At 68.5% G+C, this 57,260-nt stretch carries 49 protein-coding genes and 1 pseudogene (2 of these 50 running past the window's edge); 19 read left to right on the forward strand and 31 right to left on the reverse strand.

Going from position 1 to position 57,260, the window contains the following annotated elements:
* The 8 genes from ACTJLD_RS15820 to ACTJLD_RS15855 all read left to right on the forward strand — a co-directional run.
* Nucleotides 1-208 carry the 3' portion of a 2-hydroxyacid dehydrogenase gene (locus ACTJLD_RS15820; RefSeq protein WP_440659255.1) on the forward strand. It extends 719 nt beyond the left edge of the window, so the window shows 208 of its 927 coding nt (coding positions 720-927); its start codon lies off the left edge, out of view; the stop codon is at nt 206-208.
* A 161-nt stretch (nt 209-369) separates the two neighbouring features.
* Nucleotides 370-1,770, forward strand: a complete 1,401-nt coding sequence (locus ACTJLD_RS15825) for an aspartate aminotransferase family protein (protein WP_440659256.1) — start codon at nt 370-372, stop codon at nt 1,768-1,770.
* Nucleotides 1,771-1,854: 84 nt separating this feature from the next.
* Nucleotides 1,855-2,346, forward strand: a complete 492-nt coding sequence (locus ACTJLD_RS15830; protein ID WP_006749694.1) for an Lrp/AsnC family transcriptional regulator — start codon at nt 1,855-1,857, stop codon at nt 2,344-2,346.
* A 99-nt stretch (nt 2,347-2,445) separates the two neighbouring features.
* Entirely contained in the window at nt 2,446-3,918 is a 1,473-nt protein-coding gene (locus tag ACTJLD_RS15835; protein ID WP_226187214.1) for an NAD-dependent succinate-semialdehyde dehydrogenase, read from the forward strand.
* A gap of 131 nt (nt 3,919-4,049) precedes the next feature.
* Complete coding sequence (locus ACTJLD_RS15840) at nt 4,050-4,646, forward strand: TetR/AcrR family transcriptional regulator (protein WP_048027395.1); 597 nt, start codon at nt 4,050-4,052, stop codon at nt 4,644-4,646.
* A gap of 50 nt (nt 4,647-4,696) precedes the next feature.
* Complete coding sequence (locus ACTJLD_RS15845; RefSeq protein WP_440659257.1) at nt 4,697-6,178, forward strand: MFS transporter; 1,482 nt, start codon at nt 4,697-4,699, stop codon at nt 6,176-6,178.
* Between the two features lie 70 nt (nt 6,179-6,248).
* Nucleotides 6,249-6,557 (forward strand): EthD family reductase, encoded by a 309-nt coding sequence (locus tag ACTJLD_RS15850; protein ID WP_027792833.1) that lies wholly within the window; start codon nt 6,249-6,251, stop codon nt 6,555-6,557.
* A gap of 128 nt (nt 6,558-6,685) precedes the next feature.
* Nucleotides 6,686-6,985 (forward strand): hypothetical protein, encoded by a 300-nt coding sequence (locus ACTJLD_RS15855; protein ID WP_059699531.1) that lies wholly within the window; start codon nt 6,686-6,688, stop codon nt 6,983-6,985.
* A gap of 122 nt (nt 6,986-7,107) precedes the next feature.
* On the opposite strand, the gene ACTJLD_RS15860 is transcribed toward ACTJLD_RS15855, so the two are convergent.
* On the reverse strand, nt 7,108-8,583 hold the full coding sequence (locus ACTJLD_RS15860) for an HD domain-containing phosphohydrolase (RefSeq protein ID WP_440659258.1): 1,476 nt from the start codon (nt 8,581-8,583) through the stop codon (nt 7,108-7,110).
* A gap of 295 nt (nt 8,584-8,878) precedes the next feature.
* Between ACTJLD_RS15860 and ACTJLD_RS15865 the strand changes: the two genes are divergently transcribed.
* A complete protein-coding gene (locus ACTJLD_RS15865; protein WP_440659301.1) occupies nt 8,879-9,454 on the forward strand; it encodes a DUF308 domain-containing protein in 576 nt (191 codons plus the stop codon).
* A 133-nt stretch (nt 9,455-9,587) separates the two neighbouring features.
* On the opposite strand, the gene ACTJLD_RS15870 is transcribed toward ACTJLD_RS15865, so the two are convergent.
* Complete coding sequence (locus ACTJLD_RS15870; protein WP_165581905.1) at nt 9,588-10,175, reverse strand: hypothetical protein; 588 nt, start codon at nt 10,173-10,175, stop codon at nt 9,588-9,590.
* Nucleotides 10,176-10,363: 188 nt separating this feature from the next.
* A complete protein-coding gene (locus ACTJLD_RS15875; protein WP_440659259.1) occupies nt 10,364-11,014 on the reverse strand; it encodes a GntR family transcriptional regulator in 651 nt (216 codons plus the stop codon).
* Nucleotides 11,015-11,067: 53 nt separating this feature from the next.
* On the opposite strand from ACTJLD_RS15875, the gene ACTJLD_RS15880 reads away from it, so the two are divergent.
* Nucleotides 11,068-12,234, forward strand: a complete 1,167-nt coding sequence (locus tag ACTJLD_RS15880; protein ID WP_440659260.1) for a pyridoxal phosphate-dependent aminotransferase — start codon at nt 11,068-11,070, stop codon at nt 12,232-12,234.
* Between the two features lie 177 nt (nt 12,235-12,411).
* Here ACTJLD_RS15880 and ACTJLD_RS15885 read toward each other — a convergent pair whose 3' ends face one another.
* Nucleotides 12,412-13,758 carry an MFS transporter gene (locus ACTJLD_RS15885; RefSeq protein ID WP_059855893.1) on the reverse strand — a complete coding sequence of 449 codons (1,347 nt, stop codon included), beginning with the start codon at nt 13,756-13,758 and terminating at the stop codon, nt 12,412-12,414.
* A gap of 297 nt (nt 13,759-14,055) precedes the next feature.
* Between ACTJLD_RS15885 and ACTJLD_RS15890 the strand changes: the two genes are divergently transcribed.
* From ACTJLD_RS15890 to ACTJLD_RS15900, 3 genes are all read left to right on the forward strand, one after another.
* Nucleotides 14,056-15,093: a LacI family DNA-binding transcriptional regulator gene (locus ACTJLD_RS15890; protein ID WP_174392705.1), complete on the forward strand. Its 1,038-nt coding sequence runs from the start codon at nt 14,056-14,058 to the stop codon at nt 15,091-15,093.
* A 188-nt stretch (nt 15,094-15,281) separates the two neighbouring features.
* The gene (locus ACTJLD_RS15895) at nt 15,282-17,063 is read left to right on the forward strand and encodes an IlvD/Edd family dehydratase (RefSeq protein ID WP_048027410.1); all 1,782 of its coding nucleotides are present in this window, start codon (nt 15,282-15,284) and stop codon (nt 17,061-17,063) included.
* A 31-nt stretch (nt 17,064-17,094) separates the two neighbouring features.
* The gene (locus tag ACTJLD_RS15900; protein ID WP_440659261.1) at nt 17,095-18,273 is read left to right on the forward strand and encodes a fumarylacetoacetate hydrolase family protein; all 1,179 of its coding nucleotides are present in this window, start codon (nt 17,095-17,097) and stop codon (nt 18,271-18,273) included.
* Between the two features lie 186 nt (nt 18,274-18,459).
* Here ACTJLD_RS15900 and ACTJLD_RS15905 read toward each other — a convergent pair.
* Nucleotides 18,460-19,433 (reverse strand): annotated as a pseudogene (locus tag ACTJLD_RS15905) (methyl-accepting chemotaxis protein); the annotation flags it as partial.
* Between the two features lie 291 nt (nt 19,434-19,724).
* On the opposite strand from ACTJLD_RS15905, the gene ACTJLD_RS15910 reads away from it, so the two are divergent.
* Nucleotides 19,725-21,311, forward strand: a complete 1,587-nt coding sequence (locus ACTJLD_RS15910; RefSeq protein WP_334066256.1) for a methyl-accepting chemotaxis protein — start codon at nt 19,725-19,727, stop codon at nt 21,309-21,311.
* Nucleotides 21,312-21,538: 227 nt separating this feature from the next.
* On the opposite strand, the gene ACTJLD_RS15915 is transcribed toward ACTJLD_RS15910, so the two are convergent.
* Genes ACTJLD_RS15915 through ACTJLD_RS15950 form a run of 8 tightly spaced genes read right to left on the reverse strand, consistent with a single transcriptional unit; the run spans nt 21,539 to nt 30,767 of the window.
* The gene (locus tag ACTJLD_RS15915; protein WP_027792846.1) at nt 21,539-23,062 is read right to left on the reverse strand and encodes a UxaA family hydrolase; all 1,524 of its coding nucleotides are present in this window, start codon (nt 23,060-23,062) and stop codon (nt 21,539-21,541) included.
* Entirely contained in the window at nt 23,059-24,219 is a 1,161-nt protein-coding gene (locus ACTJLD_RS15920) for a mannitol dehydrogenase family protein (RefSeq protein ID WP_440659262.1), read from the reverse strand. Before ACTJLD_RS15920 ends, ACTJLD_RS15915 begins: the two co-directional genes overlap by 4 nt.
* A gap of 31 nt (nt 24,220-24,250) precedes the next feature.
* Nucleotides 24,251-25,261, reverse strand: a complete 1,011-nt coding sequence (locus tag ACTJLD_RS15925; RefSeq protein ID WP_027792848.1) for a zinc-binding alcohol dehydrogenase family protein — start codon at nt 25,259-25,261, stop codon at nt 24,251-24,253.
* 22 nt (nt 25,262-25,283) lie between these two features.
* Nucleotides 25,284-26,159, reverse strand: coding sequence for an amidohydrolase family protein (locus ACTJLD_RS15930; RefSeq protein ID WP_081066322.1), 876 nt, complete (start codon nt 26,157-26,159; stop codon nt 25,284-25,286).
* Nucleotides 26,156-27,172 (reverse strand): aldo/keto reductase, encoded by a 1,017-nt coding sequence (locus ACTJLD_RS15935; protein ID WP_440659263.1) that lies wholly within the window; start codon nt 27,170-27,172, stop codon nt 26,156-26,158. The genes ACTJLD_RS15930 and ACTJLD_RS15935 overlap by 4 nt, the downstream gene beginning before the upstream one ends.
* A gap of 36 nt (nt 27,173-27,208) precedes the next feature.
* On the reverse strand, nt 27,209-28,156 hold the full coding sequence (locus tag ACTJLD_RS15940) for an ABC transporter substrate-binding protein (protein WP_059699561.1): 948 nt from the start codon (nt 28,154-28,156) through the stop codon (nt 27,209-27,211).
* A 42-nt stretch (nt 28,157-28,198) separates the two neighbouring features.
* A complete protein-coding gene (locus ACTJLD_RS15945) occupies nt 28,199-29,230 on the reverse strand; it encodes an ABC transporter permease (protein WP_124544526.1) in 1,032 nt (343 codons plus the stop codon).
* Nucleotides 29,223-30,767 (reverse strand): sugar ABC transporter ATP-binding protein, encoded by a 1,545-nt coding sequence (locus tag ACTJLD_RS15950; RefSeq protein WP_060198925.1) that lies wholly within the window; start codon nt 30,765-30,767, stop codon nt 29,223-29,225. Before ACTJLD_RS15950 ends, ACTJLD_RS15945 begins: the two co-directional genes overlap by 8 nt.
* Before the next feature lie 233 nt (nt 30,768-31,000).
* Here ACTJLD_RS15950 and ACTJLD_RS15955 point away from each other — a divergent pair, with 233 nt between their 5' ends.
* Together ACTJLD_RS15955 and ACTJLD_RS15960 are read left to right on the forward strand one after the other, a co-directional pair.
* A complete protein-coding gene (locus tag ACTJLD_RS15955) occupies nt 31,001-31,702 on the forward strand; it encodes a FadR/GntR family transcriptional regulator (RefSeq protein WP_027792854.1) in 702 nt (233 codons plus the stop codon).
* A 356-nt stretch (nt 31,703-32,058) separates the two neighbouring features.
* Complete coding sequence (locus ACTJLD_RS15960) at nt 32,059-34,164, forward strand: TonB-dependent siderophore receptor (protein WP_440659264.1); 2,106 nt, start codon at nt 32,059-32,061, stop codon at nt 34,162-34,164.
* A gap of 54 nt (nt 34,165-34,218) precedes the next feature.
* Here ACTJLD_RS15960 and ACTJLD_RS15965 read toward each other — a convergent pair whose 3' ends face one another.
* From ACTJLD_RS15965 to ACTJLD_RS15990, 6 genes are all read right to left on the reverse strand, one after another.
* Complete coding sequence (locus ACTJLD_RS15965) at nt 34,219-35,472, reverse strand: arsenic transporter (RefSeq protein ID WP_226181207.1); 1,254 nt, start codon at nt 35,470-35,472, stop codon at nt 34,219-34,221.
* A gap of 37 nt (nt 35,473-35,509) precedes the next feature.
* The gene (locus ACTJLD_RS15970; RefSeq protein WP_440659265.1) at nt 35,510-36,775 is read right to left on the reverse strand and encodes an MFS transporter; all 1,266 of its coding nucleotides are present in this window, start codon (nt 36,773-36,775) and stop codon (nt 35,510-35,512) included.
* A 13-nt stretch (nt 36,776-36,788) separates the two neighbouring features.
* The gene (locus tag ACTJLD_RS15975) at nt 36,789-37,334 is read right to left on the reverse strand and encodes a hypothetical protein (RefSeq protein WP_226187271.1); all 546 of its coding nucleotides are present in this window, start codon (nt 37,332-37,334) and stop codon (nt 36,789-36,791) included.
* Nucleotides 37,335-37,374: 40 nt separating this feature from the next.
* Nucleotides 37,375-37,914 (reverse strand): hypothetical protein, encoded by a 540-nt coding sequence (locus tag ACTJLD_RS15980; RefSeq protein ID WP_230942829.1) that lies wholly within the window; start codon nt 37,912-37,914, stop codon nt 37,375-37,377.
* Between the two features lie 372 nt (nt 37,915-38,286).
* Complete coding sequence (locus tag ACTJLD_RS15985) at nt 38,287-39,672, reverse strand: sigma-54-dependent transcriptional regulator (protein ID WP_440659266.1); 1,386 nt, start codon at nt 39,670-39,672, stop codon at nt 38,287-38,289.
* Nucleotides 39,654-41,150: a sensor histidine kinase gene (locus tag ACTJLD_RS15990; RefSeq protein ID WP_136470830.1), complete on the reverse strand. Its 1,497-nt coding sequence runs from the start codon at nt 41,148-41,150 to the stop codon at nt 39,654-39,656. Before ACTJLD_RS15990 ends, ACTJLD_RS15985 begins: the two co-directional genes overlap by 19 nt.
* Before the next feature lie 168 nt (nt 41,151-41,318).
* On the opposite strand from ACTJLD_RS15990, the gene ACTJLD_RS15995 reads away from it, so the two are divergent.
* On the forward strand, nt 41,319-41,528 hold the full coding sequence (locus tag ACTJLD_RS15995; RefSeq protein ID WP_244113688.1) for a hypothetical protein: 210 nt from the start codon (nt 41,319-41,321) through the stop codon (nt 41,526-41,528).
* A 163-nt stretch (nt 41,529-41,691) separates the two neighbouring features.
* Here ACTJLD_RS15995 and ACTJLD_RS16000 read toward each other — a convergent pair whose 3' ends face one another.
* The 6 genes from ACTJLD_RS16000 to xylA all read right to left on the reverse strand — a co-directional run bounded on the left by ACTJLD_RS16000 (nt 41,692) and on the right by xylA (nt 48,865).
* Nucleotides 41,692-42,021 (reverse strand): hypothetical protein, encoded by a 330-nt coding sequence (locus ACTJLD_RS16000; protein WP_185625792.1) that lies wholly within the window; start codon nt 42,019-42,021, stop codon nt 41,692-41,694.
* 38 nt (nt 42,022-42,059) lie between these two features.
* Nucleotides 42,060-43,295 carry a sugar ABC transporter permease gene (locus ACTJLD_RS16005; RefSeq protein ID WP_440659267.1) on the reverse strand — a complete coding sequence of 412 codons (1,236 nt, stop codon included), beginning with the start codon at nt 43,293-43,295 and terminating at the stop codon, nt 42,060-42,062.
* On the reverse strand, nt 43,292-44,851 hold the full coding sequence (gene xylG, locus ACTJLD_RS16010) for a D-xylose ABC transporter ATP-binding protein (protein WP_440659268.1): 1,560 nt from the start codon (nt 44,849-44,851) through the stop codon (nt 43,292-43,294). Before xylG ends, ACTJLD_RS16005 begins: the two co-directional genes overlap by 4 nt.
* Nucleotides 44,852-44,911: 60 nt before the next feature.
* A complete protein-coding gene (gene xylF, locus ACTJLD_RS16015; RefSeq protein WP_440659269.1) occupies nt 44,912-45,940 on the reverse strand; it encodes a D-xylose ABC transporter substrate-binding protein in 1,029 nt (342 codons plus the stop codon).
* 119 nt (nt 45,941-46,059) lie between these two features.
* Nucleotides 46,060-47,538 carry a xylulokinase gene (gene xylB, locus ACTJLD_RS16020; protein WP_440659270.1) on the reverse strand — a complete coding sequence of 493 codons (1,479 nt, stop codon included), beginning with the start codon at nt 47,536-47,538 and terminating at the stop codon, nt 46,060-46,062.
* Nucleotides 47,539-47,542: 4 nt separating this feature from the next.
* The gene (xylA, locus tag ACTJLD_RS16025; RefSeq protein WP_136470824.1) at nt 47,543-48,865 is read right to left on the reverse strand and encodes a xylose isomerase; all 1,323 of its coding nucleotides are present in this window, start codon (nt 48,863-48,865) and stop codon (nt 47,543-47,545) included.
* A gap of 264 nt (nt 48,866-49,129) precedes the next feature.
* Here xylA and ACTJLD_RS16030 point away from each other — a divergent pair, with 264 nt between their 5' ends.
* Complete coding sequence (locus ACTJLD_RS16030; protein ID WP_440659271.1) at nt 49,130-50,323, forward strand: XylR family transcriptional regulator; 1,194 nt, start codon at nt 49,130-49,132, stop codon at nt 50,321-50,323.
* A gap of 27 nt (nt 50,324-50,350) precedes the next feature.
* Nucleotides 50,351-51,439 (forward strand): aldose epimerase family protein, encoded by a 1,089-nt coding sequence (locus ACTJLD_RS16035; RefSeq protein ID WP_440659272.1) that lies wholly within the window; start codon nt 50,351-50,353, stop codon nt 51,437-51,439.
* 110 nt (nt 51,440-51,549) lie between these two features.
* Here the strand turns inward: ACTJLD_RS16035 and yjfF are convergent, their stop codons facing one another.
* The 6 genes from yjfF to ACTJLD_RS16065 form a co-directional block, all read right to left on the reverse strand.
* On the reverse strand, nt 51,550-52,638 hold the full coding sequence (gene yjfF / locus ACTJLD_RS16040) for a galactofuranose ABC transporter, permease protein YjfF (RefSeq protein ID WP_440659273.1): 1,089 nt from the start codon (nt 52,636-52,638) through the stop codon (nt 51,550-51,552).
* Complete coding sequence (locus tag ACTJLD_RS16045) at nt 52,635-53,675, reverse strand: ABC transporter permease (RefSeq protein ID WP_124918835.1); 1,041 nt, start codon at nt 53,673-53,675, stop codon at nt 52,635-52,637. Before ACTJLD_RS16045 ends, yjfF begins: the two co-directional genes overlap by 4 nt.
* Nucleotides 53,672-55,186: a sugar ABC transporter ATP-binding protein gene (locus tag ACTJLD_RS16050; RefSeq protein ID WP_124535447.1), complete on the reverse strand. Its 1,515-nt coding sequence runs from the start codon at nt 55,184-55,186 to the stop codon at nt 53,672-53,674. The genes ACTJLD_RS16045 and ACTJLD_RS16050 overlap by 4 nt, the downstream gene beginning before the upstream one ends.
* 83 nt (nt 55,187-55,269) lie before the next feature.
* Complete coding sequence (locus ACTJLD_RS16055; protein WP_059686211.1) at nt 55,270-56,232, reverse strand: ABC transporter substrate-binding protein; 963 nt, start codon at nt 56,230-56,232, stop codon at nt 55,270-55,272.
* Between the two features lie 506 nt (nt 56,233-56,738).
* Complete coding sequence (locus ACTJLD_RS16060) at nt 56,739-57,002, reverse strand: hypothetical protein (protein WP_124535437.1); 264 nt, start codon at nt 57,000-57,002, stop codon at nt 56,739-56,741.
* 14 nt (nt 57,003-57,016) lie between these two features.
* Nucleotides 57,017-57,260: the 3' portion of a DUF4148 domain-containing protein gene (locus ACTJLD_RS16065; RefSeq protein ID WP_027792873.1), read on the reverse strand. Its footprint extends 35 nt past the window's final position; the window shows 244 of its 279 coding nt (coding positions 36-279); its start codon lies beyond the right edge, outside the window; the stop codon is at nt 57,017-57,019.

Raw genomic sequence — 57,260 nt, forward strand, 5'->3', positions numbered from 1 at the left:
GCTCGACAGCGCGATCCTCGACGTGACGGACCCCGAACCGTTGCCGGCCGGCCATCCGTTCTGGACGCACCCGCGCATCCGGATCACGCCGCACATCGCGAGCGCGACGCGGCCGGACACCGCGGTCGAGGCCGTGCTCGCGAACCTCGCGCGCCATCGCGCGGGGCAGCCGATGATCGGCGTCGTCGATCGCGCGCGCGGTTACTGACGCGTGCGCCCGGCCCGGCGGGGCGCGCAGCAGAAAATGCCGAAGCGCCCCGCACAAACGCCGCGTTCGTATGTTTCAGAGTGCAAATTGAAAACGCATGAGGATGGCTCGCCCGGTAGCATGAACTCATCGCTGACACCCGACGAGAGTCCCGCCCTGCCATGAACCACGCCGCGCTGATCGAAGCTGATCGTCAACACCTGATCCACCCCGTCGTCAACTATCGTGCGCACGAGGCGCGCGGCGTCACCATGCTCGAATCCGCCGACGGCGTGTTCCTGCGCGATGCCGCGGGCCATACGCTGCTCGATGCGTTCTCGGGCCTGTGGTGCGTCAACGTCGGCTACGGCCGCGACAGCATCGTGAAGGCCGCCGCCGAGCAGATGGCGAAACTGCCCTACGCGACCGGCTATTTCCATTTCGGCTCGCAGCCCGCGATCGAGCTGGCCGAACGGCTCGCGGCGCTCGCGCCGCCGTCGCTGAACCGCGTGTACTTCACGCTCGGCGGCTCGGACGCGATCGATTCCGCGGTGCGCTTCATCACGCACTATTTCAACGCGACAGGCCGCCCGTCGAAGAAGCAGATGATTGCGCTCGAGCGCGGCTATCACGGCTCGTCGTCGATCGGCGCGGGCCTCACCGCGCTGCCCGCGTTCCACCGCCATTTCGACCTGCCGCGCGCGGACCAGCACCACATCCCGTCGCCCTACCCGTACCGCCATCCGCTCGGCGGCGATCCGCAGGCGCTAATCGCCGCGTCGGTGGCCGCGCTGGAAGCCAAGGTTGCCGAACTCGGCGCCGACAACGTCGCCGCGTTCTTCTGCGAACCCGTGCAGGGTTCCGGCGGCGTGATCGTGCCGCCGGCCGGCTGGCTGAAGGCGATGCGCGACGCGTGCCGGCGCCTCGGCATCCTGTTCGTCGCCGACGAGGTGATCACCGGCTTCGGCCGCACGGGCCCGCTGTTCGCGTGCGAGACCGAACAGGTCGATCCGGACCTGATGACCGTCGCGAAGGGGCTGACGGCCGGCTATGCGCCGATGGGCGCGGTGCTGATGTCCGACGAAATCTACGAACGGATCGCGGGCAGCCGTGCGGAGTCGGCCGTGGTCGGGCACGGCCATACGTATTCCGCGCACCCGGTCAGCGCGGCGATCGGCCTCGAGGTGCTGAAGCTCTATCACGAAGGCGGGCTGCTCGCGAACGGCCAGGCGCTGGCGCCGCGCTTCGCGGCGGGGCTCGATGCGCTGCGCGCGCATCCGCTCGTCGGCGACGCGCGTTCGGCCGGCCTGCTCGGCGCACTCGAGCTGGTCGCCGACAAGGCGCACAAGACGCGCTTCGACGCGGCGCTCAACGTGCCGGACAAGATCGCGGCGGCCGCCTACGCGAACGGCGTGGTGTTTCGCGCGTTCGGCGACGGCGTGCTCGGCTTCGCGCCGGCGCTGAGCTTCACCGCGGGCGAGTTCGACCTGATGTTCGAACGCGTGCGCAAGACGCTCGACGACGTGCTGGCCGATCCGGGCGTGCAGCGCGCCCTCGACGCCGCGCACGCGCAGCCGGCCTGACCGGCCGAGGGAAAGCCGGGCTTGTGGCGGCCATCGTTCGACTCTAAAGTAACCGGACATTCCATTTTTCCGACTCACGTGAACATGACGGACAGCAAGCTGGATCGCATCGACCTGCGCATCCTCTCCCAGTTGCAGAAGCGCGGCCGCATGACCAACGTCGAGCTGGCGGATGCGGTCGGGCTGTCGCCGAGCCCCTGCCTGATCCGCGTGAAGCGGCTCGAGAAGGCCGGCTACATCGGCGGCTACGGCGCGCACATCCAGCTCGAGAAGCTCGGCGACGTGCAGGTCGTGTTCACCGAGGTCACGCTGGCCGACCACCGGCGCGAGGACTTCGACCGCTTCGTCGCGGCGATCCGCAACGTCGACGAGATCGTCGAATGCCACCTCGCGAGCGGCGGCTACGACTATCTGCTGAAGTTCATCACGCGCAGTGTCAGCCATTACCAGACGATCGTCGAAGGGCTGCTCGAACAGAACATCGGCATCGAGAAGTATTTCAGTTACGTGATCATCAAATCGCCGTTCGTCAAACGGCACTACCCGCTCGAATCGCTGTTCGGCGAACGTCACTGACGGACGGCGTGCGGCAACCCCGAACGCGGCAACGTGCTGTCCGCGCGGGGTAGTCGCGCGCCCGCGCCTTCGCCGACCGGCTTCATCCAAGGACCTGTCATGCCGCTTACGCTGTCCCGAACCGAACTCGTTCGCACCGCCAACCTGATCGACGGAACGTGGCGCGACGCGCTCGACGGCCGTCGCTTCGACGTCGTCGATCCCGCGACGCTCGACATCGTCGCGCACGCACCCGACAGCGGCGCCGCCGACGCACGCGCCGCGACGGACGCGGCCGCACGCGCGCTGCCCGCATGGCGCGCGACACCCGCCCGCGAACGGGCGGCGATCCTGCGCGCATGGCATGCCGCGATCGTTGCGCATACCGACGATCTCGCGAAACTGATGTCGCGCGAACAGGGCAAACCGCTCGCGGAAGCGCGCGGCGAAGTCGCATACGGCGCGTCGTACGTGCTGTGGTTCGCCGAGGAAGCGACACGCACGTACGGCGACCTGATTCCGCAGCAGCAGCGCGGCAAGCGGCTGAGCGCGGTGAAGGAGCCGATCGGCATCGTCGCCGCGATCACGCCGTGGAACTTCCCGCTCGCCATGATCGCGCGCAAGATCGCGCCCGCCCTCGCGGCCGGCTGCACGGTGGTCGCGAAGCCGGCGGAGGACACGCCGCTGACCGCGCTCGCGCTCGCGTTTCTCGCGCAGGAAGCCGGCGTGCCGCCCGGGGTGCTGAACCTGATCGCCGCATCGCGCGAACGTGGCATCGATGCGGTGGCCGACTGGCTCGCCGACGGCCGCGTGCGCAAGATCACGTTCACCGGCTCGACGCCTGTCGGCAAGCTGCTGGCGCGCGAATCGGCGGCGACGCTGAAGAAGCTGTCGCTGGAGCTCGGCGGCAACGCGCCGTTCATCGTCTTCGACGACGCCGAGCTCGACGCCGCGGTCGACGGGCTGATGGCCGCCAAGTTCCGCAACGGCGGGCAGACGTGCGTGTCGCCGAATCGCGTCTACGTGCAGGCCGGCGTCTACGACGCATTCGCCGCGAAGCTCGCGGCGCGCGTCGCCGCGCTGAAAGTCGCGCCGGCGACCGACCCGGCCGCGCAGATCGGCCCGATGATCAACGCGCGTGCGGTGGACAAGATTGCCCGCCACGTCGGCGACGCCGTCGAACGCGGCGCGCGCGTGCTCGCCGGCGGCAAGCGTCTGGCCGAACTCGGCCCCCACTATTACGCGCCGACGGTACTCGCCGACGCCACCGCCGACATGCAGCTGACCTGCGAGGAAACGTTCGGCCCGATCGCGGCGTTGTTCCGTTTCGATACCGAGGACGAAGCCGTCGGTGCCGCAAACGACACGCCGTTCGGGCTCGCCGCGTATTTCTACACGCAGGACGTGCGCCGGATCGCGCGCGTGTCGGCACGGCTTGAAACGGGCATCGTCGGGATCAACGAAGGCGCGCTCGCGAGCGAGGCCGCGCCGTTCGGCGGCGTGAAGGAGTCGGGTTATGGTCGCGAAGGCTCGCGCTACGGGCTCGACGATTATCTGTCGATCAAGTACCTGTGCCAGGGCGGCCTCGACTGATCGGATGAATCCGGGCCGTCCGCGAGGCGGCCCTCGCCGCGCCCGGTCGACAGGCATGCGTTGACATCGGAACCGATCGGTCCATATAATGCATCCAACTTTTGGCACCGCGTCGTTTGCGACACCGATCAATGGCAAATCCGGCTGGCGTGGGCCGCCCACGCGAATTCGAACTTGGCGATGCCGCGCGCGACGCGATGGACGTTTTCTGGGACCGCGGATATGAAGGCGCGTCCCTGCCCGACCTGATGGCCGGCACCGGCCTGTCGCGCGGTAGCCTGTACAAGGCGTTCGGCGACAAGAAGGCGCTGCTGCTGGCGGCGCTCGACCTGTACATGGCCGACGGGCTCAAGGCGACCGCGGACATTCTGTCGCAACCCGGCGCCGTCAAGGATGCGATTCGCGATTCGCTGCTGCGCTATGCGCGCCTGTCCGTCGGCGAGGCGGGCCGGCGCGGATGTCTCGCGGTCGCGATGACCACGGAACTGGCCGCGCGCGACGCGGATGTCGCGGAGCGCACCGGGCGCATGTTCCGGCGGCTGCAACAGCTCTATGCCGGTGCGATCGTCCGTGGCCAGGCGAGCGGCGAGATCGCCGAACAGGACGAACAGGTGCTGGCGCGTTTGCTGGTCTGCCAGATCGAGGGCATGCGCGTGCTGGGCAAAACCGGCGTGTCGGAGCAGGACATGCTCGCGCTGGTCGACCGCACGATGCGCATCCTCGACTGATATTTTTTTACCCAATTTGGAACCGATTGGTTCCGTATGGAGAACCGTCCATGTCACGGAATGACCCCGTATCACCCGATCCGCGCCGCTGGGCGATGTTTGCGGTCCTGCTCGTCGGCGCGTTCCTGCCGCCGCTGGATTTCTTCATCGTCAACGTCGCGCTGCCGTCGATCCGCGCGGAACTGGGCGCCTCGTCGTCGGCCGAGCAACTCGTCATTTCATCGTATGCGGGCCTGTACGCGGTGACGCTGATCACCGGCGGGCGATTGGGCGACCTGTTCGGCCGCGGCCGCGTGTTTTTCCTCGGGTTGATCGGCTTTGCGATCGCCTCGACGCTGTGCGGTTTCGCCAGTTCGCCGTGGACGCTCATCGTCGGCCGCGCGTTGCAGGGCGTGACGGCCGCGATCATGGCGCCGCAGGCGCTCGCTTCGATCCAGGCGATCTTCCCCGAAGCGGAAAAGCCGCTCGCGCTCAGCTTGTACGGCGCGGTATTCGGCCTCGCCGCCGTGGTCGGGCAGGCGCTGGGCGGGATCCTGATCTCGCTGAATCTGTTGAATCTGGGCTGGCGCACGATCTTCCTCGTCAACCTGCCGCTGGCGATTCTGGTCGTCCTGTTCGGGATTCCGCTGTTGAAGGAAACGCGTGCGCAGCATGCGCGCAAGCTCGACCTCGGCGGCACCGCGCTGTCGATGCTGACGCTGGGCGCGCTGATCGTGCCGCTGATCGAGGGGCGCGAAGCAGGCTGGCCCGTATGGGCATGGGTGTCGCTGCTCGCGGTGCCGGCCCTCGCCGGGTTCTTCTGGCGCTACGAGCGCCGGCTCGGCCGCCGCGGCGGCGCACCGCTGCTCGATCCGGCCGCGCTGCGCGCACCGGGGCTCGGCCGCGCGTTGCTGATCGCGCTGCTGCTGTACTCGATCGGCGCGTTCTTCCTGCTGTTCTCGGTGTATCTGCAGAATGCGTTGCACGTCGACGCACTGAGCGCGGGCCTCGTGTTCTTGCCGTTCGGCGTCGGGTTCCTGCTCGGCCCGTTGTCGACGCCTGCCTCCGCGCGTGTCATCGGCGCTTACGTCAATCCGTTCGGCATGAGTCTTGAGATCGTCGGGCTCGTCGGCCTCGCGTGGTTGATCGATGCCACGCCGATCGGGATGCCGCTCGCTGCCGCGCCGCTCGCCGTCGTGCTCTTCGTCATCGGTTTCGGACAAGGTCTCGCGCTGCCGACGCTCATGCGCATGGTGACGGGGCGCGTCGCACCGGCGCTGTCCGGCATGATCGCCGGCATCGCCAGCTCGACGCTGCAGGTCAGCACGTCGCTGAGCGTGGCGATCATCGGCGGCATTTTCTATACGACGCTCGGCACGCGCCAGGATCCGGCGGCCATCGCGCATGCGTTCATCGTCGCACTGCTGTCGATCTCGGTGTTCCTCGCCGTGGGCACCGCGCTGGGCATCTCGCTTGCACGGGCGGGCGCCGCTCATACGTCGATGCGGGCCGCCGCGCCTCCGGGCTTCGGCCCCGAACGCGAACGGCCGTGATCGTTTGTATTTGCCCGTATTTTCCCGTACCGACATTCATCGCCGCGTCAGTCCGACCTGGAGGTTCTTCGTGTATTTCATCGTCTCCTATCGCCGAGCCGCGGGCACGCGATTCGATGCCCGTTACTACGTCGAACAACACATTCCGCTGGTGGAAAAATCCTGGAAGCCGTACGGGCTCGACGCTATCGACGCTTTCTTTCCAGCACGTGAGGACAGCGAACTGATCGTCGTGGCGATGTGCCGTTTCAAGGACAGTGCGGCGCTGGACGCTGCGTTCGCGTCCGCGGAGACGGCAGACGTCATGGCAGATATCGATGCGTTCACCGACATCGAACCCGATCGGCTCATCACGGACGTGTTCTCGCGCGTGTCGTAGCGCCGATCGCGCGCCGCCATGCATCGGTTTCGGCCGGCACCATCGGTCACTTGTCCGATGGCGCCGCGAACGATCGGGTGTCAGGATAGGCAGCCGCCACGCGATATCGGACCGGGAGGATCACTGCAATGTCGGGACGTCAGATCTTCATCGTCGCATTGGCGAGCGGCCTGCCGCGTGCGTTCGGCGTGCTCGCTATCGTGTCGGGCCTGTTTCGGATCGGCACCGCAGTGCATCGCGGGAAACACGCCGACGCGCCGGCGCAAATGGTCTCGGGTGGAGCGCGAATGGCGCTGGCCGGCGCGCTGCTTTCCTGCGAAGCCGTCGGTGCCGTCTACTTCGCAATCGCGACGTTGGGGTACGGTTGGGCCGACACCGACGCGACAGCCTCGGATCGCAGGGAACGGATCAACGACTGGTCGACTTGAATGGTGCAACCGCCATCTTCGATACGCGGGATAAGCCACCGGACAGGCGGAGCGTCAAAGGTCGCGCCGGCCCGACGGGCCGTCCGCGCACACACGAAAGCGAATCCGCGTCGCGGAGCGCGTCAGAGCAGCCCCAGCGCCGACGCCTTGAGGGTCGCCGCGGCGCGCGTCGAACATTCGAGCTTGCGGAACGCCTTCTCGACATGGGTGCGCACCGTGCTCGGACTCATCGCGAGCGCCTGCGCAACCTGCTTGTTACTCGCGCCGCGGGAGATTGCCCGCAGGACGTCGATTTCCCGCGCGGACAGGCGCGGGCCAACGGCCGACGCGCCCGTGGCGATGCGCCGGGGCACGGGCGTCCCGCCCGTCACGAGCGCGGCTACCACTTCGCCGCATAGCCGGCCGCACGCCGCTTCTTCCTGCAACTGGACGGCGGCGGCCGCATCGCTCAGCGCCGCGCGCCACGGACGCACCGAGCGCAACGCGACCCACGCCAGCGACGCCGCCAGCACGCGCGCTTCGAGCGTCAGCGCCACATCGCGCGCGCCGCGAAAATAGCCCGAACCGTCCTGCCGCTCGTAGGCATACGACGCAAGCACCGCGGCTTCGCCGAGCGCGCCGGTCTGCCTGCCGGCGCGCTCGGTCCAGTACGGGACGAGTCGCACCTTTTCCCATGCGCTCGCAGGCAGCCGCGTCGGCAGATTCCACACATCGTTCGGCACCGCGGCCCTGCCGATGCCATGAATCAGTCCGGCCCGGTACACGCGTTCGCGCGCGGCCTCGTCCGGCGAAAGACGGCCGTAACAAGCGGCCGCAGTCGCCGCGACCGAACGCGAAAAACCCGTCATCCACGGCAGTTTCAGATCGATGACGTCCGCAATCAATTCGGCGGACGTCGCGCCCTGCATGTCCGGCGTGGCCAATGCGGCATCCAGGTCGGCGGGCGCCATTTGCTCGAGCGCCGCCAGCCAGCGCGGTGCGTCGCGCGCAGCAGTCTCGACGAGCACGGCCGGATAACGTGACCCCGCGCGCTGGCCGATCAAGTCGAGGGCCTGTTCGATGCCGTACGTGCGGCTGAGCACGTCCAGGTCGCCCGCCAGCGCGACGATCGACACGGCGGGCGGCACCTGTTCGCGTTCGAGCCGCGCAGGCAGCCCGTTGCCGTCCCAGGTTTCGAAAATGTGCCGCAGCGCGGTTTCCGTCGCGCTGGACAGACCGAGTATTCGCGCCACCTCGCCCGAGACTTCGCAATGAATCTGCGCGAGCGGGATCAGCGCGACACCCGCGCTGCCGATCGCTTCAGCCATGGCGGGCCGGCTCTCGAGCATCGCGGCGCGGATCGCGACGTCATCGCCGAATACCTGCGCGAAGCCCGCCGCGTTCGCCGTGCAGCCCGACCAGCGCAACAGCGCCACCTCGCGAGCCGTGTCGCACACCGATGCATCGAATCGTGCCGCGTGCGCGAGCTGCGCCGACAGCCAGCCGGTGCGCGGCGAATGGTCGGTCGGCTGGCCCATGCTGAGATCGCCGATGAAGGCCAGCGCGCGCACGGCGTCGACTATGCGCAGCGGGGCGTGACGGGCTTCGGCGTCGGGCATCGGATGGGCGGAGAGATTCGCGAGGACGGGGAAACGATCATACGCGACGGCGTCGCGGCGTGCAGGGGCATGTGCGTCGGGCGGCGCGCCCCGGGGCCAACACGGTGCGATGTTCGCTCGCATCTCTGCGGAGCGCCCCGCGGACTTCGCCATCGGACATCTGACCGATGGCGGCAGGCGCGGACGATTGCGATACTCGGCGCACTGGAGATCCGTGCCGGCGCCGCATCCGAATCCGCATGGCGGACATCCTGCGTGCCGGCCGGAACGACGTTTCGATGTAAAAGGAGTGCAAATGACTGATCGCTACCCTGAATTCCACGCCCTGGCCGACGAACACTGGCTGAAGCGGTACTACTTTTCCCGGGCGGTGTTCTCGCTGATCTGGGTCGCGCTGGCGTTTTCCGTCGGCCGGCGGAGCGCGGCCGGCGCGGCGGTCCTGCTGGTCGTTTATCCGGCCTGGGATGCGCTCGCCAATTTCGTCGACCTGTCCCGCAGCGGCGGGATGGCGGCAAACCGCACGCAGGCGGTCAACGTCGCGATCAGCGCCGTCACGACACTGGCGGTATTTCCGGCGTTGAATGCGGGCCTGCCCGCGATCCTCGCGGTGTTCGGCGTATGGGCGATTCTGTCCGGCGCGCTGCAGCTCGGCACTGCCGTGCGGCGCTGGAAGCAGGCCGGCGCGCAGTGGGTGATGGTGCTGAGCGGCGCGCAATCGGCGTTGGCCGGGTTGTTCTTCATTTTGCAAAGCCATGCGCCGATGCCGCCGGCGATCGTTAAGATCGCGGGTTACGCGGGAGTAGGTGCGCTCTATTTCCTGATATCCGCCATCTGGCTGCAGGTGCGGGGGATGCGGCGCAGGGTGTCGTGAGCCGTCGGGCGGAATGAAGACCTGCACGCGGGCACGAATGACTCTGAACGACCCGAAGCGGACCTCCAACTTTCTCGATAGGAGACGTTCGCGGTTGCCGTTGTAGATCTGACTACGCGAGCGCGGCTCTTTGTCAAACCTGCTTCGAGGCTACACACGCATCATGCAGAACACGACCAACGAAGATTGCGTGTTGAATCTTCACTTCCTTGCTATCCGACTTCTCATACAGGTAGCGCCACTCAACAAATACGCCATTGAGTTGCGCGAGGCATTCTCTGACTGTCGGCTGGCCATCCAGCACGGATTGCGCCGTTGCAGCCGGAGCAGCCGCATCTATCGCAGCATGTGCGGCCGCTGGAAGCGCATCGAATAACTTAAGCAAGTCGTGTCCCTTTAGAGTGGCGCCGTGAACCTGCCCTAAAGTTTTCAGGTATAGCTCTATCGCAAATGCGATGTTGACCACAAATGGCGCAGCGCTCAACCCATTTCTCGGCACATTCGCTAGGTCCCTTTCGTACAGGTAGGCAGAAGTGCTTGCGAACGCCAGCGCCTGACGGAACATACTTTGCACCAAGGTAACTTCCTTGTGAAGTCCCTTGCTCTCGATATACGCCCGAGCTATCTCGGCATCCTTCTTGGTGTCGCCCGTCGCAGGCACCTCTCCGATAAGTACTCCGTTCAAAAATAGCTTCTTGGTCGGCGGCGTTGCAGTACTCATAGGTTCCCCATTGCGTCAAGCCAGAATGGCAGAGTTCGATTGTCAACTATCTGGGTGCCAGCGTCGAATGACTGGTGCTGGCCGGATGCCGCCCGACGCGTTTGACTATAGCTACCCCAGAGAAAACGCCAGCCATTCCCCATACCAGCCTTCCGCACCGGTCAATGCCCCCGGCCTGACCCACATCCCTACCGCCCACGCAACGCCTGAGCGAGCGCATCCCCCGCAGCCAGAATATGCGCGGACAGAGCCGCACACGCCGCGTCCACATCCCCCTCACGTATCGCCCGAACGATGTCCCGATGTTCGCCGTTCGAGCGATCCTGCCAGTCGAGTTGCTGCCACGTCGCATACAGATGCCGTGAACTGGCCCGATGCATATCGCCAATCGCGGCGACGAGCCGCGGCATCCCGCACGGCGCGGTCAACGCCCGATGAAACCTCAGATTCAGCGTGCCCAGCACGGCGATGCCACGCGCCGCGGCCTCCTGATCGAGGATCGCATCGAGTTCCTCCAGCGCCCGTGCATCGAGCGCGGGAATCGCCTCACGCAACGCCAGCGCCTCGAAAGCAGCACGCATCTTGGCCATTTCAAGCACGTCCGCCGGCTCGAGCGGCGCCGCCCGCACGCCTCGTCGCGGTTCCACCACGGCCAACCCCTGCGCTTCCAGCCGTCTGAACGCCTCGCGTACCGGCACATGACTCGCGCCGAACTCTGCCGCGATGTGGTCCTGACGCAGCCACTCCCCCGGCGCGATGACGCCCGAGATGATGCGGTCCGCCAATGCGATAGCGATCCGATCGGCCAGCGAGCGCTCCTCCTTGACTTCAAAGTTCATCCCGACCACCATGCATATATTATCTATAAAATTGTAACAAGATCGGAGGTCCGATGCACCGCCACCGCCCTGTCCGTCTGCAGCACATTGCCGGCATCGGCGTCGATCGCATGGGGTCGATCGCCGATCATGCCGACGTCGACCTTTTGCGACTCGAAAATCTCGACACCGACCTCCCACCCACTTCAGAAGCGCTGGCCTTCACCCGAGAAGCCATCCAGCGAGACTCGGCCAACTCCTATTTGCCCTTCGTCGGTCAGGACCGGCTGCGCGCGAGCGCTGCCGCCCACGTGTCGGCGCTTTCGGGGCAGCGCTTCACGGCCGACCAGGTGGTGGTGTCGGCGGGTGGACTCTCCGGCATTCTGAATACGCTGCTCGCCACCGTCGAGACGGGCGACGAAGTCATCGTCACCGATCCGACGTACGCCGGTCTGCTGAACCGCATCCGCCTGGCGGGCGGCGTGCCTAAGCAAGTCCCGTTCACCTTCACGCCGGGCAGCGAATGGAAGCTGGACCAGGCGGCACTGCGGGCAGCAATCGGTCCGAAAACGCGGGCCATGCTGCTGATGTCGCCGTCGATGCCTTCGGGCGGCTTCTTCGACGCGTCCGACTGGCAACTGATCGCGAGCCTGTGCGTGCAGAACGATCTGCTGCTGATCCTCGACAGCGCGATGGAACGGCTGCTTTTCGATGGACGTACGGTCATCCATCCCGCCGGCCTGCCCGGCATGGCCGAGCGTACGGTCACGGTCGGCGCGGCGTCGAAAGAGTTGCGCATGATCGGCTGGCGGGTCGGCTGGATCGTCGCGCCGGAATGGCTGATTCCGGATCTGGTGGCCGTGTCGCTCGCCAATGTCGTGGTACCGGTCGGCATAGCCCAGGAGGCCGCGGCGGTTGCGCTCGAACATTCCGCATCCGATCTGCCTGGCTACGTGAGCGAACTGGAGAGACGGCGGGATACGGTCGCCGCCGAACTGTCGGGACTCCCGTTCGGCATGCCGGCGGGCGGCTGGTCGATGCTGCTGCGCGTCGCCGATTTCGGTCTGACCGGATCGCAGATGTCGGAACGGTTGCTGCGCCGGGGCGTATGTGCGACGGCCATGACCGGATGGGGCGTCGCCCACGGCGAGCAGTACGTCCGTTTCGTGTTCTCGAACGAACCGGTCGACCGGTTGCGCACGCTCGGGGACAAGGTGCGCTTCGCACTGGAGGACGCATGACGGCCGCTCACGAGAAAGCAGAGTCGCGCGCCGGGCGTCCCTGGCTGGAAGTAGCCGGAATTCCGCGTGTGGTGGTCGAGCAAACTCACACAAGATCGATCCGCGTGACGTGATGCATCCGGCGCCGAGGCGGCGCGATGCCCCAGCCCCGGCCGGACGTAACGTCCCGCCAACGCCCTACCGCCCCACCGGCGGCCGCAGGATATCGCGCGGAATCGACGCGATCAACACGCAGCTGATCAGCAAGCAAGCGCCCAGCGCATAAGTCCCGTTGTTGATGTTGCCGGTCATCTGCTTGGCGACGCCGGTGATCATCGAGCCCGTGAAGCCGGACAGGTTCCCCACCGAATTGATCAGCGCGATGCCGGCGGCCGCGGCCGTGCCGGACAGGATCTGCCCCGGAAAGGTCCAGTAGATCGGCATCAGCGCGAGGATGCCGCAGGTGGCAATGGTCAGGAATACGATCGACAGCGCCACGTTGTGCGCGAACGCCGCGCTCAGGATCAGGAAGACGCCGCCGATCAGCGCGGGAATCGCCGCATGCAGGCGGCGTTCGCCGGTCTTGCGCGAGTGCGACGCGTTCCACACCATCGCGAAGATCGCCGTCAGGTACGGAATGGCCGTCAGCACGCCGATGTGCAGCGGGCTGTGCACGCCCGACGCGCGGATGATCGACGGCAGCCAGAAGGCCAGCCCGTAGAAACCGGTATTGAACGTCAGCAGAATGAAGGTGAGCAACCAGACGCGCGGGCTGCGCAGCGCGGCGCCGATGCTGTGCGACTTGTGCGCGGCCTCGGATTCGAGGTTGCGCGACAGCACCGCCTTTTCGTCGGCGGACAGCCACTTCGCCGTCTGCGGGCCGTCGCCGAGGCAGGCCAGCACGATGAACGCCACCACGATCGACGGCAGCCCTTCGAGCAACAGCATCCATTGCCAGCCGCTCATGCCCGACAGGCCGTGCGTCTGCTCCATCAGCCAGCCGGACAGTACGCTGCCGAGCGTCAGGCTCAGCGGGATCGCGACCAGGAAGCCCGACATCGCCACGCTCTGGCGCCGCGCCGGGAACCAGTAGTTCAGGTACAGGATGACGCCCGGGAAAAAACCCGCTTCGCACAGCCCGAGCAGGAAGCGCAGCGTGTAGAACATCGTGGTCGTCTGCACGTGGAAGAACTGCGCGAGCGGCACGATGAACGCCATCGACGACGACACGATGCCCCACGTGATCATGATCCGCGCAATCCAGAAGCGCGCGCCGTAGCGGTGCAACAGCAGGTTGCTGGGCATCTCGAACAGGAAATAGCCCCAGAAGAAGATGCTGGCGCCGAGCGCATAGACGCCGTCGCTCAGGTTCAGGTCGTCGAGCATCTGCAGCTTCGCGAAGCCCACGTTGACGCGGTCCAGGTAGGCCACGACGTAACAGAGCAGCAGCAACGGCAGGATGCGCCGCATGACCTTGCGGTAAAGGGCGTCTTCGGACGAGTCGGCCGCGGCCGGTGCGGCAGCGGCCTGCGTAAGGGATGGCATCGGTCTGTCTCCTGATTGTGTCGATCTTCTTCGTACCGTCGCGTGCGCTGCGCGCATCGATGTTACCGATAACATCCGGTGCCCAAAAAAAGCCGACGAGGCGACGGGAGCGATCGGCAAGCTGATACCGGTAACACATTCGACGGTAGCATGCGGCGACACGCGTGTACAAGCGCCGCCGGACGCGTGGTTTCCCTAGTGCGACTCTCACCGCGGCGGACACGCCGCGCCCCGCCTGCGCGGTATGCCGCACCGGTATGATGTAGCCTTTCCTGCCTCCTCCCGATCGCGATTCCGATGCCCAGTCCCACCGCCGTCCGGCCCGCCGGGCCGCCCCGCATGTCCGACGTAGCGCGCCTCGCCGGCGTATCGAAGATGACGGTGTCGCGCGTGCTCGCCGGCCACAGCGTGGCCGCCGAGACGCGCGCACGGGTCTGCGAGGCCATCGACCAGCTCGGCTATGTGGCGGATGCCGCTGCCGGTGCGCTGTCGTCGGGGCGCTCGGAATTCGTCGCGGTGCTGGTGCCGTCGCTGTCGAGTTCCAACTTCTCGGACACCGTGCGCGGCCTGACCGATGCACTCGAGCCGCATGGTTTGCAATTGCTGCTCGGCGATACCGACTACGACCTCGAACGGGAAGAGCGGCTCGTCCGGTCGATGCTGCGACACCAGCCGCGCTGCATCGCGCTGACGGGGTCGCAGCACACCGATGCGACGCGGAAGGTATTGGAGCGCTCGGCGATTCCAGTGGTCGAGATGTGGGACCTGCCCACGCGCCCGATCGACACCGCCGTCGGCTTCTCGAACGTGCGCGCCGCCCGTGCGATGGTGCGCCACCTGGCCGAGCGCGGTTACCGGCGCATCGGCTTTCTGGTCGGCGCGAGCGAACTGGATCGCCGCGGCCTGGACCGGCTCAAGGGCTACCAGGCGGAGATCAAGGCGCAGGGGCTGGGCGAACCGCGCGTCGTGCGGCTGGGCGAATCGCCGATCACGATGAGCCACGGCGGGCCGGCGATGGCAGCGCTGCTGGAGCAATGGCCGGATACCGACGCGGTGATGTGCGTGAGCGACATGTCGGCGTTCGGCGCGATCATGGAGTGTCACCGGCGCGGGCTCGCCGTGCCGGCCGATATCGCCGTGGCCGGCTTCGGGAACTTCGAAGTGGCGACATGCTGCCATCCGACCATCACGACCGTATCGGTCGACGCGTACGGCATCGGGCTGCGCACGGGCGAAGCGTTGCTGGCGGCGCTGCAAGCGCGTGACGGCGGCGAGCGGACCGAATCGAAAAGCATCCGTATCGACTACACGATCATCGCGCGGGAAAGCGCCTGACAAGCCGACGGCCGCGCGCATCCCGACCGCCACGCGCGCGGCTTCGTACCGCCCCCCCTGCCCTCACCTTCGCCACATGCGCACGAAATCCCTTCCGCTGCGCAAAAAACCCGTGCTAACATCCAAACGATGTTACCGGTACCATCCGGCATGCAGAATGACAAAGGCCCCTCAGGAGACAGCCTGCCATGTCACACACCCCTCGCCGCCTGCGCAGCCAGGAATGGTTCGACGACCCCGCGCACGCGGACATGACGGCACTCTATGTCGAGCGCTTCATGAACTACGGGTTGACGCGCGAGGAACTGCAGTCGGGCCGCCCCATTATCGGCATCGCGCAGACGGGCAGCGACCTCGCGCCGTGCAACCGCCATCACATCGAGCTGGCCGAACGCACCAAGGCGGGCATCCGCGACGCGGGCGGCATTCCGATGGAGTTCCCCGTGCATCCGCTCGCCGAGCAAAGCCGCCGGCCCACCGCCGCGCTCGACCGCAATCTCGCGTACCTCGGGCTGGTGGAAGTGCTGCACGGCTTTCCGCTGGACGGTGTGGTGCTGACGACCGGCTGCGACAAGACCACGCCCGCGTGCCTGATGGCGGCCGCCACCGTCGACATGCCCGCGATCGTGCTGTCGGGCGGCCCGATGCTCGACGGCTGGCACGAGGGCAAGCGGGTCGGCTCGGGCACGGTGATCTGGCATGCGCGCAACCTGCTCGCGGCGGGCGAGATCGACTACGAAGGCTTCATGCAGCTGACCACGGCCTCGTCGCCGTCGATCGGCCATTGCAACACCATGGGCACCGCGCTGTCGATGAACAGCCTCGCCGAGGCGCTGGGCATGTCGCTGCCCGGCTGCGCGAGCATTCCCGCCGCCTATCGCGAGCGCGGCCAGATGGCTTACGCGACCGGCAAGCGCGCGGTCGAGCTCGTTCGGGAAGACCTGCGCCCGTCGACAATCATGACGCGCGCGGCATTCGAGAATGCGATCGTCGTCGCGTCCGCGCTGGGCGCATCGACCAACTGCCCGCCGCACCTGATCGCGATTGCGCGCCACATGGGCGTCGAACTGAGCCTGGACGACTGGCAGCGCCTGGGTGAATCGGTGCCGCTGCTCGTCAACTGCATGCCGGCCGGCGACTACCTCGGCGAGAGCTTCCACCGCGCCGGCGGCGTGCCCGCCGTGCTGCGCCAGCTCGATTCGGCCGGGCTGCTGCGGCGCGACTGCCTGACCGTATCGGGCCGCGCGATCGGCGAGATCGCCGACACCGCGCAGGACGCCGACCGCGACGTGATCCGCACGCCCGACGCGCCGCTCAAGCATGGCGCCGGCTTCATGGTGCTGTCGGGCAACTTCTTCGACAGCGCGATCATGAAGATGTCGGTGGTGGGCGACGCGTTCCGCCGCACCTACCTGTCCGAGCCGGGCGCGGAGAATACGTTCGAGGCGCGCGCGATCGTGTTCGACGGCCCCGAGGACTATCACGCGCGCATCAACGATCCCGCGCTGAACATCGACGAGCGCTGCATCCTCGTGATCCGCGGCTGCGGCACGGTCGGCTACCCGGGCAGTTCCGAAGTCGTGAACATGGCGCCGCCTGCCGAACTGGTGAAGCGCGGCGTGACGTCGCTGCCGTGCATGGGTGACGGACGCCAGAGCGGCACATCGGCCAGCCCGTCGATCCTGAACATGTCGCCGGAAGCCGCGGTCGGCGGCGGCCTCGCGCTGCTGCGCACGAACGATCGCGTGCGCGTGGACCTGAATCGCCGCAGCGTCGACGTGCTCGTCGACGAGGACGAACTCGCGCGCCGCCGCGAAACCGAAAGCTTCACCGTGCCGCAGGCGCAAACGCCGTGGCAGGAACTCTATCGCCGGTTCGTCGGCCAGCTGTCCACCGGCGGCTGCCTCGAACCGGCCACGCTGTACCTGAAGGTGATCGAGCAGCGCGGCAACCCGCGCCATTCGCACTGACCCACCGCCCCCGACTCTTGCCGAGCTGACCATGCATACGCCTTCCGTTTCCGATTGCCTGCCGCACGACCTCGACCACGCGCTGCTGATCGGCCGCGTCTGGCGGCACGACGGCGCCCACGCGGGCCCGAGCGTCGTCGCAGTGCGCGGCGGCGAAGTGTTCGACATCACACGCACCGTGCCGACCACCGCCGACCTGTTCGATCGCCCCGATGCAGTCGCCATCGCGCGCACCGCTGCCGGCGAATCGCTCGGCCGTGTCGAGCCGTTGTTGCAGGCCGCGCTGGACGGCACGCCGGGCGCGACGCACCTGCTCGCGCCGTGCGACGTGCAGGCGATCAAGGCGTGCGGCGTGACCTTTGCGGTCAGCCTGATCGAGCGCGTGATCGAGGAACAGGCGGGCGGCGATCCGGCCAAAGCGCGGGAGGTTCGCGACACCATCGCCGCAACCATCGGCACCGATCTATCGAAGATCGTGCCGGGCTCGGAAGCCGCGCTGCGCCTGAAGGCGGAGCTCGAACGCCGCGGCGCATGGTCGCAATACATGGAAGTCGGCATCGGCCCTGATGCGGAGGTGTTCTCCAAGGCGCAGCCGATGTCGGCGGTCGGCTTCGGCGCGGACGTGGGGCTGCTGCCCGTGTCGGTGTGGAACAACCCGGAACCGGAGATCGTGCTGGCGGTCGCCCGTGACGGCATGCCGGTGGGCGCGACGCTCGGCAACGACGTGAACCTGCGCGACATCGAAGGCCGTTCGGCGCTGCTGCTCGGCAAATGCAAGGACAACAACGGCTCGTGCGCGATCGGCCCGTTCGTGCGGCTGTTCGACGACGGCTTCACGCTCGACAGCGTGCGGGCATGCAGCGTGTCGCTGCGCGTCGAAGGCGCGGACGACGGCTTCGTACTCGACGGCATCAGCCATATGCGCGAGATCAGCCGCGACCCGACCGACCTCGTCGCGCAGACCTGCGGCGCGCATCACCAATATCCGGACGGCTTCATGCTGTTCCTCGGCACGATGTTCTCGCCGATCCAGGATCGCGACGCGCCCGGCGGCGGATTCACGCATCACCTCGGCGACCGCGTCACGATCTCCACGCCCGCGCTCGGCGCACTCGTCAACACCGTGCGGCTTTGCACGGAGATCGCGCCGTGGACCTTCGGCGTGCGCGCGCTGTATGCGAATCTGGCGGCACGCGGGCTGCTTGCCTGAGCGGAACGGCAGCACCACCGGCCTCCCCACGGGTGATCGATCGCAGTCAGCCACGGCGTGGGCGACGTACAGCGGACCGGTGCAGGATACGAACGAAATCCCGCCCGTCGTCGGCGGGTGCGCCAGCCGGACTGGCTTCGCCGCGCCGCATGAAACCGGGGCCCGCCGGCCCCGTCACGCGAACCGTCACGCCGCCACCGCGCGCTCCGCGAGCCTGAACTCGCCGACCGTCTGCGCGAGCCGGGCCGCCTGCTCGCGCAGCGACGTCGCGGCAGCCGCCGGTTGCTCGACCAGCGCCGCGTTCTGCTGCGTCGTATCGTCGAGCTGCGACACCGCCTGATTCACCTGCTCGAGCCCCGTGCTCTGCTCCTTCGCGGCGACGCTGATTTCGGCGATCACGCTCGTGATGTTGCGCACGCCGTCGACGATTTCGTCCATCGTCGTGCCGGCCGTCTGCACGAGCCCGGAGCCGCCCCCGATCTTCTCGACCGATGAGTGGATCAGCTGCTTGATTTCCCGCGCGGCCTGCGCGCTGCGCTGCGCGAGCGCACGCACTTCCCCGGCGACGACCGCGAAGCCGCGGCCGTGCTCGTTCGCGCGGGCCGCCTCGACGGCGGCGTTCAACGCGAGAATGTTGGTCTGGAACGCGATGCCGTCGATCACGCCGATGATGTTCGAGATCTCGGCCGATGCCTTCGTGATCTCGTCCATCGTCGCGACCACCTCGCTCACCACCTCGCCGCCGCGTACGGCAACGCCCGACGCCGATTCCGCCAGCCGGCTCACCTGCGTGGCCGCATCGGCGGGTTGCGGGCCGTGCCGGCGATCTCCTCAAGCGCGGCGGCCGTTTCCTGCAGGCTCGACGCCGCGTGTTCGGTGCGGGCCGACAGATCCTGGTTGCCCTGCGCGATCTCGGCGCTCGCAAGGTTCACGGACGTGCTGAAATCGCGGATCTGCCGCAGGATCGTACTGATCTTCTCGGCGAACGCGTTGAACGCTCTCGCGATCTGCGCGGCTTCGTCCGCGCCGTCGGCCGGCAGGCGCTTCGTCAGATCACCGCTGCCGCTCGAGACGTCCGTGAGCGCGTCGCGCACTATCAGGATGTGCTTGAAGGCCGCGTTCGTCATCGCGCCGACCAGCGCCGCCGCGATGATGGCGACACACGTCGCAAGTATCCGTGCGCGAATTGATGACAGCATGATGACTTCGGTCTCCGTTACCGCGTGATTGAAATGGGATCGCTGAACAAGGCGAACCTGATCCGTTTAACGGCACGGCGGGCGAAAACAGCGCCGTTCTCCGGCTCAGCGTGACGAATGCGGATCGCGGTCAGATTTATTTTGACGACAGGCAACCCGCAAACGATTGCCCCGCAGCGCCGGTCCTAAACCTTTCTTTCACCATTCCGTTAATCAGGAAATCTATTTGATAACCACAACCGGATTCATCTCATGAACGATCGACGATTAACCGTTCGCACGAAGCTGATCATGGCTTTCGGACTTCTTACGTGTACGGTCGTGCTCGTCTCCATCGTCGGCATCGTCTCGCTCGGCAACGCGAACGCGGCATTCGACGACTATGTCAACGGCACCAACGCCCGCGCGAACCTGGCCGACAAGATTCGCTTCGCGGTCGACCGGCGCGCGATCGCCGCCCGCAACCAGGTCCTCGCGGCCAGCCCGCGCGACGCGGACATCGAGAAGGAAGCGGCGCTGCAGGCCGACCACGAAGTCGGCGCGCTGATGGGCGAACTGACGAATGCGGTCCGCGAGGGCAGCGGCGCATCCGACAAGGCGCGCGAACTGGTTCGGCAAATCGGGGCGGTCGAGGCGCAGTACGGCCCCGTGGCGCGCGCCATCGTCGACGCGGCGGCGAACAACCGGCGCGATCAGGCGATCACGATGATCAACGAACAGTGCCGACCGCTGCTGGCCCGGCTCGTCGCCGCCACCGACACGTATGCGACGTACTCGCGCGCGCGGGCCGATCAACTGGTGAAGGAATCGGACGACCGTTATACCTCGCGACGCCTGATGCTGATCGCGATCTGCATCGCCGCCGCCGCCGCGGCCGCGCTCTCGGGCCTCGTCATCACCCGCGGCCTGCTGCGCTCGCTGGGCACGGAGCCCGCCGTGCTCAGCGATATCGCCGGCCATATCGCCGCCGGCAATCTCGGCGCCGAAGCCACGACCGGCGCCGCGCCGGCCGGCAGCGTACTGGCTTCGATGCGCGACATGCAGGCGAACCTGATCCGCCTGATCTCGGAAGTCCGTACCGCATCGGGCAACGTCGCGACCGGCGCCGGCGAAATCGCGTCCGGCAACCAGGACCTGTCGTCCCGCACCGAACAGCAGGCCGCGTCGTTGCAGGAAACCGCGTCGAGCATGGAGCAACTGACCTCCACCGTGCGCCTGAACGCCGACAATGCGCAACAGGCGAGCGGCCTGGCCAACAACGCATCGGAGGTCGCGCAGCGCGGCAGCTCGGCGGTCGGCCTGATGGTCGACACGATGACCGACATCAGCGCGAGCTCCGCCAAGATCGCCGAGATCACCGGGATCATCGAAGGGATCGCGTTCCAGACCAACATCCTCGCGCTCAACGCGGCCGTGGAGGCTGCCCGCGCCGGCGAACAGGGCCGCGGCTTCGCGGTGGTGGCAAGCGAAGTCAGAAGTCTTGCGCAGCGTTCGTCGAGCGCCGCGAAGGAAATTCGCGAGCTGATCTCGCAATCGGTCCGGAAAATCGAGGACGGCTCGCATATCGCGAACAACGCGGGCGATACGATGAGCGAGGTCACGCATGCGATCTCGCGCGTGACCGACATCATGGGCGAAATCGCCGCGGCGTCGAGCGAACAGAGTCGCGGCATCGAGCAGGTCAATCTCGCCATTACGCAAATGGACGAGGTCACCCAGCAGAATGCGGCGCTCGTCGAGCAGGCAGCCGCCGCCTCGAAGTCGCTCGAGGAACAGGGAAACCGGCTTGCCGAGGCCGTCTCGTTGTTCCGGCTCGACGCGCGCATGGCCGGCGCGTAGGTCGGCGCCCGCCGCCCTGCCGCCGGCTCACCTCGACACAGAGTTCGAGCGCCCGTGCGCGCGTCTCGGCGAGCAAGCGCAGCGCTTCGCCGAGCAAGCCCTTCTCCAGGTCGGAGAGATGATCGTCGCGGCCGATTTCGCCGATCGCCGGCTCGCTCATGCGGGTTTCCATCGCGGCGTCTCCTTCGCTGTCCGATTGCGCACGCGGTCGCATGTCGCCTTTCGCGTCACATGACCGCGCCGCGCAGCCACGGCACGAACTCGCGTTCGCCGATGCCGTTGTCCTCGCTGCGGGATCGTCGTCCGGAGGCAACGTCGAGCATCAGCCGGAACAGCCGCTCGCCCGCTTCGCCGACCGAGAGCGAACCGGCGACGATCCCGCCGCTGTCGAAATCCATGTCCGATTGCATCCGCTCGTACAGGCCGGTCGTCGTCGCGATCTTGATCGTCGGCACCGGCTTCGAGCCGAACACCGAACCGCGGCCCGTCGTGAAGCACACGAGATTCGCGCCGCCGGCGATCTGCCCGGTGGCCGACACCGGGTCGTAACCGGGCGTATCCATGAACACGAGCCCCGCTTGCCGCACCGGCTCCGCATAGTCGTAGACCGCGCGCAGCGGCGAGCGGCCGCCCTTCGACACCGCGCCGAGCGATTTCTCGAGAATCGTCGTGATGCCGCCGGCGAGGTTGCCGGGCGACGGGTTGTTGTTCATTTCGCCGCCGTTGTCGGCGACGTAACGCTCCCACCACTGCAACCTGCCGAGCAGACGCTCGGCCACGTCGCGCGACGCCGCTCGCGCGATCAGCAGATGCTCGGCGCCGTAGATCTCGGGCGTCTCGGACAGAATCGCGGTGCCGCCGTTGCGGACCAGCAGATCGACGGCCGCGCCGAGCGCCGGATTCGCGGTGATGCCCGAGTAACCGTCGGAGCCGCCGCATTGCAGGCCGACCGTCAGCCGCGAGGCCGGCACGGCGCTGCGACGCGCGCCGTCGGCCGCCTCCAGCAACTCGCGCACGATCGACACGCCTTTGGCCACGGTGTCGCGCACGCCGCCTTCGTCCTGGATCACCAGCGTGCGCACGGTACCAGGTGCCGCCGCGTCGAGCCGCTGCGCGAGCGCGCCGACCTGGTTGACCTCACAACCGAGGCCGACGAGCAGCACGCCGGCGAAATTCGGGTTGCGCGCATAACCGACGAGCGTGCGTCGCAGCAGTTCGATGCCGTCGCCGGTCGCCGACATGCCGCAGCCGCTCTGATGGGTGATCGCGACGACGCCGTCGACATGGCCGAACGCGTCGAGCGCGCCGTGCCGGTATGCATCGGCGATCGCATGACAGACACTCGCCGAACAGTTGACGCTCGCGATCACGCCAACGTAGTTGCGCGTCCCCACGCTGCCGTCGGGACGCACGAATCCGTCGAAGGTATCGCGGCGATCGGCCGGAACGTCGTGCGTGTCGCCCGCCGGCCCGTCGTCGTGCGCATGCCGCTCAGGCATCCCGACGTTATGCACGTGCACGTGCTCGCCCGCGGCGATGTCCCGCAGCGCGACGCCGATCGGCTGCCCGCATTTGACGATCGCGTCGCCACGCGCGATCGGCGTGGTGGCGATCTTGTGGCCGGCCGGTATCGCGGCCGCCGGCCGCAGCGGTGCGCCGTGCACGTCGATCGGCACGTCCGGCGCCAGCGCATCGAGTGCGACGGCGACGTTGTCGTTGCCGTGAAGGATCACGATGGTCGGTTGCTTCACGATGGTCTTCTCCCTGTCGTTGCGGCCACCGGTTCGCAGCGGGCGACGAGTTGCCGCAACCGCGGTTGTTCGGCCGCCAGCGCCAGCGAATCGGCGAGCGCGAGCAGCGGCTCGATCCGCCGCGCGACCTTCTCGCGATGGTTGACCGCGATATCGGCGATGCGATGCGCGAGAAACGGATTGAGAAAGCGCTCGCGCACGCTGTCGACGTAGTGTTCGGCCGTTTCGCGCAAGCCCAGCGCCACGAATACCGGCGCGACTTCATCGCGCCACACGGCTTCGAGACCGTCGCGCAACCGCGCATCGTTCATCGCGTCCAGCACCGTTTCCGATGCGTCGCGCCCCGCCGCGAGCCACTGCTCCGCGAGCCAGCTGTGCCCGAGATTGAGGAAGAACAGCTTCAGGCGCTCGTGGCTGCGCAAATCGTCGGTGACGACGACCTGAGCATGCGTGCACGGCAGCGCCATGCCGGCACGCCGCTCGATCGCCCACAGCGCGTAGGGCTCCGCGATCGCGCCGACCGGATGGAGCGGCTCGGACACGATGCGGTCGACGAGCGAGTTGACCCACACGCAGCGGTTGCCCAGATAGTCGGCGAACGCGTCGGGCAGCCGCCACTGGCGCGCGAGGTCCAGCACGATGTCGCGCAGCGTGTCGCCGTTGTCCGTCACCAGTTCGCAAGGCAGGATGGAGACGCCGTCATCGGGCCGCACCTGCCAGCGCGCATGCAGCAGCGCGAGCAGCTTCGCCGGAAAGCCGTGCGGTGCGTACTCCTGCTGGGCCAGCAGGTCCACGGTGTCGCGTGGATCGGCGCGATACCCTGCGTCGCCGGTGTTCGACACGATGACGCGTATGGTCTCGATCGCGGCACCGCGTATCTCCGCCCAGTCGTGCTCGGCGTCCCACGCGCGATGCACGGCGCGGCACTCGACGACTTCGTCGACCACGCCGCCGCGGTCGCGCCCGCGAATCCGCACCGGATAGCGACCGGTGGCGCGCAGCGCGTCGATGCGGGCGCGGCTGGCCGGATTGCCGGTCGTCTGCACGATGCCGATGCCGCCCATCGCGTTGCCGTCGTCCAGCGCCTGCGAGACGAACAAGTCGACGTGCGCGAGCAGGAAGCGGCTCGTGCCGAACTGGAGGATCGGCGGCGTCATCGCATGCGCTCCGCGTGCCGGATTCGATCGATCAGCATTCGACGAGCGCCTTCACGACGGTCTGCCCCGCATCGAGCAAACGCGGCAGCGCATCCGGCACCTCTTCGAGCCGCATCCGGTGCGTGTTCAGCGCGCGGTCCGGAATACGCCCCCCGCGCATCGCGTCGAGCACCGTCGCGAAATCCTCGGCCGTCGCATTGCGGCTCGCAAGCAGCGTGGCTTCCCGCTTGTGGAATTCGGGATCCGAAAAGGCGACGTGCCCGCGCACGATCGAGATCAACGTGTATTTGCCGCCATGCGCGACGAATTCGAAACCGCGATTCATCGCATCGAGGTTGCCTGTGGCGTCGAACACCGCATCGAAATACTCGCCGTTCGTCAACGCCGCGAGACGCGCCGCGTCATCCTCGCCCACCTCCACGGTCGCATCAACCGTCAGATGTTGCCGGCAAAACGCCAGTCGATCCGCCCGCGTGTCGAGGCATGTGACGTCGGCGCCACGCAGCTTCGCGAAGATCATCGCGGCCATGCCGATCGGCCCGGCGCCGACGACCAGCGCGCGCTGCCCGGCGCGGACGTCCGCGCGCCGCACCGCATGCGCGCCGATCGCGAGGAATTCCAGCATCGCCGCCTGGTCGAGCGAAATGCCGTCGGCCTTGTGAACGAACTGCGCAGGCACGCTCAGGTATTCGGCGAGCGCGCCGTCGCGATGCACGCCGAGCACCTTGATGTTCACGCAGCAATTCGTGTTGCCGTGCCGACAGGCGATGCAGTGCCCGCACGACAGATACGGCATCACGTACACCGCGTCGCCGACGCCGAGCCCCGACTCGGGTTCCGCCTCGACGACGACCGCCGAAAGCTCATGGCCCATCACGCGCGGATAGTCGAGGTACGGCTGGTTGCCGGTGAAGATATGCAGGTCGGTGCCGCAAATGCCGACCCGTTGCACGCGCAACAGTACTTCGCCGCTGCCGCGTACGGGCAGTTCGCGCTGCTGCACGCGCAGCACGCCGGGGGATTCGCAAATCACGCTGAGCATGTCGGGTTCCTTTCGTTCTGGTTCATTCGTCGTGGCGTGCGGTGTCGATCCGGTAGAAGCGGTGTGCGTTGCCGCCGAAGAGGCCGTCCAGCGCCGCGGCGCCGAGCAACCGCGCGCAATCGTCCTCGCACGCGGCCAGCCATTCGCCGTAGCCGCCGCACGCCGACGCCAGCCGCAGCACCGGCCAGTCGCTGCCCCACATCAGGCGCGTCGGCCCGAACAGCTCGGCCAGCGCGTGGACATACGGCCGCGTGCGCGCGCGCACGGCGTCGGGCCCAGCCGACGGCCCTGCTTCGGTCCAGAGGCCGGACAGCTTGCAATGAAGGTTCGGCAGGCGCGCAAGCCGGCCCATCGCCGACAGCCACGGCTGCCATTCGCCGCGCTCGATGAACGGCTTCGCGCCATGGTCGATCACGATCGGCAGATCCGGATGGCGTCGCGCGAATGCATGCAGCGCATCGAGATGACGCGGCATCACCAGTGCATCAAAACGCAGCCCGTGCTCGAGCATCGCGGCGACCGCGCGATCCAGCCGCGGATCGTCGATCCACGTGTCGTCGGGCAGATCCTGCAGCATCGGTCGCAAGCCGCGCGCCTTTGGCGCGGACGCAAACGCCGCGATCCGCGCCGGTGCGTCGTCGGCCTTCAGGTCGACCCAACCGACCACCGCGCCGACGCTCGGCGTTTCGTCCGCGAGATCGAGCAGAAAGCGCGTGTCGGCTTCGCTCGGCAGCGATTGCACGAGGACGGTGGTGTCGATGCGCGCAGCGTCGAGCAGCGGCGCCAGATCGGCCGGGCCGAAATCCCGGTGAATCGCATCGAGTTCGGCCGGCGGCCAGCAGCCGGCCCGTGCGTCGATGCGCCAGTAGTGCTGATGGGCGTCGATGCGCATGGTCATGCGTGGGCTCCCGGAACCGGCGCGTGCGCCGCGATCAACCCTTCGTCGCGCAGCACATCCCACAGTTCGGCCGGCGCGGGACGCTCGAACCAGTCGACGTTCTGCTTCAACTGCGCCACGCTGCGCGCGCCGACCACGCACGATACGACGGCTGGATGACCGAACGGAAACTGCAATGCCGCGGCGGGAAGCGGCACGTCGAAGCGGTTGCACAGCGCGCCGAGCCGCGTGGCCTTGTCGATCACGTCGGCGCTCGCGTCCGCATAGTTGAACTTGCCGTTGCCGGCGAGCAGGCCGGAATTGAACACGCCGCCGATCACGATCGCCGTCCCGTCACGGGCGCACGCGTCGAGCAGCGGTTCGAGCGCCGTCTGTTCGAGCAGCGTGTAGCGGCCGGCCAGCAGCACCGCATCGAGCGCCGCTTCGTTCAGCGCGTCGGCCGCGACTTCCCATTCGTTCACGCCGAGACCGAACGCGCCGATCTCGCCGCTGGCGCGCAGCGCATCCAGCGCGCGAAATCCGCCGCCGCGCGTCAACTGTTCCCAGTAGTGCGCGTGACGATCGCCGTGCGTCATCGCGCCGATGTCGTGCACGTACAGCATGTCGATCCGCGCGAGCCCGAGCCGTTGCCGGCTGTCGTCGTGCGAGCGCATGATGCCGTCGTAGCTGTAGTCGTAGACGGGCCGGAACGGCAGCGGCTCGGCCCAGCCGTCGTCGCCCGGCCGCACGCTCGCGTCGGCGCGCATCAGCCGCCCGACCTTCGTGCTGAGCGTGAACGCGCTGCGCTCGCGCGGAGCGAGCCCCGCCCCCACGCGCCGCTCGGACAGCGTGTAGCCGTAATACGGCGCGGTGTCGAAGTAGCGCAGGCCGGCAGCCCACGCGGCGTCGACCAGCGCGGCGGCGTCGGCCGCCGACATCGGCCGATAAAGGCCGCCGAGCTGCGAGCAGCCGAGGCCGAGCGCGGACACCGTCAGCCCGCTGCGCGGCAAGGTGCGCGTATCGTTTGCGTTCATGAGTGGTGACTCGATGCGTGCAAGCGGGACGGGCGATCAGTACAGGACATTCTTCGCTGCCTGCGAATCGAGGTTCTGCTTGTCGACCATCACGACGCCGGTATCGATCAGCTTCGGCGCGGGCTTGCGCTCGATCACGTCGAGCGCCGTGCGCACGCCCTGGTTCCCCATCTGCCACGAGCCCTGCACGGCGATCGCCTGCACGGTGCCGTCGCGCACGAAGCCCTGCAGGTCCTCGTTGCCGTCGAACCCGATCGCCACCACCTTGCCCGCCTTGCCCGACTGCTTCAGCGCACGGCCCATGCCGACCGCGGTCGGCTCGTTCGCGCCGAAGATGCCCTTCAGGTCCGGGTTCGCCGACAGCACGTCGGTCGTCTGGTTCAGCGCGGTCGCCATTTGCGATTGCGAGTAGTACGGGCCGACGACCTGCAGCTTCGAATGGCTCTCGATGTACTTGCGGAACCCGCCGACGCGGCTGACCTCGGAGCCCGCGCCCGGTACGTACGACATGATCGCGATCTTGCCCGACTGCCCGACGCGGTCGATCAGCGCCTTCGCGCACAGCGCGCCCGCCTTCTCGTTGTCGGTCGACAGGAATGCCTGGTAGTACGGCTTGCCCGCGTCCGCGATCGCCGAGTCGATCAGCACGACGGGAATGTGCGCTTCCCACGCCTTCTTGATCGCGGGCACGAGCGCATCGGGATCGGACGGCGCGAGCACGATGCCCGCCACATGACGCGTAACCGCGTTGTCGACCATGTTGACCTGCCCGCTGATGTCGGACTCGGCCGCCGGGCCCTGGAACGTCATCGTGTAACCCTTGGCGCCGCCGAGCGCCGCCTTCGCGCCCTTCTGCACGTTCTGCCAGTAGTTCGAATTGACCGTCTTGACGATCACGGCGATCTCGCCGCCCGCCGCATACGCGCCGCTGCTGCACACCGCGAACACGCACGCCGATGCCGCCAGCAGGATGGATTTGTTCATGTCTCGCTCCGCTTCTCGTTGGTAGGGACTGCTTGCTGCCGGTCAGGGCCGGCGATTGCGCAACTGGTCGATCCACACCGTGCCGAGGATCACGACGCCGATGATGATCTGCTGGATGAAGCTCGACACGCCGTTCATGTTCAGGCCGTTGCGCAGCACGCCGATCACGAACGCGCCGATCGCCGTGCCGGAGATCGTGCCGACGCCGCCCATCAGCGACGTGCCGCCGATGACCGAACTGGCGATCGCGTCGAGCTCGTACATCACGCCTTCGTTCGGCTGCCCGGTGACGAGCCGCGACATCAGCACGCAACCGGTCACGCCCGCGAGCGCGCCGGACAGCACGTAGGTAAACAGCTTCACGCCCTGCACGTTCACGCCCGACAGCCGGGCGGCTTCCGCGTTCGACCCGACCGCGTAGATATGGCGGCCGAGCGACGTTCTCGACAGCAGCACGGACACCACGACGAACAGCACGACCATGATCACGACCGGATACGGAATGCCGGGAAAGGTCGTGTCGGGGAACCCGTCCGCGCCGATGCGCGAGATCCGCAGCAGCGCGCCGTTGCCGAGCGCGCCGAACGCATCGCCGAGATCCGATACCGGCCGCGCGCCGGTGATCTGCAGCGCGATGCCGCGCGCGACGAGCATCATGCCGAGCGTCGCGATGAACGGCGGCAGGCCCATCTGCGTCACGCAGATGCCGTTGACGAGCCCGCACAGCGCGCCGACCAGGATGCCGGCCGCCATCGCCGCGGGCACCGGCGCGCCGGCCTTGACCAGCAGCGCCGCGCACACGCCGGACAGCGCGAGCACCGAGCCGACCGACAGGTCGATGCCGCCCGTGATGATCACGCAGGTGGCGGCCACGCCCAGATAGGCGATCGACGTGACCTGCAGGCCGACCGTCATCAGGTTGTCGACCGAGAAGAACGCCGCGCTCGAGACCGAGAACGCGAACACGAGCACGACGAGACTGCCCAGCGCCGCGAACTTCTGGATCAGGTCGCGCCGCCGCTGTCGCGCCGCCCGTTCATCGGCCTGGCTTCGATCGGATGTCATTTCAAGCATGGGAACGCCCCGACGCGTAGTGCATGATCTCCTCCTGACTGGTGTGTTTCGTATCGAGAAATGCGGTCAATCGACCTTCGTGAAAAACGGCGATCCGGTCGGTCATGCCGAGCAGTTCGGGCAGTTCCGAACTGATCAGCACCACGCCGACGCCGTCGGCGGCGAGCCGGTCCATCAGCCCGTAGATCGCGAATTTCGCGCCGACGTCGATGCCGCGCGTCGGCTCGTCGAAGAACAGGATCTTCGAGCCGCGGTACAGCCATTTGCCGATGACGACCTTCTGCTGGTTGCCGCCGGACAGGTTTCGGACGCGCTGGTGCACGGACGGCGTGCGAATCGCGAGGTCCTGCACGTAGCGGCGCGCGACGTCGAGTTCGTCGTCGAAGCGCAGGAATCCGAAGCGTGACGTGATGCCGCGCACGTTCGCGAGCGTGAGGTTCGCCGCGACGGGCATCGGCAGCGCGAGACCCTCCTTCTTGCGGTCCTCCGACAGATACGCGATGCCGTGCCGGATCGCCTCGCGCGGCGAGCGGATCGTCACGGGCCGGCCGTGCAGCCCGATCGTGCCGCCGTCGGGGCGATCCGCGCCGAAGATCGCGCGGGCGATCTCGGTGCGCCCGGCGCCCATCAAGCCCGCGAAACCGAGGATCTCGCCGCGGCGCAGCGCGAACGACACCGGCCCGAACACGCCGTCGCGGCGCAGGTCCCGCACGTCGAGCAGCACCTCGTCGGTCGGCACCGATTGCCGCGACGGATAGGCGTCGTCGAGCGTGCGTCCGACCATGCGCGCGACGATGTCGTCGATGCTCACGTCGGCGAAAGCATCCGTCGAGATGTGGCGCCCGTCGCGCAGCACCGTCACGCGATCGACGATCTGCGCCATTTCGTCGAGCCGGTGCGAGATATACAGAATCGCCACGCCGTCGGCGCGCAGTTCCTCGATGATGCGAAACAGCTGCACCGTTTCCGTTTCGGTCAGCGACGACGTGGGTTCGTCCATGATCAGCACACGCGCATCGTGCGACAGCGCCTTCGCGATCTCGACCATCTGCTGCTGCGCGATGGACAGCACGCCGACCTTCGTCGTCGGCGCGACGTTCAGGCCGATGCGCGCGATGCAGCGCGCCGCCTCCGCGTTCATGCGTTTCGTATCGACGAACGGCCCGCGCCGCGGCTCGCGCGCGAGGAACAGGTTCTCCGCCACGCTCAGGTGCGGGACGAGATTGAGCTCCTGATGAATGATCGAGATGCCGGCCGCCTGCGCTTCGGAGGCCGAATGAAAACGCACCGGCGCGCCGCGATAGTGAACGACACCGTCGTCGGGCAGGTACTGGCCGCTGATGATCTTCATCAGCGTCGATTTGCCCGCGCCGTTCTCGCCGCACACCGCATGCACCTCGCCGCGGCGCAGGTCGAGGCGAATCCCGTCGAGCGCGAGGACGCCGGGGAAGCGCTTGCGAATCCCGTCCAGGCGCAGGATCTCCCGGTCCGGTTCGTCCTGCGCGGCCTGACCGGGCAGATTGCGAGGCATTGCCATTGCGTCTCCTGGGGATGGATCGACCTCGACACTAACCGGTCAGTCCAATTTGGATGAATTACAGCAATCAAACCCATTTTGGTCAAGCCAATTTAATTATTCACATCTGATCTTACCAATAGTGAAAACCCGGACATCCGGATGAACGCGCCGCTACACGGGGCGATGCGTCCGGCGTGATAGACTCCGCGACACGCGCTTGCGCCCGAAGCGCATTGATCCCTATCACTCGGATGAAATCGACAGAACCCAAGCGGCTTTACCAATCGGTCGCGGCCCAGATCGTCGCGTTGATTCGCCAGGGCGAATTCGCGATCGGCGAGCGGCTGCCGCCCGAGCGCGAGCTGGCGCTGACGCTCGGCGTGTCGCGGCCGTCGCTTCGGGAGGCGCTGATCGCGCTGGAAATCGGCGGGCAGATCGAAATCCGGATGGGCTCCGGCGTCTATGTGCGCGATACGGCCGCCGACGCTGTCGGCCCGATGGCCACGCTCGGCGACAGTCCGTCGGAATTGATGCAGGCTCGCGCGGCCGTCGAAGGCAGCGTCGCCGCGCTGGCCGCAGCGCGGATGACGGCCGCCATGCTCGAGCGGCTGCGCCGCACCGTTCAGCGCATGAAGCGGCTCGCGGAGGCCGGCAAATCCCCGGTCGAAGCCGACCGGCAGTTCCACATGCTGATCGCGGAAGCCGCCGGCAACTCGGTGCTCACCCGCTTCGTCGGCGAGCTGTTCGACAGCCGCCACGACCCAATCGCGGCCGCGATGCGCGGCCATGCGGAGAATCCGCAGACGTGGACCGCCGCGGTGCGCGAGCACGAGGACGTGCTGCTCGCGTTGCAGGCCGGCGATCCGATCGCCGCGCAGACGGCCATTCGTGCGCATCTTCGCGCGTCGGAAGCGCGGTGGATCGAGGGTGGGCTGAAAGCCGATCCGGATTGAGCTGAACACGCACGGGCGCCGGCGCGCGTCGGCGAGCGCGGTGTCGTGCATCGCGTGGCGCCGTGCCCCCTGCAATTTCACTCATATTTCTCGCGCAGGCGTGACGAAAGCGCTATCCGGCCGTCACCACGCCATGGTTTGTTTTCCCCGCCGTTCGGCATTTCAGGAAATCCACCCATCCCCTCGCTCGCATCCGTGCGCCCCACCGTTTCGCTCCCCGTACCAATCCTCAAAATTACGATTGCAAATGCCTCTCATTTGCATTAAATTGCCGCGCAAATGTACTGTTTGGAACACAGTTGCCGATGCGAAGCCGTCCGCCGTGCCCGAACGCCAACCACATCAGAGGACCGGGTATGAGCAGGAAGAACTGGGCGGCCGCACCGATGGCCATCGTCGTCGGCGCGGCCGGCGTGGGCACGGCCGACGCGCAGGAGGCGACGCTGCCGGCCATCGAGATCTCGGGGCAGCGCGCGAGCGCACCGTTTCGCACGCGTGACTCGACGAGCGCGACGCGCGGCGACGCGGACGTGATGGAGATCCCGTTCGCGGTCAGCAGCGTCGATGCGAAACTCGTGCGCACGGTCGCGGCGACGCGCGGCGAGGACCTGTACGACTGGGTCGCGGGCGTCGCGCGGCAGAACAACTTCGGCGGTCTTTGGGACAACTACGCGGTGCGCGGCTTCGCCGGCGACGGCAACACGTCCGGCACCGACTACCTCGTCAACGGCTTTTCGTGGAATCGCGGGATCAGCGTGCCGCGCGACACCGCCAACCTCGAGCGCATGGAAGTGCTCAAGGGGCCCGCGTCGGCGCTGTACGGGCGCGGCGATCCGGGCGGGCTCATCAGCTACACGACGAAGCAGCCGCAGTTCGCGCGCGCGAACACCGTCGGCGTGTCGGCCGGCAGCTACGGCGCATTGCGCGAGACGCTCGATTCGACCGGCCCCGTGACGAAGTCGCTCGCGTACCGCTTCGTCGCGATGAACGAGAACAACGGCAGCTTCCGCGATACCGTGTCGAGCAAACGCTACCTGTTCGCGCCGTCGTTCACGTGGGACATCGGCGCCGACACGACGCTTCATTACGAATTCGAGAGTGCGCGCCAGCGCGCGCCGCTCGATCGCGGCGTGGTCGCGGTGGGCGGGCAGCTCGGTGCGATTCCCGCATCGCGCTTCCTCGGCGAGCCGCGCGACGGCGACTACGACGTGCGCAACACGGGCCATCAGTTCACGCTCGAGCATCGCGTCGATGCGAACTGGTCGGTCAACGCCGGGTTCGCGCAGCGCACCACCGACCTGTCCGGCCGCTCGTCCGAGGCATTCGCGCTGCAGCCGGACGGCCGCACGCTGTGGCGCCGCTACCGGCAAGTCGCGTTTCATTCGAACGACCTGCAGGGCCGCGTCGAAACGGCCGGCAAGTTCCGCACCGGCGGCATCGGCCACACGCTCGTGCTGGGCGTCGATGCATACCGCTTCAACTACGACCAGTTCGTCGCGCGCTCGACGCCCACGGCCGCCGCGCCGTATGCGATCGACATCTTCGATCCCGTCTACGGCCAGCCGGCGCCCACACCGCGCACCGCGACCAACCTGCTCGAGCGCGACGACGGCCAGGGGCTCTACGCGCAGGACACGCTCGCGTTCGGCCCGCACTGGAAAATCCTCGCCGGGCTGCGCTGGGATCGCTTCCACCAGTCGGTCGAGAACCGCCTGAAAGACACGACGAGCAGCCAGGTGCAGACCGCGTTGAGCCCGCGCATCGGCATCGTGTACGAGATGAGCCCCGCCCTGTCGTTCTATGCGAACACCGCGTATTCGTTCCGGCCGAACAACGGCGCCGACGTCGACGGCCGCGCGTTCGATCCGGAGAAGGGGCACGGCTACGAAGCCGGCGCGAAATGGGCCGGCGCGCGCTGGCTCGCGACCGTCGCGGCGTTCTACGTCACTAAGCGCAACGTGCTGACCGCCGATCCGGCGAACGCCGGCTTCTCGCGCGCGGCCGGCGAGGTGCGCAGCCGCGGCGTCGAATTCGAATGGAACGGCGATCTCGGCCACGGCGTGCGCGGCCTCGTCAACCTTGCGTATGTCGACGCCGAAGTCACGCACGACGCGGTGCTGACACCCGGCGCACGCCTCGTCGACATTCCGCGCCTGAGCGGCAGCGCGCTGCTCCTGTACGAAACCGCGGTACCGTTCGCGGACAAGGCCGGCGCCGGCGCCGGCCTGATCTACGTCGGGCGCCGGGCCGGCAATACCGCGAACACGCAGGACGGGTTCGAGCTGCCGGCCTATGCGACCGTGCAGCTGAACGGCTATGTGCAGGTCAACAAGCACCTGCGTGCGTCGGTCGTGCTGAACAACCTGTTCAACCGCACCACCTACGTCAGCTCCTACAACAGCTTGTGGGTCACGCCGGGCGCGCCGCGCAGCCTGTTCGCGTCGCTCGCCTATACGTTCTAGCGGGGGTTGGCCGGCCTGCGCCGCGCCTCATGCGCGTCATTCGACTCACGCGCTTCACGCACCGAGCGCGAGCCGCGCCGCCAGCGCGAGCAGCAAGGCCGGCAACATCACGCACGCGCCGACCGCGAGGAACGCGCCGAACCCGACCCGCAACCCTTCGCGCCGGATGGCCGCGAGCCACAGAATCGTCGCGAGCGATCCGGTGACGGACAGGTTCGGCCCCAGGTCGACGCCGATCAGGATCGCGTCGATCACCGTTTGCGGGCTGCGCGCGGCGTCGACCGTCGAACTCGCGATGAGCCCGGCAGGCAGGTTGTTGACCAGGTTCGACGCCAGCGCGATCGCAACGCCCGCCGCGGCCGCGGCGGTCTGCTCGCCGCTTGCCGTCAGCGCGCGCAGCAGCCCGGCGAGCGCACGCACCGCGCCGCTCCGGTCGAGCGCCTCGACGAGTACGAACAGCCCCGCGACGAGCGGCAACACGCTCCATGAAATCGCGCGAACGATCGGCACGCACGCGGTGCGATCCTTGACCAGCACGCATGCGACGGTGACGATCCCCGCCGCCGCGGTCGGCAACCCGAGCGGAAGATCGAGCGCCGACACCGTCATCAGCGCGGCGGCCGTGATCGCGATGCCGGCCAGCGCGATGCGCCCGCCGCCGGTGAGCGGCCGGGTCGGCAAACCGGATTCGCAACGGCCGCCGAGCGCGTGCCGCTGGGTCATCCGAAGCATCAGGAACGTGCATGCGATCGATGCGACGGACGGGATCGCGAAGTGGGCCAGCCATACGCCGAGCGACGGCATGCGCGCGCCGTACAGCACGAGATTCGCGGGGTTCGAGATCGGCAGCACGAAACTCGCCGCGTTCGCGACGAACGCGCAGATGTACAGCAGCGGCAGCGGATTCGCCTTCGCCCGGCGCGCGGCCGCGATGACCGCGGGCGTCAGCACGACGGCGGTCGCATCGTTCGACAGGAAGACCGTCGTCACGATGCCCACCAGGTAGACGAGCGCGAACAGGCGTCGGGGCGAACCCTGCGCGAGATTGACGACGCGCGTCGCGACCCAGTCGAACAGCCCTTCGCGCCGCGCGACCTCGGACAGCAGCATCATGCCGGTCAGGAACAGGTACACGTCGCCGCCCTTCGCGACGGCGTCGAGCGCCGGATGCACCGGCAACAGGCCGCACACGACCAGCAGCAACGCGCCGCTCACGGCCCAGGTCGCCTCGGGCCAGCCGAACGGGCGGGCGATGACGCCCGCCGTGGCGAGCGCGGAAATCAGCCATGCAAGTGAAACGGAATTCATGGGCAGGTCGGGAATCGCATGGAGAGGGAAAGCACGTTCAGGACGACGCGGCCGGCAGGTCGGCCGGCTTGCCGCACACGCTGCTCAGCGCTCGCGCGTGACCGAGCCAGAGCGCGAGCGCGCCCGTCGACACGGCGCCCAGCACGACGAATGCGACCGGATAACCGAAGTGCTGCGCGAGCACGCCGCCCAGCACGGGACTGAGCGCCGTGCCGATCCCTTGCGCGGTCGCGACGGCGCCCTGCCCGGCGTTCACGCGGCCGGAGCCGTGCAGCAGGCGCACGACGAGCGCCGGCACGACGACGCTTTGCAGGCCGGCACCGATCCCGTCGAGCACCTGCACCGGCCAGACGCCCGCCTCGCTCATCAGCGTGGCGGCAAGCACGCCCCGCACCGGCAATACCAGGTAGGAAAGCAGCAGCACGCGCCAATAACCATGCACGCGAATCAGCCGGGGCGCGACCCAAGCGGCCGCGATCATCACGAGCTGCGCGATAACGATGGTTTGCGCGGTGAACATGCTCGCGTTGCTGCGATGCGTGGCGACCACGCCCATCCCGTAGAGCGGCAGCATCGCCGCGTTGCCGAGATGAAACAGCGCGAGCGACGCGCCGAGCAGGACCAGCGGCCGGTTCGAGGCGAGCGTGCGCCAGCCGCCGGCGTGCGGCGCCGACGCGCCCATGGGCGGATCATCGCGTACGGCATGCGTTCGCGGCTCGACATGGTCCATGTCGAGGCCGCGTGCGCACGCGTGGTCGATGGCCCGTGCGGGAATCGCCAACGTACTCGCGATCGCGAGGAGCGTGAACACGGCGACGAGCGCGAACACCGCATCGAATCCCGCATGCCAGCCGAGCCATCCGGCGAGCGCCGCGCCGACCACGTTGCCCGCATGGTTCGCCATCTGGTTGCGGCCGAACTGCCGGTCGAAACCCTGCCGGCGCGCGATGCCGAGCGTCACGCCCGCGACGGCCGGCGCCAGCGCCGCGCCGCCGACGGCGGCCAGGATCTGTGACGCCGCCACCGCCGGATAACCGTCGGCGAACATCAGCGCCAGCGAGGCCAGCGCCGTCACGGCGGTGGCCGTGACGATCAGCGCGCGCTTCGCGCGCAGCGCATCGACGAGCGCGCCGGCCGGCGGCGTCGCGGCCATCGCGGCGAGCCCGGCCAGCGTCATGACCGAGCCGATCGCGTCGGCACTCCAGCCGCGCGACAGCAGGATCACGCCGATGAACGGGCCGATGCCCGCCTGCACGTCGGCCAGGAAGAAATTGAGCGCCTCGAGCGCGCGCGCCGCTCTCATCGTCGACGGGCAGTCATTCGTCGTCCGCGTCGACGAGCTCGGCGATCTCGCTCACTTCGAGCACGGCGCCGTACCGCGTGACGACGCCTTGCCCCCACGCCATGACGTGGATACCGGCGCGCAGATAGTCGCTCAGCTCGGCTGCCGCATGCGGCGGCATCCGCAGCACGACACCGTTCGTCAGCAACGCGCCGTTCAGCTCGCCTTTCGGGCCGTGCAGCGCGAACGCGACTTCGCCGCTCATCTCCATCAGCTTGCGGCCGCCATGCGGCGGCTTCGGCGCACCGGGCACGGGCCCGTTGTCGACGATGTCGACGCCGTGGCGCCCGGTCAGCTGCACCGCCACGATCATCGCGGCGCCGCGCGACTTGGCGCCGCGCACGCGAATGCGGTCGCCCACCTCGACATGGCGAACCAGTTCGCGGCCCAGGTGCGGCGGCACGTGAACCTGCAGGTCGCCGTTCAGGATCAGGCCGTCGATGTCCCCGTGCGGGTTGAGCAGGAACTGTGTGACGCGGCCGCGCGTTTCGGGCAGGCAGGCGGGATCGATCCAGTGCATGGCAGGACTCCTTGTGGGATGGCAGGAAAACGACGCGCGATCAGCGCACGACGTCGTCATAAAGATTCACGACGCGGCCCGGCGAGCCGAATGCGGTGGCCTGCAGCGCTTCGCCGTAGGCATTGCGCGTGCCGTATCCGACCGCGGCAACGCGCGCGCCGGGTACGAGCAGCGCGCCGAACTGCTGCGCGGCCGGCACCGTCAGCTTGACGATCGCGCCGCTGTCGAGCATCACGCCGTCCGGCTCGCCGCGTGGTGCGCGCATGACGCGCCGCACGACACCCGACACGCTGAGCCGGGCCAGATTGACGCCGCGCAGCGCGGGCGGCATCGGCGCGGCGGATGGCGGCGGCTGGTCGGACAACGATGCGCCGCTGCGGTCGTTGCGCACGACGCGCGCGTGGATGTCGTCGCCGACGCGACGTTCGCCGGCCACCGTTACCCGGTCGCCCGGCCGCGCGAGCGCGATCAGCTGCGTGCCGAGATGCGGCGGCACGCCGACGAGCGTACCGTCGGTCAGCACGAAACCGTCGACCGCGCCTTCCGGGTTGATCGTCAGGCGCGAAAGCGTGCCGGACACGAGTGTGTCGGAGGCGACGGGCGACAGCGGCGGAGGCGGAAGAGGAGCCGGTTCGAAACCGGCGCGCGGCGGCGCACCGGATGGTTCGTCCGCACGCGGCGGAGGTGGAATCTGCGCGGCGCAGGCTGTCGCCGCCGCGATCAGCGCGGCGGCACAGAGTCCGACACAGCTGCGGCGAACGGCGACGCGTGGGATCGACTTCATGACGGGCTCCGGCAACGGGTTGCGATGCCGTGATATCTGCAACATGCGTGCCAGCACGCACGTGCCCGCCGGGCGGCGTATCGAACCATGAACCGTGCACAACGTGTCGGGATTCCCGACACGTCTTACCCGCCGTTGTCGGGAATGCCGACAGGCGTCATGGCACCGCTACTCGTCGCGCTCGATACCCAGATGGGCCATGCGCGCATAGAGCGACTGACGGCCGATGCCGAGCTGCCGTGCCGCCTCCGCGCGATTGCCGTTCGCGCGCTCGAGCGCGCGCAGGATCGCGGCGCGCTCGACCGCCGCCAGCGCGTCGGGCAACGGCATGTCGAACAGCGGCGCGGGCAGCGCAAGCGCGTCGCCGCCGGGCGCCGGCGCCGCCACGACGCCGAGCCCGAGATCGGCCGCGCCGATGGCCGGCCCGGGCGCCAGCGCGGCTGCCCGCTCCATCACGTTGCGCAGCTCACGCACGTTGCCGGGCCAGCGATGATCGAGCAGCGCCCGCTGTGCGTCGTTCGTCAGGTGCAACGGGCGCGCGCCTGCCGCGCACGCCAGGAAATGCGCGGCCAGCGGCAGGATGTCGGCCACGCGATCCGCGAGCGGCGGCAGGTGCAGCGGAATCACGTTCAGCCGGTAGAACAGGTCTTCGCGAAACGTGCCGTTCGCGACGGCCTCGGCGAGATCGCGGTGCGTCGCGGCCACCACCCGGATGTCGATCGCCGTCGGACGATCCGCGCCGAGCGGCGTCACCTCGCGCTCCTGCAGCGCGCGCAACAGCTTGGCCTGCATGGCCGTGGGCATGTCGCCGATCTCGTCGAGAAACAGCGTGCCGCCGTCGGCCTCGACGAGCCGCCCGGCGCGATCGACGTGCGCCCCCGTAAACGCGCCGCGTCGATGCCCGAACAGTTCGCTTTCGAGCAGGTCGGCCGGAATCGCCGCGCAGTTGACCGCGACGAACGGCCCGGCATGCCGCATCGACGCGGCATGCAACACGCGCGCCGCCACTTCCTTGCCGGTGCCCGTCTCGCCGGTGACGAGCACGGTCGCGTCGCTCGTCGCGGCCCGGCCGATCTGCTTCTGCACGTCGCGCATCGCGGCGCTCACGCCCAGCAGCCGGGGGCGGGCCGACGCGGGTTCGCGCGCAAACCCGCCGCCGTGCGGCTCGACGGCCGCCGGCGGTGTGTTCGCGGAAACGACGCGCGCGAGCAGTTGTGCGATGTCGCGACGCCCGATCGGCTTGGTCAGGTGATCGAACGCGCCGAGCCGCATCGCGTCGATCGTGTTGTCGCTGGTCGCATGCGCGGTCAGCATCACGACCGGGATCGCGGCCAGCGCGGGATCGTCGCGCAACTGCGCGAGCACCGCGAGCCCGTCGAGGTCGGGCAAGCGGAAATCCAGAAAGATGCAGTCGACGCGGCCGCCGTCGCGCAGTGCGCTCAACGCCGCGCGCCCGGCTTCGGCTTCGACGACCCGATGACCGAGATCGGCGAGCGTCTCGGCCAGGCCGTCGCGAAATGCCGCGTCGTCGTCGACTATGAGGATGGTTGCCATGGGATTTCAATGACGAAGGATGCGCCGTGCGGAACGTCGTCGAGCCAGGCCTGACCGCCATGCGCCGCGGCCACTTCGCGGACGACGGCAAGACCGAGGCCGGTGCCGTCCGCCCGCCCCGTCACGAACGGCTCGAAAATCCGCTCGCGCTGCTCGGCGGGAACCCCGGGGCCGGTATCCGACACGGTGATCCTCAGCCAGTCGCGTCCGGCGAACGTGCGACGCGCGGCGGCGAGCGTGACCGCACCGCCGTCGCCGGCATGGCGCAGCGCATTGAGCAACAGGTTGTCGAGCGCGCGGCGCATCTGGTCGGGATCGAACACGGGGAACGCGGCGGGCTGCGCAAGGCGTTCGCCCTGCTCGCCGGGCAGCCATGCGAGATCGATCGCCTGCCGCTGCGCCAGCTCGCGGTGCGCGTCGACGACCTGCGCGAGCCACGCGTCGACATCGACGCGCGTCGCATGCGGGCTGACCGGTTGCGTCAGCGCGAGCAGGCCCGACAGCTGCGCATCGATGCGTTCGATCTGCGCCAGGATCACGCGCAGCGCGTCCTGCTGCCGTCGGCTGTCGCCGGCCAGCGCGTTTTCGGCTTTCAGGCGCATTGCGCCCATCGGGTTGCGAATCTCGTGCGCGACCTGCGCGGCCAGTTTGCCGAGCATCCCGAAGCGTTCCGCCTGCGCGAGCCGCGTGCGGAGTTCGGCGGCCTGCTGTTGCAGTTGCTCGGCGCGCCGCGCATGCGTGTTGAACGCATCGATGATCCGGTCGAGATCGGGCTCGCCGACATACGGTAAGTGCGGTGCGCGGCCGTCGGGCGCCAACCCGGCTTCGATCCGCGCGAGATTGCCCTTCCAGCGCCGCAGCGCGATGGCGAGCGCCGCCGCGATCGCGAGAATCACCGCGAGCACGCCGGCAAGGCCCGTCGCCAGCAGCTCGCCGTGCCGGCCGAGCGGCGGGCGGGCGCGCGTCAGCATCCAGACGAACAGGCCCGATCCGGCGCGGACCGGACACGCCGCCGCGATCACGGCATCCTGCGCGCCCTCGACGGCATTCGACGTCGTGGCACGCGTCGCGGCGGCCGCGCGCAGCGTGCGGAGAATCAGCGGCGTTTCCGCGTCCGGCACGTCGCGCTTGATGCCGCTGCCTTGATAAGTCGGAAAGGAATACGCAAGAAAACCGCTCGCCGCGGGTGCGCCGCCGGCCGTCCAGAAACCGCCTTCCATGTCCGGCGCGCGCGCCAAAACGATATCGAGAATCGCATGCATCAGCGCCGAATCGGGCTGCGCGCCGGCCGGCGCGGACGCATCGTAGCGCGACGCGACCGCTTCGCAGGCCGCTTCGCCCGCGGCCCGCGCGCCGGCGATCTGCTGCCCTTCGGCGGAACTGGCCATCACCCAGACGACCGCGACGAGCGTCGCGCAGAGCGTCGCGACGAGCGCCCAGAGCATGACGAGTTGAGTGGAAAACGGCGGACGCTTCATCGGATCGGGCAGGCGGTCGAGGGCGACAGGATAACGTAAAGCATACGACGCCGGGACCCGCGCCGCCGGCCTGCCGGATCGGGCAGGCCATCGCGCCGGACGGCAGCGGCCGCCATCGGGAAAGGCCGCTGAAAGATCGAACCGCTAGACTGCCTCCGGCCCGACGCGGTGGAAAATCCCGACAGTTTCAGGACGATCACGCCGGTCAGGCAGGACCTGTTCCCGTGGACGTTCCGCGACGAGCTGAGCTGGGTCGAGCCGTACTATGCGCGCTTCGGCGATCGCCGCCTGCCGGCGATCATCGCGCCGCGCCGCCCGTTCAGCGAATGGCGGCTCGGCGGCGACGTGAGCGCGGTGTGGGGTGCACCGCTGCCGTAACGGTCGCCCGCGCGCGTTCGGGAGGTTTCGCCGTCGCGACGGCAAAACGAGCCGGGCCGCGACCACGGATCGTGTCGACGCCCGCTTCAGCCGCTTTCCAGTGCGAAATTGTTCTGTCGACGCACAATCTCGCGCGAACGGCGCCGGCCAGGCCATTCATGTATCAGCGCGCAGCGCCCGGAACGGACTCGTTCATCGCGTCGCCGTATCGCTCCGCGCGCTCGACGATGCGCGCGAGCCGGATGATGTCGGTCAGCGCGAAATCGTTCGCGTCCGGCCTCGGACGATCGTGCTCGTCCGCCACGCGCATCGCGAATGCGAGCGCTTCCGAGCGCTCCCGCAACAGCGTGCGCAGCGCATCCGCGATGATCCGGCGGTCGCGCGGATCGCCCAGGCCGAGCGCGACCCCGTGATCGTATTCGACGGCCGGCGTCGCGAGCGGCGACGCCGTCAGCATGGAGATCCCGCGCATCGGTACCGAGTTCCGTTTCATGTCCACCTCCCGTTGACGGGCGGCCAGGGCGCGACGCCTCACCGCCGGTTCGACCGCGACACCACGTCGATCCACACCGCCAGCACCAGCACCGCGCCCTTGACGATCATCTGCCAGTACGCGTCGACGTCGAGCATCGACATGCCGTTGTCGAGGCTCGCCATCACGAGCGCGCCGATCAGCGCGCCGTACACGGTGCCCGAGCCGCCGCGCATCGACGTGCCGCCGATGAAGCACGCGGCGATCGCGTCGAGTTCGCCCATCGTGCCCGCCGACGGCGAACCGGCCGCGAGCCGCGCGGTGTTCACGATGCCGGCGAACGCGCACATCAGCCCCATCAGCGCGAAGATCGCGAGCTTCACGCGGTCGGTATCGACGCCGGACAGCCGCGTCGCCTCGAGATTCGAGCCCACCGCATAAATGCGCCGGCCGAACACGGTCTGCGTCGCGATCCACGAGAACACACCGAGCAGCGCGAGCAGCAACAGCACCGGCACCGGAATGCCGCCGTAGCGGTCGAGCGTCGCGACGAACGCGAACAGCACGGCCCCCGCGCCCACGATCTTGACGGCGTCCTGCCACAGCGGCGCGACCGCGAGCCGGTAGCGGTGCCGCGTGCCGCGCTGGCGCACGACCAGCAGCACGACGAGCGCGAACAGCAGCAGCGCGAGGCCGTCGCCGGCCACGCGCGGCAGGTAACCCTGCCCGAGGAACACGAAGCCGTCAGACACCGGGGCGATCGTCGAGCCGCCCGTCACGCCGAGCAGGATTCCGCGAAACGCGAGCATCCCGCCGAGCCCGACGATGAACGACGGCACACGCCGGTAGGTCGACCACCAGCCGTTGAAAAGCCCGATCAGCACACCGAGCGCGAGCACCGCCGGGACCGTCGCGGCGACGGGCCAGTGGCGGTTCACGTCGAGGATCGCCGCGACGCCGCCGAGCAGCCCGAGCAGCGAGCCGACCGACAGGTCGATCTCGCCCGCGATGATCACGAACACCATTCCGCACGCGAGCATGCCGGTGATCGACATCTGCCGCAGCAGGTTCGACACGTTGCGCGGCGTGACGAATGCGCCGTCGGTCAGCACCGAGAAGAATGCCCAGATCGCCGCGACCGCGAGCAGCAGCGCGAGGATCTTGTAGCGCACGAATATCTGGCGAAGCTGGCTGCCGGTCGAGCGCCCGGCCAGGTGCCCTGCTTCGTGACCGCTTGAACGGCGCGCATCCGCGTCCTGCGTCGCCGGGGTGGAGGAAGAAAGTTCGGAATTCATGTCGCACTCGTTGCGGTGGGTTCGGTCGGCCGCCGGCCGGATTTCAGCGCGGCGCCGAGGATCTGTTCCTGTGTCAGGCCGTCGTTGACGAAGTCGCCGCGCAGCTCGCCTTCGCCGATCACCAGCACGCGATCGGCGAGCCCGAGCACCTCGGGCATTTCCGACGACACGACGATCAGCGCGACGCCGCGCTTCGCGAGCGCGAACACGAGGCGGTAGATCTCCGCTTTCGCGCCCACGTCGACGCCGCGCGTCGGCTCGTCGAGAATCAGCACCTGCGGCTCGGTCAGCAGCATCTTCGCGAGCACGGCCTTCTGCTGGTTGCCGCCGGACAGGCTCGCGATCGGCAGGAACGGATGCGCGGCACGCACCGACAGCCGCTGCATCTCGGTGCGGATCGCGTCCAGCTCGGCGGCCGCGTCGATCCGGCCGCGCGCCGCGAAGCGCCGCAGCACCGTCAGCGTGATGTTGTGGCCGACACCGAGCTGCGGCACGATGCCGTGGCGCTTGCGGTCCTCGGGCACCATCGCGATGCCGGCGCGGATCGCATCGGCGGGCGTGCGGATCGACAGCGGCCGGCCGTTCATCAGCACGGTCGCCGTGCACGCGCCCGGATACGCGCCGAAGATCGCCTGCATCAGCTCGGTCCGGCCCGCGCCGACGAGCCCCGCGACGCCGAGGATCTCGCCGCGCCGCACGCTGAACGACACGTCGTCCACCCGCTTGCGGCGCGGGTTCGTCACGTCGCGGCAGGTGACGTGGCGCGCTTCCAGCACGACGTCGCCGATCTCGTGCGGCTCGCGCGGGTACAAATCGCGAATCTCGCGGCCGACCATCATCGCGATGATCCGGTCGGTCGTCAGCGCGCGCATTGGCTCGGTCGCGACATGGCGGCCGTCGCGGATCACCGTCACCGTGTCGCACACCGCCTCGACCTCGTCGAGCTTGTGCGAGATGTACACGCACGCGACGCCGCGGCGCTTCAGGTCGCGCACGATGTCGAGCAGGATGCGCGTTTCGGACGCGCTCAGCGACGACGAAGGTTCGTCGAGGATCAGCAGCTTCGCGCGCTTGTTCAGCGCCTTCGCGATCTCGATCAGCTGCTGGTGGCCGCCGCCGTAGTTCATCACCGGCTGCGCGACGTTGATCGAGTCGATCCGCAGTTCGTGCAGCAGCGCCTCGGCACGCTGCACCATCGCCGCATAGTTCATGCGCCCGCCCGGCAGCGTGATCTCGTTGCCGAGAAAGATGTTCTCGGCCACCGACAGCTCGGGCACGAGCATCAGTTCCTGGTGGATGATCACGATGCCCGCGCGCTCGGTGTCGCGTACGCCGGACGCGACGAGCGGCGCGCCCTCCCAGCGGATCTCGCCCTCCCACGTGCCGTGCGGATACACGCCCGACAGCACCTTCATCAGCGTCGATTTGCCCGCGCCGTTCTCGCCGCACAGCCCCACGCACTCGCCCGGCCGCACCACCAGGTCGATGCCGTCGAGCGCCTTCACGCCGTCGAATTCCTTGACGATGCCGCGCATCGTCAGCAAGGGTTCGGTCATTCGCTCATGCCTCGCAGTGTGCGCGCGGACGCACCGGTGGGCCGCCCGCGCGCCGCGCCGTTACTGGCTCGCCAGCTGCGCCTGGGTATAGAAGCCGTCCTTCACGACGACGTCGACGTTGCGCTTGGTCAACAGCGTCGGCTGCAGCAGCACCGTGTCGACCTTCTTCTTGCCGTTGTCGTATTGCGCGTTGAACGCCGGTTTCGTGCCCTTCGCGAGATCCACCGCGAGTTTCGCCGCTTCGCTCGCGATCAGCTTGAGCGGCTTGTAGACGGTCATCGTCTGCGTGCCGGCGATCACGCGCTTGACCGCGGCGAGATCCGCGTCCTGCCCGGACACCGGCACCTTGCCGGCCAGGTGCTGCGCGGCGAGCGCCTGGATCGCGCCGCCCGCGGTGCCGTCGTTCGACGCGACGATCGCGTCGATCTTGTTGTTGTTCGCGGTCAGCGCATCCTCGACGATCCGCAGCGCGGTCGACGCGCTCCACTCCGGCACCCACTGCTGGCCGACGACCTTGATGTCGCCGCGATCGATCGCCGGCTTCAGCACCTTCAGCTGCCCTTCGCGCAGCATCTTCGCGTTGTTGTCGGTCGGCGCGCCGCCGAGCAGGAAATAGTTGCCCTTCGGCTTCGCATCGACGACGCCCTGCGCCTGCAGTTCGCCGACCTTCTCGTTGTCGAACGAGATATACGCATCGACGTCGGCGTCGAGGATCAGCCGGTCGTACGACACCACCTTGATGCCGGCCTTGCGCGCTTCGGCGACCACGTTGCCGAGCGTCTTCGAGTTGAACGGGACGATCACAATCACGTCCACGCCGCGCGAGATCAGGTTCTCGATCTGCGAGATCTGCCGCGCCTCGCTCGCGTCCGCGGACTGCACGGACACCTTCGCGCCGAGCTTCGTCGCGGCGGCCACGAAATAGTCGCGGTCGCGCGACCAGCGCTCGACGCGCAGGTCGTCGATGCAGAAGCCGATTTCAGGCTTGTCCTTGCTCGCATGCGCGAGCGGTGCGCCCAGCGCGAGGATCGCCAGCGCGGCGGCGCCGGCCAGTGCATTCAATACGGTACGACGCGTTACGGATTTCATGTCTGTCTCCATTCCTCTCTTTATTGGACTACTCCACGAACGCCGGGCAGCCGCCGAAGCCGGTCGCCCATCGTCTTGCCACCGCGCGGCACGGCTTCGTGCGGCCTGTCACACGCCCGTCACGCGCCTGTCGCAAACACCGGTTCGAGCGCCCGATACAGCGCGCGAAACGTCGGCCGCCGCGCGTCGCGATACCACGCGTGGCGTGTCATGTCGGGCTCCCGTACCGCGACGACGGGCGGCTGCGGGCACACCGCGTCGAGCGGCGCATCCGGTTCGAGCGCGAGATGCGCGAGCCGCGCGGCGCCGAGCGCCGGGCCGACTTCGCCGCCCGCGCGCAAGGTCAGCGCACGGCCGCTCAGGTCGGCCAGCATCTGCGTCCAGTACGCGCTGCGCGAGCCGCCGCCGATCACCGTGATGCCGTCGGGCGCGAGCCCGGCCGCATGCAGCGCGTCGATCCCGTCGAGCAGCGCGAAGCCGACGCCTTCGAGCGTCGCGTTCGCGAGATCCGCGCGACGCGTATCGGGCGTCATCCCGTAGAACACGCCCTTCGCATTCACGTCGTTGTGCGGCGTGCGCTCGCCGCTCAGGTAAGGCAGGAACCACGGGCGCTCCGCGCGCGCGTTCGCTTCCGCGTCGGCGAGCAGCGCGGCAACGCCGTCGTAGCCGGCCAGCTGCGCGGTGAAATCGACGCAGCCGGCCGCGTTCAGCATCACCGACATCAGGTGCCAGGTGCGCGGCAACGCGTGACAGAAACTGTGAACCGCCGATTCGGGATTCGCGCGGAAGCCGTCCGACACCGCGAAGTAGACGCCCGACGTGCCGAGCGACAGCAGCGCGTCGCCGGGCCGCACGATGCCGACGCCCACCGCGCCGGCCGCGTTGTCGCCGCCGCCCGCGACGACCGGGATCTCACGCAATCCGAGCGTGCGTGCGACGGCCGGCAGCAGCGTGCCGGTAATGCGGTTGCCCTCGAACACGGCGGGCATCTGCGCGCGCGAGAGCCCGCATGCGGCGAGCAGCGTGTCGTCGTAATCGCGCTTCGCGACATCGAGCCACAGCGTGCCGGCCGCATCCGACGGATCGGTCGCGAACGCGCCGGTCAACCGGTAGCGCAGATAATCCTTCGGCAGCAGCACATGGGCGATCCGCGCGAACACGTCCGGCTCGTGCCGGCGCACCCACAGCAGCTTCGGCGCGGTAAAGCCCGGCATCGCGAGATTGCCGGCGACGGCGCGCAGCGTGGGCGCGCGCCGCTCGAGTTCCGCGCACTCCGCATCCGCGCGGCCGTCGTTCCACAGGATCGCGGGGCGCAGCACGTCGCCCTGCGCATCGAGCAGCGTCGCGCCGTGCATCTGCCCGGTCAGGCCGAGCGCATCGATGGCGCGCGGATCGATGCCGGCCGCGCGCGCATCGGCGACGAGCGCCGCCAGTGCGCCGCACGCCGCGTCCCACCAGTCGCGCGGCGCCTGTTCGGACCAGCGCGGCCGCGGCCGGCTCACCGCCAGCGGCCGGCTCGCGCTGGCCCGCACCGCGCCGTCGCGGTCGAGCAGCACGGCCTTCACGCCCGACGTACCGAGGTCGACTCCGATGTACATGGCGTCAGCGCAACCCGTAGATGGCCTGGTTCACGATGTTCTCGAGCCGCTCCTGCCCGCCGCTCGCATGCTGCGGGTTCACGCCGCGCGCGAGCGCGTCGGCGGCGAGCGACTCAAGCGTATAGCCGCCCGACAGGATCTCGCGGCCGAACGCGCTGTCCCACTGCGCGTAGCGCTGCCGGCGCAGCGCGTCGAGCCGGTCGTTCGCGACCAGCACAGCGGCGCGCTCGAGCGCGAGCGCGAGCACGTCGATCGCGCCCACATGGCCGTGGAACAGGTCTTCCGGATCGACGCTCTGGCGCCGCACCTTCGCGTCGAAGTTCATGCCGCCGGTGGTGAAGCCGCCATGGCGCAGGATCTCGTAGAACGCGAGGGTCAGCTCCTCGACGCTGTTCGGGAACTGGTCGGTGTCCCAGCCGTTCTGCGGATCGCCGCGATTCGCATCGACGCTGCCGAACACGCCGAGCGCGAAGGCGTTCGCGATCTCGTGATGGAACGAATGGCCGGCGAGCGTCGCGTGGTTCGCCTCGATGTTCACGCGGATCTCGTTCTGCAATCCGTATTGCGTGAGGAAACCGTGCACGGTCGCGACGTCGTAGTCGTACTGGTGCTTGGTCGGCTCCTGCGGCTTCGGCTCGATCAGCAGCGCGCCCTTGAAACCGATCCGGTGCTTGTGCTCGACGACCATCGACAGGAAGCGCGCGAACTGCTCGCGCTCGCGCACGAGATCGGTATTGAGCAGCGTCTCGTAGCCTTCGCGACCGCCCCACAGCACGTAGTTCTCGCCGCCGAGCCGGTGCGTCGCGTCGAGCGCGTGGCGCACCTGGGTCGCCGCCCACGCGAACACGTCGGGATTCGGGTTGGTCGCCGCGCCCGCCGCGAAGCGCGGATGCGAGAACAGGTTCGCGGTGCCCCACAGCAGCCGCACGCCCGTGGCCTGCTGACGCTCGCCCAGGTAGTCCGTCATCCGCGCGAAGTTCTCGACGTACTCGCGCAGGCTGTCGCCCTCCGGCGCGACGTCGGTGTCGTGGAACGTATAGAACGGCGTGCCGAGCTTCGTGAAGAACTCGAACGCCGCATCCGCCTTCTGCCGCGCCCGCTCGAGCGGGTCGCCCGGCTGCTGCCACGGCCGCCGGAACGCACCCTGGCCGAACATGTCGTGCCCCGGCCACACGAACGTGTGCCAGTAGCACACCGCGATGCGCAAGTGTTCCTCGAGCGTCTTGCCGAGCACCTGCTTCGTGCGGTCGTAATGGCGGTAGGCAAGCGGGTTGTCCGATTGCGGACCTTCGTAGCGAATCGCGGGAATCTGTTCGAAATACGACATGGCGTCTCCGTCCGGTTTCTTGTTGCAGTGCGGCGCGCGGCGCGTTGGCGTGCGGGCCGAATTCGGTCTGGCTGGATCGTGCCCGCGCGCCCCCGCCCCCGCAATTGCGAAATTGCGCAGCACGCTTAACGTTTCTTGCCAGCGCGCTGCGCACCGCACGCGTTCCGTCCTACAATCGCCGGACACCAGACCAGCGCGCGGCACCGTCCGCGCCCCCGGAGACAACGGCGCGACGCCCCGCACGGCACGCGCCTCGAGACCGAGATGACCCGCGCCCCTTCCAGCCAGACACCGCACCGCATCGCGCTGCTGTTCAACGCCAACAAGGTCTACGACCGCGAGATCATCAGCGGCATCGGCCAGTACCTGCGCTCGACGCGCGTGGTGTGGGACCTGTTCCTCGAGGACGACTTCCGCTGCCGGCTCGCCGGCATCGAGCATTTCGACGGCGACGGCATCATTGCCGACTTCGACGATCCGGCCGTCGCCGACGCGCTCGCCGGCTCGCCGCTGCCGATCGTCGCGCTCGGCTCGTCCTACGAAGATCCCGCGCAGTATCCGGACGGCATGCCGTATATCGCGACCGACAACGCGAAACTCGTGTCGCTCGCGTACACGCACCTGATCGGCGCCGGGCTCGCGCACTTCGCGATGTACAGCCTGCCCGACGCGCAGCAGAACCGCTGGGCGCAGCAGCGCGAGCTGGCGTTCGACCGGCTCGCGCGCGCGGACGGCCTCGACGCGCCGATCTACCGCGGGCTGTCGACGAGCGCATCGGCATGGAATCACGCGATCGAGCAGTTGATCGGCTGGCTGCACGCGCTGCCGAAACCCGTCGGCATCATCGCTGTGACCGACGCACGCGCGCGGCACCTGCTGCAGGCCTGCCTGATCGCCGGCCTCGCGGTGCCGGAACAGGTCGCGATCATCGGCATCGACAACGATCCGCTCACGCGCACGCTGACACGCATCCCGCTGTCGTCCGTGATCCAGGGCACCGAGGAAATGGGCCGGACCGCCGCGCACCTGCTGCACCAGATGCTGCGCGGCGTGCGTTTTCCCGACCGGCGCATTCTCGTGCCGCCCGTCGGGATCAACGTGCTCGAATCGACGCGCCACCAGCCGCTCACGAGCCCCTACGTGATGCGCGCGCGCCACTTCATTCGCCAGTACGCGTGCCAGGGCATCAAGACGGAACAGGTCGCCGACTACGTCGGCGTGTCGCGTTCGCTGCTGGAGGAGCACTTCCGGCGCGAACTGCAGCGCACCGTTCACCAGGAAATCCTGCGCCACAAACTCGAAGCGGCGCAGGCGCTGCTTGCCGGCCGGCAGGCGTCGAGCGCCGAAGTCGCGATCCGCTGCGGGTTCACGTCGCTTCAGTACATGTACGCGGTATTCCGCCGCGAGCTGGGATGCACGCCGCGCGAATACCAGGAACGCACGATCGCCGCGCACTGAAGCCGGCCTTACCCATCGAATCCATCCATGCATATCGATACCGACTCTCCCCGCCCGGCGCCCGGCGTCGCACGCGTCCCTTCCGAACCGTGGGGCACGCTGCCCGACGGCGACGCGGTGCGGCGCTACACGCTGCGTAACGCGCACGGGATGCGCGTCGTCGTCAGCGACCTCGGCGCGACCGTCGTGTCGTGGCTCGCGCCCGACCGCGCCGGACGCTTCGCCGATATCGTGCTCGCGCACGACACGCCCGCCGAATACGTCGAATCGGGCGCCTACCTCGGCGCGACGGTCGGCCGCTGGGCGAACCGGATCGCCGGCGCGCGCTTCACGCTCGACGGCGTCGACTACCGGCTCGATCGCAACGAGCGCGGCAATCTGCTGCACGGCGGCGCGAACGGCTTTCACCGGCAGCGCTGGGCCGTCGTCGACGATTGCGGCGGGTTGACGCTGCAACTCGATTCGCCCGAAGGCGACGCGGGTTTTCCGGGCAACGTGAGCGTGCAGGTTCGTTACGCGCTCGACGACGACGGCACGCTGACGATCGACTACACCGGCGTCACCGACGCGCCCACGCCGCTCAACCTGACGAATCACAGCTACTTCAACCTCAGCGGCCGCGCGGGCGGCGACGTGCGCGGCCACGTGCTGAGCATCGACGCCGACGCGTTCCTCGAAGTCGACGACGCGCTGATCCCGACTGGCACCGCCGACGTGACCGGCACCGCGTTCGACTTCCGGCACAGCGCACCGCTCGGCGCGCGCCTCGACTGGCCGCATGCGCAGCTCGCGCGGGCGCGCGGGTTCGACCACTGTTTCGTGCTGCGCGACGGCGCGCACGCGCTCAGGACCGTCGCGGCGATCTACGACCCCGAAAGCGGCCGCGAGCTGCTCGTGTCGACGGATCAGCGCGGCCTGCAACTCTATACGGGCAACTACCTGGACGGCGTGCGCGTGAGCGGCGGCACGCGCTGCGCTCGACACGCCGCGCTGTGCGTCGAAGCCGGCGGCTTTCCGGACCAGGTCAACATGGACGAGCTGCGCGACGCCGTCATCCTTCATCCGGGCGCCGTCTATCGACAGACCACGCAGTACCGCGTCGGCGTTCGCGCCTGACGCGGTGCGCGCCGACGGCGCGGCTACGTCGCGCACCGCTGCCCGGTCGATCCCGCCCCGCTGCACCGCACGCGCGGTGCGATCCCCGGTGCGATCGCCGGCGTGATCCCCTACGCGCGCCGCATCGTCGACACGAGCGCCGCATCCTCGCCCGTCCCGGCCGGCCGTGCCGATGCGGCGTCGGCCGGCCGCGGGCGCTCGCCCAGCCCCGTGCCGCCGGTGCGCCGCCGCGCGGCATGCCGCTCGATCACCCGTTGCAGCACGCAGAACACGCACAGCAGCGCGCCGATCACGATCCGCGTCCACCACGAGCTCAACGTGCCGTCGAACGTGATCAGCACCTGGATCGTGCCGAGGATGCCGACCCCGAACACCGAGCCGATCACGTAGCCCACGCCGCCCGTGAGCAGCGTGCCGCCGATCACGGTCGCGGCGATCGCGTCGAGCTCCATTCCCTGCGCCTGCAGCCCGTAGCCCGACAGCACGTACAGCGTGAACACCACGCCGCCGAGCGCCGAGCAGAAGCCGCTCAGCGCGTAGACGCCGATCTTCGTGCGCGCGACCGGCAAGCCCATCAGCAGCGCCGAACGTTCGTTGCCGCCGATCGCATACACGTTGCGGCCGAACCGCGTGAAATGCGCGACGTAGATCGCGGCGGCCAGCGTCGCGAGCGCGATCAGCGCGCCGGCGCTCAGCGTGCCGCCGCCGACCGGCACGCTGATGCCCGCGATCGCATGAAACGTCGGCTCGTTGATCGTGATCGACTGCGTCGTGATCAGGAAGCACGCGCCGCGCGCAAGAAACATCCCCGCGAGCGTGACGATGAACGGCTGCAAGCGAAAGCAATGGATCAGCGCGCCCATCGCCGCGCCGTACAGCGCGCCGAATGCGAGCACGAGCGGCACGATGACCCACACGGGCCAGTGCAGCCGCTCGGCGCCGACCGCGCAGAGGATCGTTGTCAGCGCAACGACCGAGCCGACCGACAGGTCGATCCCGCCCGACACGATCACGAACGTCATCCCGATCGCGACGATCAGCAGGAACGCGTTGTCGACGAGCAGCCCGGTGAGCACCTGCATCGAGAAAAATCCGGTGTACATCACGGACCCGAAACCGAACAGCGCGGCGAACAGCAGGATCGTCACGACGATCGGCAGCGTGCGCGGGTCGGCGAGCCGGCCAAGGAATCGGGTCATCGGGGCGTCGCTCCGGTGGTGGCGCGCGAACGCGCGGATGGCAGCAGCCGTGACGCATGCCGGACGACGAGCGCGCGCGCCGCCTCCGACTGGATCAGCGTCACGACGATCACGACGACCGCCTTGACGACGAGCGTCGCCTCCGGCGGCACGCCGATCGAATACGTCGTGTAGGTGAGCGTCTGGATGATCAGCGCGCCGAGCACGGAGCCCGCGAGGCTGAAGCGGCCGCCGAGCAGCGACGTGCCGCCGAGCGTCACCGCGAGGATCGCGTCGAGTTCGAGCAGCAGCCCGGCGTTGTTGCCGTCGGCGCTGCGCACGTTCGAGCTCGCGAGGATGCCGGCGAGCGCCGCCATCACGCCCGAACACAGATACACGCCGAACACGACCGCACCCGCGCGCAGCCCGACGAGCCGCGTCGCGACCGGATTCACGCCGATCGCGCGAATGAACAGCCCGAGCGCCGTGCGGTTCACCAGCAGCGCGGTCGCGGCGATCGTCGCGATGGCGATCCACACCGCGCACGGCACGGTCGCGAGATAACCGCCGCCGAGCGCGAGATAGCCGGGCGCGCCGATCGGGATGATCTGGCCGCCCGTCAGCAGCTGCGCGACACCGCGGCCGGCCACCATTAGGATCAGCGTCGCGATGATCGGCTGCATCCCGACGAACGCGACGAGCAGCCCGTTCCAGGCGCCCGCGAGCAAGCCGACGCCGAGCGCGGCGGCCAGTGCGGCACCGACCCGCGACGGATCGGCGTCGAGCACGATCGCCGCGGCCGCGCCGGCGATCGCGACGATCGCGCCGACCGAGATGTCGATCCCGCGCGTCGCGATCACGAGCGTCATCCCGAGCGACACGATCACGAGCGGCGCCGCGCGGTTCAGGATGTCGATCGGCGCGCCGAACAGGTGGCCGTCGAGCAGCGCGATCGACAGAAAACCCGGACGATGCGCGACATCGAGCGCGAACAGCAGCGCGAGCGTCAGCACCGGCCACGCGAGCGAATGACGAAACAGCGTGCGCGGCGGCGTCATGACTGGCCTCCCGCGATCAGACGGTACACCTGCTCCTCGGACGCATCGGCGCCGGTCAGCTCGGCGACCTTGCGACGGTCGCGCAGCACCGCGATCCGGTGGCTCACGCGCACGACCTCGCCGATCTCCGACGAGATGAACAGGATCGCGAGCCCGGTCTTGCACAGCGCGAGCACGCGCTCCATGATGTCGAACTTCGCGGCGACGTCGATCCCGCGCGTCGGTTCGTCGAGAATCAGCAGCTTCGGGTCCGTCGCGAGCCAGCGCGCGAGCAGCACCTTCTGCTGGTTGCCGCCCGACAGCAGGCCGATCGGCTGCTCCGCGTCGCGCGCCTTGATGCCGAGCCGGGCGATATACGACTCGGCGATCTCGCGCTGGCGCGCGCGCCCGATCAGCCGCCACCAGCCGCGCCGCGCCTGCAGCGCGAGGATGATGTTCTCGCGAATCGACAGCGCGGCGACGATACCCTCCTTCTTGCGGTCTTCCGGGCAATACGCGATGCCGTGCCGCACCGCGTCGTGCGGCGACGCGAGCCGCGTGCGCGTGCCGTCGATCTCGATCGCGCCGGTGTCCGGGCGCTCCGCAGCGAACGCGAGCTGCGCGGTTTCGGTACGCCCCGAGCCGAGCAGCCCGGCCAGCCCGACGATCTCGCCGGGCCGCACGTCGAGATCGAGCGCGCTCATCATCCCGCGCCGGCCGACCTGCTGCATCGACAGGAACGGCGCGGCGTCGCCCGCGGTGCGCGCGGCGGCCGCGGCACCCGCCTGCAGCGTATCGGACATCCGCTCGCGGCCGGTCATCTTCGCGACCAGCGCGTCGACCGGCAGGTCGCGCGCCAGGTACTCGCCTTCGCGCTCGCCGTTGCGCATCACGGTGATCCGGTCGGACACCGCATAGGTCTGCTCAAGGAAATGCGTGACGAACAGGATCGCGATGCCCGACGCCTTCAGCCGGCGCAGCACGTCGAACAGCCGCGCGACCTCGCCGTCGTCGAGGCTCGACGTCGGCTCGTCGAGGATCAGCACGCGCGCATCGACGGAAACGGCGCGCGCGATCGCGACCATCTGCTGCACGGCGATCGGGTACGCGTCGAGCGAGCGCGTGACGTCGAGCGACAGGTCGAGTTCCGCGAGCGCCGCGCGCGAGCGCGCATGGATCGCGTTCCAGTCGATCGCACCGCGCCGCATCGGCTGACGGCCCGCGAAGATGTTCTCGGCGACCGACAGGTTCGTGCACAGGTTCACTTCCTGGTAAAGCGTCTGGATCCCGGCCGCCTCGGCTTCGCGCGGCGCGGCGAAGCGCACGGGCCGGCCGCCGACGCGAATCTCACCCGCGTCGTGCGCATGCACGCCGGTGAGCACGTTGATCAGCGTCGACTTGCCCGCGCCGTTCTGCCCCATCAGCGCATGGATCTCGCCGGGAAACAACCGGAAGTCCACGCGCTGCAGCGCGCTGACACCCGGAAATGACTTGTCGATGCCGGTCATCTCGACCACCGGCGATTGCGTCATGACCCCTCCGTCGAAACGGTTGCGATGCGGTTGCGAAGCGGTTGCGACTCGGGCGGCAGCCGCGCCGCCGCCCGCGCGGGACATCAGTACTTGCGGGTCGGCAGCACCTGCGCCGCGACGTTCATCGGGAACACCGTCTCGTTCGTGACGATCCGCTTGGGCAGCTGCTTGCCGGCGACCACGTCCTTCACCGCGCTCATCAGCTGCGGGCCGAGCAGCGGGCTGCATTCGACGTCGACGTTGATCTTGCCGGCGATCATCGCCTGGAAACCGCCCTTCGTCGCATCGAACGACACGACGCTCACGTCCTTGCCGGGCTTGATCCCGGCTTCTTCCATCGCCTGGATCGCGCCGAGCGCCATGTCGTCGTTGTGCGCGTAGACGACGTTGATCTGCTTGCCGTAGGTCTTCGCGAACGCTTCCATCACCTGCTTGCCGCCGGCGAGCGTGAAGTCGCCGCTCTGCGATGCGATCACCTTGAATTTCGGATTGTTCTTGATCACTTCGAGCAGGCCCGCGCGGCGATCGTTGGCCGGCGCGGAGCCGACGGTGCCCTGCAGCTCGACGATGTTGATCGGGCCCGCATCGTTCTTGTAGCGCTCTTCCATCCAGTGGCCGGCGCGCCGCCCTTCCTCGAGGAAGTCCGAGCCGATCATCGTCACGTACAGCGACGGGTCCTTCACGTCGACCGCGCGATCGGTCAGGATCACCGGGATATGCGCGGCCTTCGCTTCGGTCAGCACCGGTTCCCAGCCCGATTCGACGACCGGCGAGAACGCGATCACGTCGACCTTCTGCGCGATGAACGAACGGATCGCGCGAATCTGGTTCTCCTGCTTCTGCTGCGCGTCCGAGAATTTCAGGTTGATGCCGGCGTCCTTCGCCGCGCCCTTCACCGACACGGTGTTCGCGGTGCGCCACGCGCTTTCCGCGCCGACCTGCGAGAACCCGAGCGTGATCGGCTTTTGCTGCGCGAACGCGCCGTGCGCGAACACCGTCGCCGCGGCGACGAGCGCGCCGGCCGTCAGCTTCCTGAAGAATGTCATGGTCCGTCTCCGATGATGTCGTTGTATGCCGCTGCGCTGTTGTGGTTCTGCGTGGCGCGGGGATGCGGGTCGGGCTGCAGACCGGGCTGGCGCGTGCGGCCGGCCCGGTCTGCATGCCCCGCATCAGTCTAGGAACAAGTCCGATAACCTTCCAATGAAATATTGGATTCGGGCGATATCGGAATCGGCATACGTATAAACACCTAAACGGGCTGGGGGCGGTGCGGCGGAGATGGGGAAAGGCGCCGGCCATACGAGCGCACAAGGCGCGATCATGGGCGGCTTCCTGAACCGGGGCGTGCGCCGGGCTCGGTCGCGAGCGGCTGGCTGATGGATCGCTTCGACCGCTAACGGGTGAGCGCCGCGAGTTTTTGCCTGGCGGCACGGTCGCTCCGGGCCCGGCAGGTGCTCGCCTTTGCTTGGGGATCGTTCATTCCCGGCACGAATACCGGTATGAACGCGTTGACCGCGCGCTTCTACCCGACCGTCGCTCACGCCGGCCAGGATTACCGCGCATCGCCATCGCCGGCGACGCCAAACCGCCGGTCGATGCCGCTGCCGCGACCGCGCGACGTCTCGCCGGCCCGATTCGGCACGACGCCGGCCGCATGCGGCCGGCCGTCGTCGGCCGCGCGCGCCGGGTTCAACGCTTGCAGCACGCTCGCGCGCCCACCGTCGTCATCGGGCAATTGCGGCATCCCGCGTGCAAAGGCCGGCGCGACCGCCGCCGCGAGCAGCGCGGCGATCGCCAGCCGGGAAAGGCGCTTCATCGCCTGTCTCCCGGTCACTGCGCGCTGACGGCCGGCACCGGCGTCGACGCGGTCGCGGTGGCCTGCTCGCCGTGCGCGATCGCATAAAGCTCGCGATTGCGCGCGATCGTCTGCGGGCTCGGCGGATAGTCCCAGTTCGACATGGGCACGGTGCCGTCGCGCTGCGCCTGAACGAGCTCGGCGATCACGTCGGCACGGGTCGGGCCCGACGACGACGCTTGCGCGAAAGCGGCTACCGGCGTGCCGATGGCGAGGGCA

This window comes from Burkholderia sp. 22088 (assembly GCF_052045915.1).
GTDB classification, from domain to species: domain Bacteria; phylum Pseudomonadota; class Gammaproteobacteria; order Burkholderiales; family Burkholderiaceae; genus Burkholderia; species Burkholderia cepacia.

Bases quoted from the DNA above. Each gene is read 5' to 3' on its own strand.
- ACTJLD_RS15845 (WP_440659257.1), top strand. From the start codon at position 4,697: ATGTCACGGAATGACCCCGTATCACCCGATCCGCGCCGCTGGGCGATG.
- ACTJLD_RS15990 (WP_136470830.1), bottom strand. From the start codon at position 41,150: ATGAAGCGTCCGCCGTTTTCCACTCAACTCGTCATGCTCTGGGCGCTC.
- ACTJLD_RS16005 (WP_440659267.1), bottom strand. From the start codon at position 43,295: ATGAATTCCGAACTTTCTTCCTCCACCCCGGCGACGCAGGACGCGGAT.
- ACTJLD_RS16055 (WP_059686211.1), bottom strand. From the start codon at position 56,232: ATGACATTCTTCAGGAAGCTGACGGCCGGCGCGCTCGTCGCCGCGGCG.
- ACTJLD_RS15895 (WP_048027410.1), top strand. From the start codon at position 15,282: ATGTCACACACCCCTCGCCGCCTGCGCAGCCAGGAATGGTTCGACGAC.
- ACTJLD_RS15955 (WP_027792854.1), top strand. From the start codon at position 31,001: ATGAAATCGACAGAACCCAAGCGGCTTTACCAATCGGTCGCGGCCCAG.
- ACTJLD_RS16050 (WP_124535447.1), bottom strand. From the start codon at position 55,186: ATGACGCAATCGCCGGTGGTCGAGATGACCGGCATCGACAAGTCATTT.
- ACTJLD_RS15885 (WP_059855893.1), bottom strand. From the start codon at position 13,758: ATGCCATCCCTTACGCAGGCCGCTGCCGCACCGGCCGCGGCCGACTCG.
- ACTJLD_RS15830 (WP_006749694.1), top strand. From the start codon at position 1,855: ATGACGGACAGCAAGCTGGATCGCATCGACCTGCGCATCCTCTCCCAG.
- ACTJLD_RS15925 (WP_027792848.1), bottom strand. From the start codon at position 25,261: ATGCTCAGCGTGATTTGCGAATCCCCCGGCGTGCTGCGCGTGCAGCAG.
- ACTJLD_RS15940 (WP_059699561.1), bottom strand. From the start codon at position 28,156: ATGAACAAATCCATCCTGCTGGCGGCATCGGCGTGCGTGTTCGCGGTG.
- ACTJLD_RS15965 (WP_226181207.1), bottom strand. From the start codon at position 35,472: ATGAATTCCGTTTCACTTGCATGGCTGATTTCCGCGCTCGCCACGGCG.
- ACTJLD_RS15880 (WP_440659260.1), top strand. From the start codon at position 11,068: ATGCACCGCCACCGCCCTGTCCGTCTGCAGCACATTGCCGGCATCGGC.
- ACTJLD_RS15900 (WP_440659261.1), top strand. From the start codon at position 17,095: ATGCATACGCCTTCCGTTTCCGATTGCCTGCCGCACGACCTCGACCAC.
- xylG (WP_440659268.1), bottom strand. From the start codon at position 44,851: ATGACCGAACCCTTGCTGACGATGCGCGGCATCGTCAAGGAATTCGAC.
- ACTJLD_RS15870 (WP_165581905.1), bottom strand. From the start codon at position 10,175: ATGAGTACTGCAACGCCGCCGACCAAGAAGCTATTTTTGAACGGAGTA.
- ACTJLD_RS16060 (WP_124535437.1), bottom strand. From the start codon at position 57,002: ATGAAGCGCCTTTCCCGGCTGGCGATCGCCGCGCTGCTCGCGGCGGCG.
- ACTJLD_RS15985 (WP_440659266.1), bottom strand. From the start codon at position 39,672: ATGGCAACCATCCTCATAGTCGACGACGACGCGGCATTTCGCGACGGC.
- ACTJLD_RS16045 (WP_124918835.1), bottom strand. From the start codon at position 53,675: ATGACGCCGCCGCGCACGCTGTTTCGTCATTCGCTCGCGTGGCCGGTG.
- xylF (WP_440659269.1), bottom strand. From the start codon at position 45,940: ATGAAATCCGTAACGCGTCGTACCGTATTGAATGCACTGGCCGGCGCC.
- ACTJLD_RS15835 (WP_226187214.1), top strand. From the start codon at position 2,446: ATGCCGCTTACGCTGTCCCGAACCGAACTCGTTCGCACCGCCAACCTG.
- ACTJLD_RS15935 (WP_440659263.1), bottom strand. From the start codon at position 27,172: ATGAACGCAAACGATACGCGCACCTTGCCGCGCAGCGGGCTGACGGTG.
- ACTJLD_RS15875 (WP_440659259.1), bottom strand. From the start codon at position 11,014: ATGAACTTTGAAGTCAAGGAGGAGCGCTCGCTGGCCGATCGGATCGCT.
- ACTJLD_RS15840 (WP_048027395.1), top strand. From the start codon at position 4,050: ATGGCAAATCCGGCTGGCGTGGGCCGCCCACGCGAATTCGAACTTGGC.
- ACTJLD_RS15890 (WP_174392705.1), top strand. From the start codon at position 14,056: ATGCCCAGTCCCACCGCCGTCCGGCCCGCCGGGCCGCCCCGCATGTCC.
- xylA (WP_136470824.1), bottom strand. From the start codon at position 48,865: ATGTCGTATTTCGAACAGATTCCCGCGATTCGCTACGAAGGTCCGCAA.
- ACTJLD_RS15825 (WP_440659256.1), top strand. From the start codon at position 370: ATGAACCACGCCGCGCTGATCGAAGCTGATCGTCAACACCTGATCCAC.
- ACTJLD_RS15950 (WP_060198925.1), bottom strand. From the start codon at position 30,767: ATGGCAATGCCTCGCAATCTGCCCGGTCAGGCCGCGCAGGACGAACCG.
- ACTJLD_RS15960 (WP_440659264.1), top strand. From the start codon at position 32,059: ATGAGCAGGAAGAACTGGGCGGCCGCACCGATGGCCATCGTCGTCGGC.
- ACTJLD_RS15865 (WP_440659301.1), top strand. From the start codon at position 8,879: ATGACTGATCGCTACCCTGAATTCCACGCCCTGGCCGACGAACACTGG.
- ACTJLD_RS15970 (WP_440659265.1), bottom strand. From the start codon at position 36,775: ATGAGAGCGGCGCGCGCGCTCGAGGCGCTCAATTTCTTCCTGGCCGAC.
- ACTJLD_RS15910 (WP_334066256.1), top strand. From the start codon at position 19,725: ATGAACGATCGACGATTAACCGTTCGCACGAAGCTGATCATGGCTTTC.
- xylB (WP_440659270.1), bottom strand. From the start codon at position 47,538: ATGTACATCGGAGTCGACCTCGGTACGTCGGGCGTGAAGGCCGTGCTG.
- ACTJLD_RS15945 (WP_124544526.1), bottom strand. From the start codon at position 29,230: ATGCTTGAAATGACATCCGATCGAAGCCAGGCCGATGAACGGGCGGCG.
- ACTJLD_RS16035 (WP_440659272.1), top strand. From the start codon at position 50,351: ATGCATATCGATACCGACTCTCCCCGCCCGGCGCCCGGCGTCGCACGC.
- ACTJLD_RS16000 (WP_185625792.1), bottom strand. From the start codon at position 42,021: ATGAAACGGAACTCGGTACCGATGCGCGGGATCTCCATGCTGACGGCG.
- yjfF (WP_440659273.1), bottom strand. From the start codon at position 52,638: ATGACCCGATTCCTTGGCCGGCTCGCCGACCCGCGCACGCTGCCGATC.
- ACTJLD_RS15855 (WP_059699531.1), top strand. From the start codon at position 6,686: ATGTCGGGACGTCAGATCTTCATCGTCGCATTGGCGAGCGGCCTGCCG.
- ACTJLD_RS15860 (WP_440659258.1), bottom strand. From the start codon at position 8,583: ATGCCCGACGCCGAAGCCCGTCACGCCCCGCTGCGCATAGTCGACGCC.
- ACTJLD_RS15920 (WP_440659262.1), bottom strand. From the start codon at position 24,219: ATGACGCCGCCGATCCTCCAGTTCGGCACGAGCCGCTTCCTGCTCGCG.
- ACTJLD_RS15975 (WP_226187271.1), bottom strand. From the start codon at position 37,334: ATGCACTGGATCGATCCCGCCTGCCTGCCCGAAACGCGCGGCCGCGTC.
- ACTJLD_RS16030 (WP_440659271.1), top strand. From the start codon at position 49,130: ATGACCCGCGCCCCTTCCAGCCAGACACCGCACCGCATCGCGCTGCTG.
- ACTJLD_RS15930 (WP_081066322.1), bottom strand. From the start codon at position 26,159: ATGACCATGCGCATCGACGCCCATCAGCACTACTGGCGCATCGACGCA.